A 57,671-nucleotide genomic window follows, 5' to 3' on the forward strand; every position below is an offset into this window, starting at 1 on the left:
CGCCGCGGGTGCGGCGCCTGCGACGCGGCCTGCGCGGCTCCCCGGCTCCGGCGGAGTCCGCCGCCGTGGCCTCGGCGGCCTCGGCGTGCGTGTCCTCGCCGTGCGCGACGCCTTCACCCTCCTGCGCGCCGGTCCGGGCGCCGGCCGGGGAATCCGTCCGCACCGCCGCACCGCCGCGGGTGCGGCGGCGCCGGCGCGGCCTGCGGGGCTCGTCCGCCCCGGACTCCGTGCCGTCCGCCTGCTCCGCCGGCCCGGACTGCTCCGCCGCGGCGGAACCGTCCACGGCCGCACCGCCGCGGGTGCGGCGGCGCTGGCGCGGAGTGCGCTGCGGCTGCTCCTCGGCGGCCCTGCGGCCCCGGCCGCGACCGCGGCCCCCGGTCTCGCCCAGGTCCTCGATCTCCTCGGCCGCGAGTCCGGCGCGGGTGCGCTCCGACCGCGGCAGTATCCCCTTGGTGCCCTCGGGGATGCCGAGCGCCTCGTACAGGTGCGGGGAGGTGGAGTACGTCTCCGGCGGGTCGCTGAAGTCCAGGTCCAGCGCCTTGTTGATCAACTGCCAGCGCGGGATGTCGTCCCAGTCGACGAGCGTGATGGCCGTGCCCTTCCGGCCCGCCCGGCCGGTGCGGCCGATGCGGTGCAGGTAGGTCTTCTCGTCCTCCGGCGTCTGGTAGTTGATCACGTGCGTGACGCCGTCCACGTCGATGCCGCGGGCGGCGACGTCGGTGCAGACGAGCACGTCGATCTTGCCGTTGCGGAAGGCGCGCAGCGCCTGCTCGCGCGCCCCCTGGCCGAGGTCGCCGTGGACCGCGCCGGCGGCGAAGCCGCGGCGGGCGAGCTGCTCGGCGACATCGGCGGCCGTCCGCTTGGTGCGGCAGAAGATCATCGCCAGTCCGCGGCCCTCGGCCTGGAGGATGCGGGCGATCATCTCCGGCTTGTCCAGGGAGTGCGCGCGGAAGACGTGCTGCGTGGTGTTGGCGACGGTCGCGCCCTCGTCGTCCGGCGCGGTGGCGCGGATGTGCGTGGGGTGCGACATGTAGCGGCGGGCGAGGGCGATGACCTGGCCCGGCATGGTCGCCGAGAACAGCATCGTCTGGCGCTTGGCGGGCAGGAGCTGGATGATCTTCTCGACGTCCGGCAGGAAGCCCAGGTCGAGCATCTCGTCGGCCTCGTCCAGCACCAGCGTGCGGACGTGCGCCAGGCTGAGCTTCTTCTGCCCGGCCAGGTCCAGCAGCCGGCCCGGGGTGCCGACGACCACGTCGACGCCCTTCTTCAGCGCCTCGACCTGCGGTTCGTACGCGCGGCCGCCGTAGATCGACAGCACCCGGACGTTGCGGACCTTGCCCGCGGTGAGGAGGTCGTTGGTGACCTGCTGGCACAGCTCGCGGGTGGGGACGACCACGAGCGCCTGCGGGGCGTCGGTGAGCTGCTCGGGCGTGGCCCGGCCCGCCTCGACGTCGGCGGGGACGACAACGGACTCCAGGAGCGGCAGGCCGAAGCCCAGCGTCTTGCCCGTGCCGGTCTTGGCCTGGCCGATGACGTCGGCGCCGGCGAGGGCGACCGGCAGGGTCATCTCCTGGATGGGGAACGGGGACGTGATGCCGACGGCTTCCAGGGCCTCGGCGGTCTCGGGGAGGATCCCGAGCTCTCGGAATGTGGTGGTCAGGATGCTTGCCTCTTCCGTGAGACGCGGGACGGGGGGGAGCGAGGGCGCACCCCAGCGGAGCAGGGCGGGTCGTACCGCGCCGGACGTCGCCAGCCGCTCGGGCTGTCGTACGGCCTCGCGGCGCGGGACCACGGGCTCTCGCTCAAGCGCTCGTACCGCGCGAGCGGGCCCCTCACCGCGGTCCGTGCGGAACGCGCGGCTGCTGCCGCGCTTCCGCACACGGTCCGCGTGGAGGGCGGTCGTGTCGGAGCCGATCGGGCCACCGACCGGGCATCCGCTGCGGGCCCGGGGAACGTCCCAGGGCCCAGAGAACACAGTATGCGTTGAACCCGCTGTCAGGAAGCGGGCCCAATATCACTGTACCCCCAAACCGCGCATGTTGTACCGGGGAGATTGCGGGCCGGGGGGCGCCCGCGTCCCGGCCCGGGCCGCCCTGGACGCTTCCCGGGCAGGTGGAGCGGACTATTGTGCGCAGCATGGAGACGTCTGACACATCCCCCGACCAGCCCGAGGGCTTCGCCGCCCAGGACTGGGCCCAGGCCTCCGCCGACCCCCAGTACCGGGCGGCCGTCGTGGACCTGCTGGGCGTGCTCGCCTACGGCGAGCTGGCCGCCTTCGAACGGCTCGCGGAGGACGCCAAGCTGGCACCGACCCTTGCGGACAAGGCGGAACTGGCCTCGATGGCGTCGGCGGAGTTCCAGCACTTCGAGCGGTTGCGGAACCGGCTGTCGGAGATCGACGAGGACCCGACGGCGGCGATGGAGCCGTTCGCCGCCGCACTGGACGACTTCCACCGGCTGACCGCGCCGTCGGACTGGCTGGAGGGCCTGATCAAGGCCTACGTCGGCGACTCGATCGCCTCGGACTTCTACCGCGAGGTGGCGGTCCGCCTCGACTCCGACACCCGCGCCCTGGTGCTGGCGGTGCTGGACGACACCGGACACTCCGGCTTCGCGGTGGAGAAGGTGCGCGCGGCCATCGAGGCCGATCCCCGCGTCGGCGGACGGCTCGCCCTGTGGGCCCGCCGTCTGATGGGGGAGGCGCTGTCGCAGGCCCAGCGGGTGGTCGCGGAGCGCGACGCGCTGTCCATGATGCTGGTCGGCGGGGTCGCGGCGGGCTTCGACCTGGCGGAGGTCGGCCGCATGTTCTCCCGGATCACCGAGGCCCACACCAAGCGCATGGCCGCGCTGGGACTGGCGGCCTGACCGGTCGGCCCGACCGGTTTCCGGCCGGACCGGACGAGGTGCGGGACCCGCGGCGGTACGGCTCAGGCCGCGCCCACGCGCGGGCGGCCGCGGACGGGGGCGCCGCCGCGCGGGCGGACCAGCAGGGAGAGCAGGGCGGCCGCGACCAGGACGGCGACCGCCAGCGTGGGAAGCGGATGGCCCGGGCCCAGGACCACATGGGTGATCACACCGCCGCCGAAGGCGGCCGCCGGCCCTGTGGCCAGTACCAGGGGCCGGTTCCGGAACCGGTCAGCGAAGCGGTGGACGGCCACGAGGGCGACGGCGAGGCCGAGGAGCGCGGAACCGAGTACTTCCCAGAGCAATGGGTCCTCCCGCGGGCCGGTGGGGTGCACATCGGGCTACTCGGTCCTACCCCGCGGGCCCGGAGCACGAAACGGCGGCCGGGCGGTTTCCCGCCCGGCCGCCGTGTCCGGTCCTCGTCGGCGGCGTCCTCCGGTTCCGGTTCCGGTTCGCGCCCGGCGCCGTGCGCCGGTGTCGCGCGCCGGTTCGCGCCGGCCGTCGCGTCAGATCGTGCCGAAGCCCACCTTGCGGCCGCTCGGCTCGCCGATGTCCACGTAGGCCAGCCGGTCGGCCGGGACGACCACCCGGCGGCCGCGCTCGTCCACCAGGCTGAGCAGCCGCGACTTGCCGGTCAGAGCCTCGGCGACGGTGCGCTCGATCTCCTCGGCCGTCTGCCCGCTCTCCAGAACGATCTCGCGGGGCGCGTGCTGCACGCCGATCTTGACCTCCACGGCTATGTCCCTCCGAACGGTGTGTGCTTCCCCCTGGCGGAGCCGGGGCGGAGTGCGCGGCCAGCCGCGCCGTACCCAGCCACATTAGCCCGCCGCGGGACACCGGGCCGCCCGGGGCCGCACGCCGACAGCGAACACCGGGGCCGGACGGGCCCGGCGGTCCGGCGCTCCTCGCGGCGCCGTCCTACCCGTGCATCGGGAAGCCCGCGATGCCCCGCCAGGACAGCGACGAGATGAGCTTCGTCGCGGCGTCGCGCGGGATCTTCCGGCCGTTGCCCAGCCAGTACCGCGCGGTGATCTGCGCCATCCCGCACAGCCCCACGGCGAGCAGCATCGCCTCGTCCTCGGGCAGGTCGGTGTCCTCGGAGATGACCTCGCTCACCGCCTGCGCGCAGTCCAGGCTGACCTTGTCCACGCGGTCGCGCACGGCGGGCTCGTTCGTCAGGTCGGACTCGAAGACGAGCCGGAAGGCGCCGCCCTCGTCCTCCACGTACGTGAAGTACGCGTCCATGGTCGCCGCGACCCGCTGCTTGTTGTCGGTGGTCGAGGCCAGGGCCGCGCGCACCGCCTGGACCAGCGCCTCGCAGTGCTGGTCCAGCAGGGCCAGGTACAGGTCGAGCTTGCCGGGGAAGTGCTGGTACAGCACCGGCTTGCTGACGCCCGCGCGTTCGGCGATGTCGTCCATGGCAGCGGCGTGGTAGCCCTGGGCGACGAACACCTCCTGTGCCGCACCGAGCAACTGGTTGCGTCGGGCCCGGCGTGGCAGGCGTGTGCCACGCGGGCGTGCCTCGGTCTGCTCGATGGCTGTCACGCTCGCCTCCTGGGATCTCCCTGCGGACGCCCTCCGGGCGGGGCCCGGGCGGGCACCGGGGGAGGAGTCGTTCCGCGCGCGGTGTGCGCTGCGCTCGCCATCGTACTTTTGGGTAAACCTCCCGTGCGCGGGGCGAGCACAGAAATCCGTGCTTCGAACGCGTGATGTAACGGTTTAGCGGTAATCGTCCTCGTCGAGTTCGACCACCCGGGCCTGCTCCGCGGCGTCCGCGGGGTCCACCTCCGGGGAGTCACGGCCGATCAGCGGCACGTCCCGGTGGCGGAACACGTCGGCGCGCTGTTCGGCCGCGTCCACTTCCGGAGCTTCGACGCCGAACCGCTCGGCCGCGGGCTGCTCGGTCTCCTCGTCCTCGAAGGTGTCGGGGTCGGTGGGATCAACAGGCATGACGGTCCTCTTTCCACGGTGAGGGGATTCCACACGAGCCTAGGAGAGGTGATTTCCCGGAGCGAAGCGGGTGTGACTCCGAACACGTGAGGGGGGCAGTGATCGTCTCGTAACATTGCCTCCATGTCATCGACCGAGCAGTCGGGTTCGCGCGCGGCGGCCCCGTACGAGGTCCCCCCCACGGGGCGGTCGCGGGCCGGGGAGGGCGAGACCCTGCGGTCCGTGTCGCTGCCAGGACTGACGCTGTCGGTGCGCGGCCGCCCGGCCGCGCGCGCGGGTCTGCCCGCGGCGCTCTACGTCCACGGCCTGGGCGGCTCCTCGCAGAACTGGTCCCTGCTGATGCGGGAGCTGGCCGACGCGGTCGACGGCGAGGCCCTCGACCTGCCGGGCTTCGGGCACTCGCCGCCGCCCGACGACGGCAACTACTCGGTCTCCGGGCACGCGCGGGCCGTCATCCGCTACCTCGACGCCTCCGGACGCGGGCCGGTGCACCTGTTCGGCAACTCCCTGGGCGGGGCGATAGCCACCCGGGTCGCGGCCGTCCGCCCCGACCTGGTGCGCACCCTCACCCTCGTCTCGCCCGCCCTGCCGGAACTGCGCCCGCAGCGCACCGCGATCCCCACCGCCCTGCTGGCGGTGCCGGGGGCCACGGCCGTCTTCGGGCGGCTGACCAGACACTGGACCGCCGAGCGGCGCACCCGCGAGGTCCTCGCGCTGTGCTACGGCGACCCCGCCTCGGTCTCGCAGGAGGACTTCGAGGCGGCCGTGGCGGAGTACGAGCGCCGGCTGGCGCTGCCGTACTTCTGGGACTCGCTCGCCCGGTCGGCGCGGGGCATCGTGAACGCCTACACCCTCGGCGGCCAGCACGCGCTGTGGCGCCAGGCGGAGCGGGTGCTGGCGCCGACGCTGCTGGTGTACGGCGGGCGGGACCGGCTGGTCTCCTTCCGCATGGCGCGCAGGGCGAGCGCCGCCTTCCGCGACGCCCGGCTGCTGGCGCTGCCGGACGCGGGACACGTCGCGATGATGGAGTACCCGGAGGCGGTGGCGGACGCCTTCCGGGAACTGCTGCGGGACACCGAGCTGCAAGACATCGACACGGGCAGGGGTTGACGAGGCGTGGGACGTCACAGCCGCCGGGGCCGGCCGAACACCGGCAAGCCGACGACCACGGCCGCCGGGAGGCCCCCCGTCGTCCAGCCCGTCGTTCAGGAGGAGGCCCCGCGCCCCCACCCGGCGCCGGCCCCGGCGCAGGAGGTGCCGCAGGGCGTGCCGCACCACGGCGCGCCGGTGTACGCCGGGGCCGACGCCCGGGCCGTCCCACCGCCGTACGGAGCGCCCCGGGTCCGCGGCGGCCACCCCGAGCACCGCGAACCGGGCGGCGCCTGGGGGATCCCCCCGCAGCGCGGCCCCGTCCCGGACGCCGCGCGCGGCCCGGCGGGCGGACCGCCGCAGGGGGTGGTGCACGGAGCCGGGCGGATGCCGCGGCAGGAGTACATCGACGCCTTCGACGACGACGTCTTCGCCGCGGCCGGGCGGCGGACGCCCGTCACCGGCCCGCCGGCCGGCGAATACGGCGCCGGGGGTGTCGCGGCGCCCCCCGCGCCCGGCGAGCCCCGGGAGGCGGAGCCCCGGACGGTCCGGGACGGCGGGAGCGAGCAGAACAGCGAGCGGAACAGCGAGCGGAACGGTGAGACCGGCGCGGGCGCCGGCGGGGACACCGGCGCCGGAAGCCCCGGGACCGCCGGCGGGAGCAGGAAGGACAGGGGCGGCCGGGGCCGCACCTTCACCGGGATCACCGCCGCGGCCGTGACCACCGTGCTCGCCGTCGTGGTGGCCGGGCAGGTCACCGACGCCCGGAGCGGCGCCGAGGGCCTGCCGGGCGCGGGCGGCGAGAACGAGCGCATGAGCGCCCAGGACTCCTCCCGCTCCGACGCCCGCCCCACGCCCTCGAAGGCGTCGGCCCCGCCGGCGAGCACCGCCCCCGTCTCCTACGCCGAGCGGATGGACCGGCTCTTCGACCTCAGCCCGGACTTCAAGGGCACGGGCAGGCTCGTCCCCGTCCCCGGGCGGGACGGGGCACCCGGGCGCGGACCGGTCGTCCGCTACCGGGTGGACGTCGAGGAGGGGCTGCCGCTGGACGGCCGGCTGTTCGCCGAGGCCGTCCACCGCACGCTCAACGACGAGCGGAGCTGGAGCCACGGCGGCGCCCGCACCTTCGAGCGGGTCTCCGGCGGCGACGCCGACTTCGTGATCACGCTCGCCGGCCCGGCCACCACCGCCGAGTGGTGCGCCAGATCGGGCCTGGACACCACGATCGACAACGTGTCGTGCGACTCGGCCGCGACCGAGCGCGTCATGATCAACGCCTACCGGTGGGCGCGCGGCGCGGAGACCTTCGGCCCGGAGCGGATGCGGGAGTACCGGGAGATGCTCATCAACCACGAGGTGGGCCACCGGCTCGGCATGGGGCACGTCGGCTGCCCCGAGGACGGCGCCCTGGCGCCGGTGATGATGCAGCAGACGAAGTACCTGACCACGGGCGGGGCGACCTGCCGCCCCAACGCCTGGCCCTTCCCGGACGCCTGAGGCACCCCACCGAACGGCCGAACGTTCAACCGGGCGAAAAGTCACGGTAGTTCACCCCTTCCGGTGGTGTGGCGGACAACCGTCCACCATGCCGCCCCATCCCGCGCATAACGTCTTCCCGCGACGCCACGGGGACGGCCGGTGGCCAGGAGGAGGAGCGGGGGTGAACGCGTGCGCATCGCACTGCTCACGGAGGGCGGCTACCCGTATCCGGGCGGTGACTCGGTCGTGTGGTGCGACCGGTTGGTGCGCGGGCTGGGGGGCCACGAGTTCGAGGTCTACGCGCTCGGCCGCGGCGAACGGCAGCGGGCGGGCGCCTGGCCCGCCCTGCCGGACAACGTCCGGCGGGTGCGCACCGCACCGCTGTGGGGTCCCGCTCCCGGGGACGGTCCGCGGGGCGGCTCCGGCGGATACGGGCGGCGCGAGAGGCGGCGGTTCGGCGAGCACTTCGCCGACCTGGCCGGAGCCGTCTGCGCGGAACCGGGGGAGGAGGCGGCCACCGCCGAGGCGGACCGTTTCGCCAGCGGGCTCCACGGGCTCGCCGACCTCGCCCGCGAGCGCGGCGGACTCGCCGCCGCGCTCCGCTCCGAACAGGCCCTCCGCCTGCTGGAGGCGGCCTGCCGGGCCCCCGGCGCACTCCGCGCCGTGCGCGCCGCCGCGGTGACCGACCTGCTCACGGTCACCGGGGAGCTGGAACGGGTGCTGCGGCCCCTCTCCCTGGACTGGTACGGCGAGCCCGGCCTGGCGACGGCGGACGTCTGCCACGCGGTGGGCGGCGGCCCCGCCGCGCTGCCGGGACTGCTGGCCGGGCGGCTGTTCGGGACGCCGCTGCTGGTCACCGAGTACGGGGTGCGGCTGCGCGAGCACTACCTCGCCAGCGCCGCGCACGCCGTCGCCCCGCACGCCGTGAGCGCGCCCGTACGCGCCCTGCTCGCCTCGTTCCACAGACGCCTGGCGGGCGAGGCGTACCGCCGGGCGGACCTGATCACGTCCGGCAACACCCACGCCCGCCGCTGGCAGCAGAGGTGCGGGGCGGACCGGAACCGGCTGCGCACCGTCCACCCGGGGATGGACGCGTCGCCGCTCACCGGGATCGAGGAGGACACCGGGGAGGAACGGCCCGACCCGCTGCTGGTGTGGACCGGGCGGATCGAGCCCGCCAGGGACCTGGTCTGCCTGCTGCACGCCTTCGCCGGGGTCCGCCGGACCGTGCCCGGCGCCCGGCTGCTGATCGCCGAGCACCCCGGCGGGCCCGCCGCGGCGGACGGGAGGGAGGCGGAGGCGTACCTCGCGCACTGCCGTGCGCTGGCCGCCCAGCTCTTCCCCGACGAGGCGGCCGACGCCCTGAGCGTCGGCGACAACCCCGTCCGCTTCGCGCGGATCGGGGACCCCGAGGTGCCCCGGCTCGCGGACGCGTACGCCGCCGCCGACGTCGCCGTGCTCTCCAGCGTCGTGGAAGGCCTCCCGATCCCGCTGGTCGAGGCGATGTTCGCCGGGCGGGCCACGGTTTCCACGGACGTCGGCGCGGTGCGCGAGGTCATCGGCGGCACGGGGCTGGTGGTGCCGCCGCGCAACCCCCGGGCCCTGGCGGACGCCTGCGTCGCCCTGCTGGGCGACCCCGCCCGGCGCGCCCGGCTGGGCGCCGCCGCCAGGGCCCGGGCGCTGGAGCTGTTCACCGTCGAGCAGAACGTCGCGGCGTTCCGCGGCATCTACCTGGAACTGCTCTCCCGCCGCCCGGAACCCGCCAGGGGGACCGCCGGGGCCCGGCCGTTCGCCCGTCCGCCCGAGGCCCACCTCCCCGTCCACCGGGCCGTGCTCACCGACCGGGCCGGCGGACGGGCCGGACGCGGCCCGAGCTGGGCCCGTACGGCCCCCGAGCCCCGTGCCGCCCCCGGCACGGTCCCGGCGGGCGCGCCCACCGGGGCCCGGGAGGGGCGCCGATGAGCCGCCCGCCGGGACCGCACCGGCCCGCCGACCCGGTGCGCACCCTGCTGCACCGGCACCGGGAGCTGTGCGAACGGGCCGTGGACCCGCTGGAGATCGCCGCGGCCCTGGAGGCCCGGGGGATCACCGACCGCACCGCGGCGCGCTACCGGCACCGGGACGTGTTCTCGCTCGCCGAGGAGCTGTACGCCCGGACGCCCCGCGCCGGCGGACCCCTCGACGGACCCCTGACGGCGCCGCCCGCGCCCGCCCCGCCCGCCGGACCGGACGCGCCGCGCCGCCGCGGCGCGCGGTGGGCGCGGGCTACGCGCGTGGCGCTGCTCCCGCTGCTGCCCGGCGCGCTGTGCGCGGCGACGCTGTACGTGCCGCACGCGCCGGCCCCGGTGGGGAGCGCCCCGCCGTCCGTCCGGATCGCCGCTACGGCGGTGGGCGCGTTACTCGTGCTGCTGTCCGCGTGGCTGTGCCTGCGCGCGACGGTCCCGTCCGGCACCGCCCCGACCCGGGCCACCGTGCTGGGGAGCTGCTGGCTGCTCGGTTACGCCCTCGCCGGCGACCGGTTGCTGGCCTGGTGCCTGGGCGACGGGGTGCGGGCGGCGCCGCTCCCGGCCGAGCGGTGGACACCGCTGGCCCTGGCCCTGGCCGTCGCGCCCGCCGTGTGGTGCGCGCGCTGGTTCGCCGCGCGGGCGCGGCGGCGGCTGCGCACCAGCCGGGACCTGGCGGAGTTCGCGGCCCGGACGCGTCCGCTGCTCGCCGCGGCCGTCACGCTGTTCACCGCGGCCCTGTCGGCCGTGGTGACCGCCGCCCACCTCGCCCTGGACGGCGCGGCCCTCCCGGGCCCCCTCCCGCTCGCCGCCGTGACCGCGCTCGGCACGCTGCTGTTCACCGCGGTGCTGCTGACCGCCCACGGCTTTCCGGCCGCCGCCGCCCGCGGACTCGCCGTGGCCTGCGTCCTGGAGGCGGCGGCCCTCGCCGCCGCGTCGGCCGCCCGGCGGCCCGGCGCGGCGCACCTGGGCCGCCCCGTGGAGGCGCTGGTGGACGCCTGGGGGCCGGCCGCCGTCCCCGCCGCGGCCTGCACCGCCGCGGCCCTGGTCCTGCTGGCCTCTGCCGCCGGTTCCCTCACGGCCGCCTCCGCCCACCGCCGGGACGGGCCGTGACCCCCGCGGCCGGGCCCCGCCCCCGATCCACGCCGGCGCACGAGACCGCGTGCGCCATGCACCACCGATGAAGGAGCACACCCCATGACCGTTCCGTGCGCCACCGGCGTCACCGCACCTGTGCGGGAGGACGTCCGATGAGAGTGCTGCTGATCGGAGCCAACGGATACCTCGGCCGCCACGTCGCCGACCGCCTGCTCGCCGACCCGGCCGTCCAGCTCACCGCGCTCGGCCGGGGCGACGACGCCGACGTCCGCTTCGACCTGTCCACCGGCAGCCCGGGGGCGCTCACCCGCTTCCTCGACGCGGTGCACCCCAGCGTCGTCATCAACTGCGCCGGCGCCACCCGCGGCGGCGCCCGGGAGCTGATCCGGCACAACACCGTGGCCACCGCCACCGTCTGCGAGTCGCTGCGCCGCAGCGGATGCGGGGCCCGGCTGGTCCACCTCGGCTGCGCCGCGGAGTACGGTCCCTCCCCGGCCGGCTCCTCGACCGGCGAGGACGCCGTGCCGCGCCCCGGCAGCCCGTACGGCGTCAGCAAGCTGGCCGCCAGCGAACTGGTCCTGGGCTCCGGCCTGGACGCCATCGTGCTGCGGGTCTTCTCGCCGACCGGCCCCGGCACCCCCACCGGCTCGCCGCTGGGGCGGCTCGCGGAGGCATTGCGCCGGGTGATGCAGCAGGGGGAGGGCGAACTCAGGCTCGCCGGGCTGGGCGTCCAACGCGACTTCGTGGACGTGCGGGACGTGGCGCGGGCGGTGCACGCCGCCGCGCTGTCGGCCGCCCAGGGGGTGGTCAACATCGGCACCGGACACGCGGTACGGCTGCGGGAGGTGGTCTCCGTGCTGGCCCGGACCGCCGGCTACCCCGGCCCGGTGCACGAGCTGGACGAGGTGCACCAGACCGCCGGCGGCCCGCCGGCGCCCCCGCCGTACCCCGACGGATGCGGCCCCTGGCAGCAGGCGGACGTCCGCAGCGCGCGCGACCGGCTGGGGTGGCGGCCCCGGATCGGTCTGGAGGAGTCGCTGGCGGACATCTGGATGGAGGCGGCGTGCCGTATCTGACCAGCTCCGGCAGACGGCTCCCGGCCGCCGGCGCGCCCGGCCGGACCGGCGTCGGGGTGCCCGGCTACGCGCATCCGATGGTGGCGCCCGCGGAATGGGCCGAACTGGCCCGCCCGGGCGCGCCGGTGCACTGGGCGGTGCTCAACGTGGCGCGCGGGCCGGGGGCGTGCGCCGACCCGTACTGCGCGGCGGCGGTGGCCGGGCTGCGCGGCGCCGGGGTGCGGGTGCTCGGCCACCTGGACGCGCGCCACGGTCACCGCGACCTCGCCGCGCTGGTCCGTGACGCGCACCGCTTCCTCGACTGGTACGGGGTGGACGGCTTCTTCCTGGACCGCTGCCCCGGCGACCGCGCCGCCCTGCCGGAGGTGAGCCGGGTGGCGATCACGCTGCGCGCCCTGGCCTGGGACGCCCACCTCGTCCTCGGCCACGGCACGCACCCCTTCCCCGGCTACGCGGAGGTGGCCGACCAGCTCGTGACGTTCTCCGGGCCGTGGACGGACTACCGCTGGTCGCAGGCGGCGGAGTGGACGGCGGACCATCCGCCGGATCGCTTCTGCCACCTGGTGCACGGCGTACCGCGCACGCACCTGGAGGAGGCGGTGCGCATCGCCCGCTGGCAGGGAGCGGGCACCGTCTGGTTCACGGACCGCACGCGCCGGGGGCGCCGGGGGGAGGACGCGGACCCCTGGGAGACGATGCCCGGCTACTGGGACGAGATCGTCTCGCGCCTCGGACCGGGTGTCTCGGAATGAGATCCCGCGTGGCAGTGTTACGAGAGGAACAACCGTCCACCGACCAACCTGTTGAGGTCTCCGTGTCGCTGCCACCCCTGGTCGAGCCGGCCTCCGAACTCACCGTCGACGAGGTCCGCAGATACTCGCGTCACCTGATCATCCCGGACGTCGGGATGGACGGGCAGAAGCGGCTGAAGAACGCAAAGGTGCTCTGCGTGGGAGCGGGCGGTCTCGGCTCCCCGACCCTGATGTACCTGGCCGCGGCAGGTGTGGGCACGCTCGGCATCGTGGAGTTCGACGAGGTCGACGAGTCCAACCTCCAGCGCCAGATCATCCACAGCCAGTCGGACATCGGCCGCTCCAAGGCCGAGTCCGCGCGGGACACGGTGCTCGGGATCAACCCGTACGTCACGGTCAACCTCCACCAGGAGCGGCTGGACTCCTCCAACGTGATGGAGCTGTTCGCCCAGTACGACCTGATCGTGGACGGCACCGACAACTTCGCCACCCGCTACCTGGTCAACGACGCCTGCGTGCTGCTGAACAAGCCGTACGTGTGGGGCTCGATCTACCGCTTCGACGGCCAGGCGTCGGTCTTCTGGAGCGAGCACGGACCGTGCTACCGCTGCCTGTACCCCGAGCCCCCGCCGCCCGGCATGGTCCCGAGCTGCGCCGAGGGCGGCGTGCTGGGCGTGCTGTGCGCGTCGATCGGCTCGATCCAGACCACCGAGGCGATCAAGCTGCTGGCGGGCATCGGCGAGCCGCTGGTCGGCCGCCTGATGATCTACGACGCCCTGGAGATGACGTACCGGCAGGTCAAGGTCCGCAAGGACCCGGAGTGCGCGGTCTGCGGCAAGAACCCGACGGTCACCGAGCTGATCGACTACGAGGCGTTCTGCGGTGTGGTCTCCGACGAGGCCCAGCAGGCCGCGGCGGGCTCGACCATCACGCCGAAGCAGCTCAAGGAGTGGCTGGACGCGGGCGAGAACATCGAGGTCATCGACGTCCGCGAGCCCAACGAGTACGAGATCGTCTCCATCCCGGGCGCCCGGCTGATCCCGAAGAACGAGTTCCTGATGGGCGATGCCCTGAGCAGGCTGCCGCAGGACAAGCGGATCGTCTTGCACTGCAAGACGGGTGTCCGCAGTGCGGAAGTGCTCGCGGTGCTGAAGAACGCGGGCTTCTCGGACGCCGTCCACGTCGGCGGCGGCGTCATCGGCTGGGTCAACCAGATCGAGCCGGAGAAGCCGGTCTACTGAACCTTCCCTGTGGCGGGGTGCGACGACGGGTCGCACCCCGCCACCGTGCTGCCGGGACGCGGTCGTCGCCTGTCGTTGTCGGTCGTCGTCGGCCGACCTCTGACGGCCCACGGACGGCCCGCGTGCGTCCCGTTGAGCCGCCGGCGCCGGCGGCCCGCTGATGCAGACCCCGGAACCGGCCCGCCAAGAGCCCTTCGGGAGGGGCGTGCCCGAACCGCTGTCGGGCCGGGCCGTGTCCGTCCCCGACTCCGCCCCGGGGAGAAGCAGCGAGGAGTGGCCCACGGCCGCGAGTCCCGATGCCTTCCGCGGGGAACCGCCTGCCGCTTGTCGTCCGGGAGGACATGAACCGCTTTCCAGTCCGAAGGCACCCCGGGAACCGCCTTCGACCCGGGATGCGACACCAGGGGAAGGACCCTCGTACGGGACCGGGGAGGGGCCTCCAGCCCGTTCTGCCGGGTGGGGGCCTGAGCCGGACGAGCAGGGCTACCGCCCACTGCCGTCCAGCGGTTGCCCTTGCCTTCCCGGCCGTCTTCCGGTGGAGAACGGGCCGTCGAGGACGAGTGGTCACCTCGAAGCTCCCGGCACGCGTCTCCGGCCGACAACTGCTGATCGAAAAATCATATGCATCAGCAAGATCACCATCCGCTAGGCTCAACGCGCCCACCATGAGCCCGCCGGGGTCCTTCGGACGAAGGAACGGCCGGACTCGGACGACGAAGAAGGGGGAACCAGGTGAAGCTGAGCAAGGCGCGAGCCGCCGGCGTCACACTGTGCGCGTTCGCTTTGGGGCTGGTCACGGCCAACTCCGCGTCCGCCGCGTACTGGAGCTACGGAGCCTACGAAGGCGGCGGGTACGGCATCTGGAACTACGACCCGGGCCCCGACCCGATCGGCTACGGCGACGCGCCCGGCGACGCGATCGCGGCCTGTGATTCTGCTGCGGACGGCTGGGGCATCGAGGTCCGGCTCGACATCGGCCGCGACGGGGACATCGACCGCAAGGTCAGCACCCGCGGGCAGCATTCCCCGTACTGCTCGGACTACGCGACCGGCGACATCACCGAAGGAACTCCCGTCCGCGTGTGGGTCGTGAAGGTCAACGGCACGACCGACTACCGCCCCGTCTACAAGGACGGAACCGCGTAGATTCCGACCACTCCGGACGGCATGACCGTCAGGGTGTTCCGGCGGCCTCTCCAGCTCTGGTGGACATGGGGCGATGGCCAATAGCCGGTACGGTCCACTGAACCTCCCCTGTGGCGGGGTGCGACGACGGGTCGCGCCCCGCCACGGTGCTGTCGGAGGCTGCCGGAACGCGGCCGTCGCGGGCCTTGAGTCTCCAGTGGGTGGAGGGTCCAGACTTCCCGGGTGAACGAGGAAGAACCCCTGCTCACCATCGGGCAGCTCGCCGGCCGGACGGCCGCGAGCGTCCGCAGCATCCGCTACTGGTCGGACATCGGCGTGCTCACACCGGAACGGCGCTCCGCGAGCGGGTACCGCCTGTACGGGGCCGACGCCGTCGTACGCCTCGACCTCATCCGCAGCCTCCGGCAACTGGGGCTGAGCCTGGAGGAGGTGCGCCGCGTCCTGCGCCGTGAGATGACGGTCGCGGAGGTGGCCGCCGGCCACGTCGCGGCCGTGGACGCGCAGATCCGCGCGCTCAAGGTGAACCGGGCCGTCCTGTCCGCGATCGCGCGTCGCGGATCCACCGCTGAGGAGACAGCGCTTGTGAACAAGCTGGCACGGCTCTCGGCCGACGAGCGTCGGAAGATCATCGAGGACTTCATGAAGGAGGTGTCCGGCGGGCTGGAGGGCGCGCCGGACATGGACGAACGCCTGCGGCGCTCGCCCGTCGAGCTGCCCGACAACCCCTCCGCCGAGCAGGTGGACGCCTGGCTCGAACTCGCCGAGCTCATCTCGGATCCCGGCTTCCGCACGCGCATGCGGCGGATGCTCGAACTGAACACGCCCGGGCGGCCCGGCTCCTCCATCTGGTTCACCGGGCATGTCGTACAGGTCGTCGGCGAGGCCCGCGCGAGGGGAGTGGACCCGGAGGGACGCGGGGCCTCGGCCGTGCTGACCCGGCTGTTCCACGACGCGGACAGGGCAGAGGTCCTCGAAGCCCTCCAGGCGGGGTTCGCCGCGGACGCCCAGCGCTTCCGCCGGCTGCTCTCCCTCGTCAAGGGCCGCCGGCCACGCCTCGCGCCCCGGGAGGACTACCTCTGGCTGGAGCGGGCGCTGCGGGCGGACCTGCGGCGCGGAGCGCCGTGAGACGTCCCGGGGCGGGGACGCTCAGCGGGAGTGGCCCAGCCAGCGGCCGCGCAGGGCGACCAGGACGCCCGCCGCCACGGCGAGCAGCAGCAGGGAGACCGAGGTCGCGGCGGCCGGGTCCTGCTGGAGGAGCAGGTAGACCTGGAGCGGCAGGGTCTGGGTGGTGCCCGGGAGGTTGCCCGCGAAGGTGATCGTCGCGCCGAACTCGCCCAGCGCCCGCGCCCAGCACAGCGCCGCGCCCGACGCCAGGGAGGGCATCACCATGGGCAGGGTGACGTGGCGCAGCGTCTGGGGGAGGGTCGCGCCCATGGTGGCGGCGGCCTCCTCGTAGCGCGGATGGATGCCGTTCAGGGCCCCCTCCAGGCTGATCACCAGGAACGGCATCGCCACGAAGGCGGCGGCGACCACCGCGCCCGCGGTGGAGAACGGCAGGGTCACCCCGAGCGCCTCCAGCGGCCCGCCCAGCAGGCCGCCCCGGCCGAAGCCGCGCAGCAGGGCGACGCCCGCGACGGTCGGCGGCAGCACCATCGGCAGCAGCACCAGGCCGCGCACCAGCGACCTGCCGCGGAAGTCCACCCGGGCCAGCAGCCACGCCAGCGGCACGCCCAGGACGAGCGAGAGCAGCAGGGCGAGGCCGGAGACCAGCAGGGACAGCCCGAGGGCCCGGGCCACGGCGGGGGAGGAGAGCTGCCCGGCGAGGTCGGGCCAGGGCGTGTGGGCCAGCACGCCGGCCAGCGGCACGGCCAGGAAGGCCAGGGCGAGCGCGGCGGGCAGGGCGAGCGCGGCCGGCGGGCGCGTACGGGGGGCGGGACGGCGGCTCACGGCAGCAGGAAGCCGGCGTCCCGCAGGAGGCGGCGGGCCGGTTCGGTGCCCAGCCAGGCGATGACGTCGGCGGCCTCCCCGGGGTGCGCGGCGTCCTCGAGCACGGCGGCGGGGTACCGGACGACAGGGTTCCGGTCGTCGGGGAGGGGAACGGCGTCGACCCCGTCCCCGGCGGCGACGGCGTCCGTGGCGTACACCAGGCCCGCGTCGGCCTCGCCCAGCTCCACCTTGCTCAGCACGGCGCGGACGCTCGGCTCCCGGGAGACCGGCCGCACGGTGACGCCGTACCGCTCCAGGAGCCGCTGCCCGTACCGGCCGGCGGGGACCTCGGGGGCGGCGAGCACGACCGCGACGTCCTCGCGGGCGAGGTCGCCGGGCGAGTCGATGCCCAGGGGGTTGCCGGGCGCGGTGGCGACGGCGAGCCGGTTGCGGGCGATCACGGTGGGCGGGCCGGTCTCCTCCCGCAGCGTGTCCATCGTCGCGGTGTCGGCGGTGACGATCAGGTCGGCGGGCATGCCCTGGCGGACCTGCGCGGCCAGCTCCTGGGAACCGGCGAAGGAGAAGCGGAGCCGGACGCCTGGGTGCTCCTCCTCGTAGGCCGCGCCCGCCGCGGTGAGGACGTCGGTGAGGGAGGAGGCGGCCAGCACCGTCACGGTCGTCCGCGCGCCGTCCTCGTCACCGCCCGCACGGCCGAGCGCGCCGCCCGTACAGGCGGCCGCCAGACAGGCCAGGACGGTCAGCAGGGCGGCGGCGAGCCGGACGCGGCGGGGCAGACGGGGCAGACGGGTCGGGTGGATCACGGCCGGCCGCCTCAGACCCGGTCGACGTGCACGTTGGTGGCCTTCACCCGGGCCACGGCCTCCATGCCGACCGCCAGCCCCAGCTCCTCGACGGCCTCCCGGGTGAGCAGGGAGACCAGCCGGTGGGGCCCGGCCTGGATCTCGACCTGGGCGGCGACGTCGCCGAGCCGGACGGCGGTGACGATCCCGGGGAAGGCGTTGCGGACGCTGGTGCGGGGCTCGTCCTCCTCACCGCCCGGGCCGCCCGTACCGTCGGCGGCGAGCGCGACGGCGAAGGCGGCGAGGTCCTCCCCCTCCACCAGCCGACGGCCGCTGTCGTCCCGCCGCGTCGGCAGCCGCCCGGCGTCGGCCCAGCGGCGCACCGTGTCGGCGCTGACCCCGAGCAGACGCGCCGCCCGGCCCATGGAGTAGGAAGGCATGTGCCCGACGGTAGGGCGTACGGGCTGGCAGGTGCAAGGCGGAACCGGATTCTCCCCTGGCATCCGCGCATCTCGTGCGCGGGCCGCGGGGCGCGCCGGGCGGAACCGCCCGGCGCGGACGGCACGTCACCCCGTTGTCACCCCCGTCGCCCGTGCGCCCCCGCGTGCGGGGCTCCCTGGAGGTCCGGACCGTGCAGCACGCCCGTGTACGGCGCGCCGTTCTCGCCGCGCTCGCCCTCGTCCCGCTCGCGGCCTGCGACCGGGGCGGCTCCCCGGCCTCGTCGTCGGGCCCGCCGTCGGTGTCGTCGCCGGGCCCGTCGTCCCCGTCCGCTGGGGCAGGGGAGCCGTACCTCCGCGAGTTCAGGAGGCTGGAGGGCGAGTTCGACGCGCGGCTGGGCGTCTACGCCGTCGACACCGGCACCGGGCGCGAGGTGGCCTACAACGACGGCGAGCGGTTCGCCTACGCCTCCACGTTCAAGGCGCTGGCCGCCGGTGCCGTGCTGCGGAAGTACTCCCTGGACGGGATGGACCGGGTGATCGAGTACTCCAGGGACGACCTGATCCCCCACTCCCCCGTGACGGAGAAGCACGTCGAGGACGGGATGACCCTGGGCGAGCTGTGCGAGGCCGCCGTCCGCTTCAGTGACAACACCGCGGCCAACCTGCTGTTCGACGTGCTCGGCGGGCCCCGGGGCCTGGACGCCGTGCTGGAGGGGATCGGCGACGACGTCACCCGGATGGAGCGCCGCGAGCCCCGGCTGAACCGGTGGGCGCCGGGCTCCACACGGGACACGAGCACGCCGCGGGCGCTGGCCGGGGACCTGCGGGCGTTCGTCCTCGGGGACGCCCTGGGCGAGGGGGAACGCGCACGGCTCGCCGGGTGGCTGCGGACCAACACCACCGGAGCCGGGCTGATCAGGGCCGGGGTGCCCGAGGACTGGGTGGTCGGCGACAAGACCGGAACCGGCAGCGACTACGGCGCCCGCAACGACATCGCCGTGGTGTGGCGCCCCGACGCCGCCCCCGTCGTCGTGGCGATCATGTCGAACCGCGACGAGAAGGATGCCGAGCACGACGACGAACTGATCGCGGAAGCGGCTTCCGTGGTCGCCGACGCGCTGTCGTAGCCGTCGGGGCCGCCGTAGCCGTCAGGGCTGTCACAGCAGGAGGAACGCGCCGCGGGCGGCCGGTCACGGCGGCCACGGCGGGACGGTACGCCTAGATCGCTTCCTTGCGCGTCAGGTGGGTGAAGGACAGCCAGCCGGGGAGGACCGGGAGCCAGAAGGTCATCAGCCGGAAGAGCAGGACCGCCGGAGTGGCGATCTCCTTCTCCAGGCCGAAGGCGATCAGGCCGGCGATCAGCGCCGCCTCCACCGCGCCCAGGCCGCCCGGGGTGGGCGCGGCGGAGCCCAGCGCGTTGCCGGCGAGGAAGACGACCGCGATGCTCGCGTAGCTCAGCTCGCCGCCGAAGGCGCGGATCGAGACGTCCAGGCACATCACGAACGAGACGGTCAGCAGCAGCATGCCGCCGATGCCGCTGAGCAGCTTCTGCGGGCGCTGGACGACGTCCAGCATGCGCGGGACGACGCCCGCGAACAGCGCTCGCACCCGCTCCACCACGAACTTCCGCAGCACCGGGATCGCCGTCACGATCAGGGACAGGACGGCCGCCGTCAGCAGCCCCGCGATGACCGTGCGGGACGGGGAGAGGGTCGGGGTGCGCTCCGTGCCCGTCAGGTAGCCGAAGGTCAGCAGCAGGATGACGTGGCAGCCCAGGCCGAAGAGCTGGGACGCGCCGACGCTGGCGACCGCGTGGCCGGGCCGGACCCCGGCGCGCTGCAGGAAGCGCGTGTTGAGCGCGACGCCGCCGACCGCCGCGGGCGCGACCAGCTTGACGAAGGAGCCCGCCACCTGGGCGATCACCGTGCGCAGGAACGGGACCTTCTCGGGCACGAAGCCGAGCAGGCTCAGCGCCGCCGCGAAGTACGTCAGCGCCGAGAAGAGCAGCGCGGCGGCCACCCAGCCCCAGTTGGCCCCGCCGATGACCTGCCGGAAGTCCACATGGGTGAGCTGCGACAGCAGGAAGTAGGCGGCGAAGGCGCCCGCGACGAAGCTGATCACGGTGCGCGGCCGGACCCGTTCCAGACGGGCCGGCTGCATCGGTGCCTGCGGGCGGATCAGCAGCACCTGCTGGCGGATCTGCGAGAGCAGGTCCTCCTCGCGCACCTCCTCCAGCGCCTCCATGATGGCCCGCTTCTCGGCCCGCTCGGCCTGCTTCCCCGACCGCGACGGCCTGCGGTCGCCCGCGGCCGAGGCCTGCTCCTCCTCGGCGTGGCGCGCCTCCCGGCCGGCGCGCGACGCCTCGATGGCCGCCTCCCGCTCGCGCTGCGCCCGCTCCTTGGCCAGCCTGCGCAGGGTGGCGCGGGTGCTGCGGCTGAGCGCGATCGGCTGGAGCAGTGGGAGGCTGTCGGCCACCGCGTCCGGGCCGAGCACCGCGACGGCCGCCGCGACCGAGCGTTCGGCGCCCACGCGCAGGCCGAAGGTGGTCAGCAACTGTGCGACGTCCATCCGCAGCACGAGGTCGCCGGCCGCGATCTCGCCGCTGCTGAAGTCGGTGAGGAACACCGTGCCGGAACGATCCACCAGCAGCGCGTCGTCCTCCAGCCGCCGGTGGGCGATGCGCCGCGACTGGAGCGCCTTGACCTGCCGCCAGACCGCGCACATCAGCTCGTCGGTGATCTCCTCGTCCGGCAGGGTGTCCAGACCGCGCCCGTCGATGTGCTCGTAGACGAGCATCACCGCGTCGGGGCCCAGCTCGGAGGTGGCGATCAGCCGGGGGGCGTTGGCCCCGGCGGCGATGGCCGCGTACGCCAGCAGGGCCTCCTGCTCCAGGGCCTGGCGCAGCGACTGGAGGCTGCGGCGCTGGGTGATGCCGCGCAGCGCGAAGCGGCGCCAGACGCGGTAGAAGAAGCCGTGCGCCTGCTGCTCGCGGTCCACGACGGTGACGTCCAGCGGCGGGCCGTCCTCCAGGGTGACCAGGTAGCGGCGGCCCCGGTCGTTCTGCTCGGGCCGCTCGCCCTCGGTGTCCTCGCGCAGCGCCCGGACCGGCTTGAAGCCCACGTGCCTCAGCCCGGCCAGCAGGTGCTGGCCGGTGGGGCGGACGTTGGGGGAGCCGACGGCGTAGAGCGTGCCGTAGGCGATGGTCCAGCCGATCAGCACGGTGACCAGGATCGAGAACGGCGTGGTGTAGCCGCCGACCAGCACCGCGAAGGCGTCCAGCAGCAGCACGCACCACAGCAGGACGCGCCAGCGGGGGCGGCGGGCCATGCCGACGGCCGTCATATAGGCGATGACCGGGGCCAGGTAGCCGTGCACCGGATCGGTGAGGCCACCGCCCGGAGCCGGGTTGACCAGCGCGTCCCGTACGGAGGGAGGGGCCTGCTCGGCGACCCACAGGTCGGTGGCGAGCGAGGCGCCGTGCGCCAGGACGGCGGCGAGCACGCCGTCGGCGATCCGCAGGCCGTCCCGTTTGATCAGCCGTTCGATGGCGAAGGCGACCGGCACGATGAGCACGGCGACGCTGGAGGCGAACCCGGCGAAGCGGATCAGCAGCAGCGGCGCCTGGCCCGCGCCCTTGTCGATGTCCTGCTCCAGCCCCGCGGTGGTGCCGTGGGCGAAGGCGGCGATGGTCAGGACGACGGCGATGCCGAGGATGCCCAGCAGCAGCCGCACCAGGTCGGAGGGGCGGTGCACCCGGGCGGGGAGGATCGGCTCGTCGCCCTCCAGGTGGTCAGGGCCCGTACCGTCCGCGTTCCGCAAGGGGGCATCGGGACGGGGGCCCTCCCCCGGAGGACGCCCGCCCTGCTCTTCCGTCTCTTTTTGCTCTCGTATCACCTGTCACCGCCGGGACGATGGTGGCACGAGGGGGCGACGGGGGGACGCACGAGGGCACATTTCTCCACGGATAGCGGATTTTGTGCGTGTCGGGAGCGTTCCCACACATCCGGCCGCCGTGCCGGGGCGGCCGCACCGGGCCCTGGGGGCGGTGCGGGCTGTCGGTGGCATGGGGCACCATGGCCGCCATGACGGGGCCCGTCGGCGAGCTGCCGGAGTACGCGGAGAAGGTGCTGGCCGTGGCGGAGGGCATTCCGCCCGGCCGGGTGATGACGTACGGCGACATCGCCGAATGGCTCGGGGAAGGGGGGCCGCGGCAGGTGGGCCGGGTGATGGCCCTCTACGGCGGCGCGGTGCCCTGGTGGCGCGTGGTGCGGGCCGACGGGGTGCTGCTGCCCGGGCACGAGCTGCGGGCGCTGGAGCGCTACCGCGAGGAGGGCACCCCGCTGCGGGGGACGGCCGGGAGCGTGCCGGGCCGTGCCCCGGAGGGCGTGCGGATCGACCTGCGCCGGGCCCGCTGGGACGGGGACGCGGACGGCCCCGACGCCGGCCGCGGCGGCGGGGATCGCGTCTGACGCCCCTCGCATAGGACTCCTCACACGTACCAGCTTCCGTCATGGCGTCGCCGTACCCGAGGCGAGCCGTCCGGCCGGGATGCGCATGAGACGTGCTGCGCCTCGGCTGCCGACTGGCGTACCGTCTGCATCATCCAGAACAGCGACCAGGACCGGCGATCCACGTGAGTTCCTCCCACACATCCGATACGTACCGGTTGGTGCGTACCCCGCCCGGTCCGGCGAGCCTCCCTGCCTTGGACGCACGACAGCGCGCGGTGGTTGACCACGGGGACGGACCGCTGCTCGTCCTGGCCGGACCGGGCACCGGGAAGACCACCACCCTGGTGGAGTCCGTCGCCGAGCGGGTGCGGCGCGGGGGCGACCCGGAACGCATCCTCGTGCTGACCTTCAGCCGCCGGGCGGCGGTGGAGCTGCGGGACCGGATGGCGGCCCGGCTGACGGGGTCGGCCCCGCAGGCGACGACGTTCCACTCGTACTGCTACGCGCTGGTCCGCGCCCACCAGGACGCCGACCTGTTCGCCGAGCCGCTGCGGCTGCTGTCCGGCCCCGAGCAGGACCTGCGCATCCGCGAGCTGCTGGCCGGGCAGGCCGGCCTGGAGAACGCCGGCCGGAGCCGGATCGAGTGGCCCGGGGAGCTGCGCGCCTGCCTGACCACGCGCGGCTTCGCGGACGAGCTGCGGGCGGTCCTGGCCCGCAGCCGGGAGCTGGGCCTGGGCCCCGAGGCCCTGGACGCCTTCGCCCGCCGCGCCGGGCGCCCCGACTGGCGGGCCGCCGCCGCCTTCATGGCCGAGTACCTCGACGTGCTGGACCTCCAGGGCGTGCTGGACTACGCCGAACTGGTGCACCGCGCGGTGCTGCTCGCCGAGCGGGACGAGGTCGGGGCGCGGCTGGCCGCGCGGTACGACGCGGTCTACGTCGACGAGTACCAGGACACCGACCCGGCGCAGGTGAGGCTGCTGCGCGCGCTGGCGGGGGACGGGCGCACGCTGGTCGCCTTCGGCGACCCCGACCAGTCGATCTACGCCTTCCGCGGCTCCGACGTGAACGGCATCCTCGACTTCCCGCACACCTTCCGGCGGCGTGACGGCTCCCCGGCCCCGGTGGCGGTGCTGCGCACCAACCGCCGCTCCGCCTCGGCGCTGCTGGAGGCCACCCGGCGGCTCACCCACCGGATGCCGCTCACCCGGCTGCCCGCCGAGGCCGTCCGGGCGCACCGCGAGCTGTCCGCGGTGCGCGAGGGCGGCCGGGTGGAGGTCTATACCTATCCCACCCCGGGCGCCGAGCTGGCCAACATCGCCGACCTGCTGCGCCGCGCGCACCTGGAGGACGGCGTCCCGTGGCGGGAGATGGCCGTGCTGGTGCGCGCCGGCCACCGTACGATCCCCGCCGTGCGGCGGGCGCTGACCTCGGCCGGCGTCCCGGTGGAGACCGACGGCGACGACGTCCCGCTGGCCCGGGAACCCGCCGTGGCGCCCCTGCTGACCGCGCTGCGCGTGGTGGCGCGGGCGGCGGCGGCCGACACCGAGGCCGAGGCCGGCACCACCGAGACCGAGACCACCGACACCGCGGACGACACCTCCGACACCGCCGCCGGCTCCGGCGGGCGGGAGGAGTCCGGGCGGTCCGGCGGCCCTGCGGCCTGGATCGACGTGGAGACCGCGCTCACCCTGCTGACCTCCCCGCTCGGCGGCCTGGACGGCGCCGACCTGCGCCGCCTGGGCCGCGCGCTGCGCGAGGAGGAGCGGGCCGCGGGCCGCGCCGTCCCCCGCCCCTCGGACGAACTGCTGGCCGAGGCGCTGTCCGAACCCGAACGGCTGGTCGCGCACGACCCGTCCTACGCGCGCGGCGCCCGGGAACTGGGCCTGCTGCTGCGCAAGACGCGCGAGGCGCTGGCCGGCGGCGCCACGGCCGAGGAGGCGCTGTGGATGCTGTGGAACGCGGGCGACGGCAGGTGGCCCGAACGGCTGAGGCGCACCGCCCGGCGGGGCGGCGCCGCGGGCCGCAACGCCGACCGCGACCTGGACGCCGTCTGCGCGCTGTTCGCCGCCGCCGCGCGCGCCGAGGAGCGCGTCGGCGGGCGCGGCGCGCTCAACTTCCTGGAGGAGCTGGACGCCCAGGACATCGCCGGCGACACCATCGCCCCCCGCGCGCTGCGCCCCGACGCCGTACGGCTGATGACCGCGCACCGCTCCAAGGGCCTGCAGTGGCGCCTGGTGGTCGTGGCCGGGGTGCAGGAGGGGCTCTGGCCCGACCTGCGGCGGCGCGGCTCGCTGCTGGAGCCCGACCGCATAGGCCGCGACGGGCTGGCCGAACCCCTCCCGCCCGGCGCGCTGCTGGCCGAGGAGCGCCGGCTGTTCTACGTGGCGGCCACCCGCGCGGCCGACCGCCTGGTCGTCACGGCCGTCAAGGCCGCCGCGGAGGACGGCGACCAGCCCTCCCGCTTCCTGACCGAACTCGGCGTCGATCCCAGGGACGTCACCGGCCGGCCGCCCCGCCCGCTGTCGGTGCCCGCGCTGGTGGCCGAACTGCGCGCCACCACCGTCGACCCCGCCGCGTCCCCCGCGCTGCGCGAGGCCGCCGCACGGCGGCTGGCGAAGCTGGCCGCCCTGCGCGACGACGACGGCAGCGCCCTCGTCCCCGCCGCGCACCCGCAGCGCTGGTGGGGGCTGTACGAGCCGACCCGCTCGAAGGTGCCGCTGCGCGACCGCGACCAGCCGGTCACGCTCTCGGGCAGCGCCCTGCACCAGCTCGCCTCCACCTGCTCCCTCCAGTGGTTCCTGGGCCGCGAGGTGAAGGCCGAGCCCCCCGCCACCGCCGCCCAGGGCTTCGGCAACGTGGTGCACGTCCTGGCCGACGAGGTCGCCTCCGGCGGCACCCCCGCCGACCTGTCCGTGCTGCTGGAGCGGCTGGACTCGGTGTGGGACTCGCTCGCCTTCGAGGCGCCCTGGAAGTCGCGGCAGGAGCGGGAGAACGCCCGCGCCGCGCTGGAGCGCTTCCTGCGCTGGCACGTCATGGAGCGGGACGCCGGACGCGAGACGGTCGCCACCGAGCACGGCTTCGACGTGACGCTCCGGGCGGGCGACCACAGGATCCGCGTCCGCGGCACCATGGACCGCGTCGAGCGCGGGCCGGACGGCCGGGCGTACGTCGTCGACTTCAAGACCGGGAAGAACAAACCGACCGCCGAGGAGGTCGAGCACCATCCCCAACTGGCCGTCTACCAGCTCGCGGTGCGCGAGGGGGCGCTCGACGGCACCGACGAGCGGATGGAGCCGGGCGGCGCGGAGCTGGTCCAGTTGAGGATCGGCGCGCCGAAGAAGGAGGGCGGCGACGCGCTCCCGGCCGTACAGCGGCAGCAGGCCCTGCCGCCGTACGGCGGGGACGGGGACTGGATCGGCGCCCTGCTGGCCGACGCCGCGGGCCGCGTCCTGGACGAGCGGTTCACCCCTTCGCCGGGGCGGCACTGCGGCACCTGCTCCTTCAAGGGGGCGTGCAGCGCCCGGCCGGAGGGGCGCCACGTCGTGGAGTGACGCCGGGGCGGACGGCGCGCGGCGGACGGGACGGAGCGCCGCGCGGCAGGCCACCGAAGATTTCCGGCCATCCCCGGAACCGGGTCCCGGTGTCCGCAGTCCCAACAGTCCGGACGGCAAGCGCACGTGACGAGAGGTACCGAGAAGAGTGGCACGCAAGAAGAGCATCCTGGCGGCGGCCGTCCTCACCATGGCCGCGGGACTGGTGGGCTGCTCCGGCGGGAACGGCGGCGCGGACGCCGACGACGGCGCCGCCGGGAAGACCGCCACGACGGAACTCCAGGGCAGCTCCCCCCAGGAGATCGCCGAGAAGACCGTCGATGCCATGAAGGCGGCCGAATCCCTGCGCGTGAAGGGCCGGATGACCACCGACGGCAAGCAGCTCGACGTCGACATGGCGCTCACCGAGGGAGGCAAGTGCACCGGCTCGATGGCGATGGACGGCGGCACCGCCGAGGTGATCGGCACCGGCACCGAGACGTACATCAAGGCCGACGAGCAGTTCTGGCGGAACCAGAGCCAGGGCGAGCCGGAGGCCGAGACGATCGTCCAGATGCTCAAGAACCGCTGGATGAAGGCGGGTGCGCAGGACGCCGGCGCCGGGGCCGGCGAGTTCTGCGACCTCGACGCGCTGCTGGCGGACATGGACGCGAACGACACCGGGGCGGCCACCAAGGGCGAGGTGACCGAGGTCAACGGACAGCCGGCCATCCCGCTGACCGAGAAGGAGGACGGCGGGACCACCACCGTCCACGTCGCCAACGACGACGACAAGCCCTACATCCTGCGGATGGAGAACAAGGGCGGCGACGAGCCCGGTGTGATGGACTTCACCGACTACGACAAGCCGGTCGAGATCGAGGAGCCGGCCCCGTCCGAGGTCGTCGACCTGGAGAAGCTGCGCCAATCCGGCGCCCGGTGACGGGAGTTGACCACCGGGCGCCCGCCGCCCGGTGACGCGCCGGCCGCTCCCCGCCGCCGACCGCCCCGCGGCGGCTGTCGGCGGGGAGCGCTAGCGTCTTGCGGGTGCCCGCACAGCTCACCGACCCCGACGACCTCAGACGGCTCCTCGGCATCCCCTTCACCGCCGAGCAGATGGAGTGCATCACCGCCCCGCCCGCCCCGCAGGTCATCGTGGCCGGAGCCGGCTCGGGCAAGACGACGGTGATGGCCGCCCGCGTGGTCTGGCTGGTGGGCACCGGGCAGGTCGCGCCCGAGCGGGTGCTCGGCCTGACCTTCACCAACAAGGCGGCCGGCGAGCTGACCGACCGCGTGCGCACGGCGCTGCACAAGGCCGGGGTGCTGGACCCCGACCCGGCCGACCCCGACCACGCGCCCGGCGAGCCGCGGATCTCCACCTACCACGCCTTCGCCGGGCAACTGCTGACCGAGCACGGCCTGCGGCTGGGCCTGGAGCCGTCGGCCCGGCTGCTCGCCGACGCCACGCGCTACCAGCTCGCCGCCTCGGTGCTGCGCACCGCGCCCGGCCCCTTCACGGCGCTGACCAAGTCCGTCGGCGAACTCGTCCGGGACCTGCTCGCGCTCGACGCCGAACTCTCCGAACACCTGGTGGAGCCCGAGCGGTTGCGGGAGTACGACACCGAGCTGCTGGAGCTGCTGGAGAGCGGCCGGGTGAAACTCACCAACGCCGCCCTGCGCAAGGTGCCCGAGACCGTGCGGGGCCGGCTGGAGCTGCTGGGACTCGTCGAGGAGTACCGCAGGCGCAAGCGCGAGCGCGAACTGATCGACTTCGGCGACCAGATGGCCCTGTCGGCGAAGCTGGCGCGCGACGTCCCCGAGGTCGGACGGGTCCTGCGCGAGGAGTACGCCGTGGTGCTCCTGGACGAGTACCAGGACACCTCCGTCGCCCAGCGCGTCCTGCTGGCCGGGCTGTTCGGCTCGGGCACCGGCCACGCGGTCACCGCGGTCGGCGACCCCTGCCAGGCGATCTACGGCTGGCGCGGCGCGTCCGTGGCCAACCTCGACGACTTCCCCGAGCACTTCCCGCACGCCGACGGCACCCCCGCCCGCCGCCACGCCCTGAGCGAGAACCGCCGCAGCGGCGGACGGCTGCTGGAGCTGGCCAACACCCTGGCCGCGCCGCTGCGCGCCCGCCACGCGGGAGTCGAGGCGCTGCGCCCCGCCCCCGGCGCCGAACGCGACGGCCTGGTGCGCTGCGCGCTGCTGCGCACCCACGCCGAGGAGATCGCCTGGCTGGCCGACTCCATCGCCCACCTGGTGAACACCGGCACCCCGCCCGGCGAGATCGCCGTGCTGTGCCGCACCGCCGGCGACTTCGCCGAGATCCAGGGCGCGCTGGTGGCCCGCGAGGTGCCGGTCGAGGTCGTCGGCCTGTCGGGACTGCTGCACCTGCCGGAGATCGCCGACCTGGTCGCCATGTGCGAGGTCCTCCAGGACCCGACCGCCAACGCCGCCCTGGTGCGGCTGCTCACCGGCCCGCGCTGGCGCATCGGCCCGCGCGACCTGGCCCTGCTGGGACGGCGCGCCCGGCTGCTGGTGCCCGGCGGGCCGCGGACGGAGGACGGGGCGGTGGACGTCGGGAAGCGGCTGGCCGCCGCCGTGGAGGGCACCGACCCGGCCGAGGTGGTCTCGCTGGCCGACGCCCTCGACACCTTCCTGGAGCCCGGCGGCCACGAGGACTCGCTGCCGTTCTCCCCCGAGGCCCGGGTGCGCTTCGCCCGGCTGGCCGCCGAGATACGGGAGCTGCGGCGCTCGCTCGGCGACCCGCTGATGGACGTGCTGCACCGGGTGCTGTCCGTCACCGGCCTGGAGGTCGAACTCTCCGCCTCGCCGCACGCGCTGGCCGCCCGGCGCCGGGAGACGCTGGGCACCTTCCTGGACATCGCGGCGGGCTTCGCGTCGCTGGACGGGCAGTCCACCCTGCTGGCCTTCCTGGGCTTCCTGCGCGCCGCCGCCGAGTACGAGAAGGGCCTGGACAGCTCGCTGCCCGGCGGCGAGAACACCGTGAAGGTGCTCACCGCGCACAAGTCCAAGGGCCTGGAGTGGGACGTGGTGGCCGTACCCGGGCTGGTCGCCAGGCACTTCCCCAGCGAGCAGGCCCGCGAGTCCTGGCTCGCCCAGCCCAGGGTGCTGCCGCCCGCGCTGCGCGGCGACGCGGCGACCCTGCCGGAGCTGGCGGGCTGGACGGCCAGGGACCGCAAGGACTACGACACGGCGGTGAAGGAGCACCAGTACACCGAGGAACTGCGACTGGGCTACGTCACCTTCACCCGGCCCCGCTCCCTGCTGCTCGGCTCGGGCCACTGGTGGGGGCCGAACCAGAAGACGCCGCGCGGCCCCTCCTCGTTCCTGCACGCCCTGCGCGAGCACTGCGAGGCCGACCCGCGGCACGGCGAGGTCGAGCACTGGGCCGAGCCGCCCGGGGAGGACGAGGAGAACCCGGCCCTGGCGGAGGCGGCCGAGGAGCGTGCGTGGCCCCTGCCGCTGGACGAGGAGGCCCTGAGGCTCCGCCGCGAGGCCGCCGCCCGGGTCATGGCCCACCTGGACGGGCGGGACGCGGCGGACGGGCCGGGCGCCCCCGGAGAAGCGGACGGAACGGACGGGCGGCCGGCGGGCCGGGTGCTGCCCCGGCCCCGGGAGGCGCCGGCGGGGGAGTCGTCGCCGGGGGAGTCCGCCGGGCCGGACGGGCTGACCCCGGAGGAGGCGCGGCTGGTGGCCTCCTGGGACCGGGACCTGGACGCGCTCACCGAGGAACTGCGGCGCACCCGGTCGGGCGTACGGGAGGTGCCGCTGCCCGCGTCCCTGTCCGCGACCCAGCTCGTGCGCCTCGCCGCCGACCCCGAGGGCTTCGCGCGGGACCTGGCCCGGCCCATGCCGCGCCCGCCGCGGCCCGCCGCCGCCCGCCGTGGCACCCGGTTCCACGCCTGGCTGGAGTCCCGCTTCGAGGAGCTGGAACTGCCCCTGCTCGGCCCCGAGGAACTGCCCGGCGGGGAGGAGGGGGACGCGTACCCGGGGGCGACCGCCGCGGAGATCGCCGACGAGGAGGACCTGGCCGCGCTCAAGGAGGCGTTCGGCCGGACCCCCTACGCCCACCGCACCCCGTACCGGATCGAGGTGCCCTTCCAGATCGTGCTCGCCGGGCGGGTGATCCGCGGCCGGATCGACGCGGTGTACCGGGACGAGGACGGCGAGGGCTTCGAGATCATCGACTGGAAGACCGGCCGCTCCCGGACCGCCGACCCCCTCCAGCTCGCCGTCTACCGCCTCGCCTGGGCCGAGCGGCACGGGCTGCCGCCGGCGGCCGTGCGCGCCGCCTTCCTGCACGTCCGCAGCGGCGAGCTGATCCGCCCCGCCCACCTGCCCGGCCGGGCCGAGCTGGAGCGGCTGCTGCTGCACGGACCGCAGGAGCCGGCGGGGCCGGAGGAAAGCGGCGAACCGGCGTACGGCGGACAGGACGATCCGGAAGTGCCGGACGACTCCGGCGGGCCGGGGCCCCGGGAGGGCGCGGCGGCCGATTCCGGGACGGGCGGGGCGGCCGGATAGGCTCGGGCGCATGAGCACCGCCCCGGCCGCTCGCGGACACCGCCGTCCGCGCGCACCCCGCTGGCCTGCCCCCCGCCCGCGGGGGTCCCGGGCGTCCCGCGTCCCCCGGAGCCGGGAGGCGGAGGCGGAGGGAACGGCCGTGCGCGAGCGGTGCCGCCGGCGGCGGGGGAGGGGGCTTCCACCACGCCGGGAGAACGCGGAACCGGCCGGCGGCCGACGGGTCCGCGCGTGCCGGTCCGGCCGGGCACCGGCCCGCAGCCGTACGCACACGAACCACCGTTCACGCCGCAGGGGAAGTGGGAAGCAGCCGTGATCACCTGGCCCGACCGCACCGACGCCCACCGTCCGATCACGCTCACCGCCACCGGCGGCATCGACCGCGCCGCCCACCACCGGCTGGACGAGGCGTGGCTCGCGGCGGCCTGGAGCCACCCGACGACCCGCTGCTTCGTGGTGTCCGGCGGGCAGGTGCTGATCGAGGACACCGGGGACGGTCGCGCCGAGCTGGTGACCATGCCGTCCTTCGACGCCCCGCTGACCGAGGCGCACCGCTACTTCCTCGGCGTCGACGGGGACGGCGTGCGCTACTTCGCCCTGCAGAAGGACACGCTGCCGGGCCGGATGGACGACGCGGCCCGCCCGGCGGGGCTGCGGGAGGCCGGTGCCCTGCTCTCCGAGCGCGACGCGCAACTGATGGTGCACGCGGTGGCCCTGGAGAACTGGCAGCGGATGCACCGCTTCTGCTCGCGCTGCGGCGAGCGCACGGTCATCGCCGCCGCCGGCCACATCCGCCGCTGCCCGGCCTGCGGCGCCGAGCACTACCCGCGCACCGACCCCGCCGTGATCATGCTGGTGACGGACGCCGAGGACCGGGCCCTGCTGGGCCGTCAGGTGCACTGGCCCCGGGGGCGCTTCTCCACGCTCGCGGGCTTCGTGGAGCCGGGGGAGTCCATCGAGCAGGCCGTCGTCCGGGAGGCGGGCGAGGAGGTCGGCGTCACGATCGGCGAGGTGGAGTACGTCGCCAGCCAGCCGTGGCCCTTCCCGTCCAGCCTGATGCTGGGCTTCGTGGCGCGCGCCACCTCCACCGAGATCCGGGTGGACGGCGAGGAGATCGAGGAGGCCCGCTGGTTCTCCCGCGACGAGCTGCGCGCCGCGTTCGCCTCGGGCGAGGTGCTGCCGCCGTCCGGCATCTCGATCGCGGCCCGGCTGATCGAGCTGTGGTACGGCGAGCCGCTGCCGCGGCCGTGACCGCCGGCCGTCCCGGGTGCCCCGGGCGTCCGGCCCGCCGCCGTGGCACGCTGCACGGTGTCAGGACAGTGGCGGCACCCACCGGAAGGGGCGGACGTTCCGTGGACGACACGACGTTCCTCGACCACGTCGCGGACCGGCTCGCGGGGCTTCCCGGCGTCCGGGCGGTGGCCCTGGGCGGCTCCCGCGCCCAGGGGACGCACCGGCCCGACAGCGACTGGGACCTCGCCGTCTACTACCGGGGCGCGTTCGACCCGGAGGACCTGCGGGCGGTCGGCTGGCCCGGAGAGGTCTTCGGGATCGGCGCCTGGGGCGGCGGGGTGTTCAACGGCGGCGCCTGGCTGACCGTGGACGGCCGCCGGGTCGACGTGCACTACCGCGACCTGGACGTCGTGGAGCACCAGATGGCCGAGGCGGAGCGGGGGCGCTTCCACTGCGAGCCCCTGATGTTCCACCTGGCCGGCATCCCCAGCTACCTGGTGGTCGGCGAACTGGCCGTCAACCGGGTGCTCCGCGGCGAACTGCCCCGTCCGTCCTATCCGCGGGCGCTGCGCGAGGCGGCCGCCGGGCGCTGGCGGGACACCGCGCGCCTCACCCTGGCCTACGCCGGGGCCAACCACGCCCCGCGCGGCCGGCTCACCGAGGTCGCCGGGGCCGTCGCCACCGCGGGCATGCAGGCTGGGCACGCCGTCCTCGCGGCCCGCGGCGAGTGGGTGACCAACGAGAAGACGCTGCTGGCGCGGGCCGGACTGCGCCGCGTCGACGGCATCGTCGCGGGTCTGGAGGCGTCCCCCGAAGCGCTGTCGGCGGCCGTCGACGGCGCCGGGGCGCTGTTCGAGGAAGCGTTCTGCGCGGCGTTCGGTGCGGCGTTCGGCGAGGGGTCCGGGAGGGCGGGGACGTCCGGGGAGGCGCCCGCCGCGGCGGACTGACGACCCGTCCCGTCCCGCCGACCGCCGTCCCGCCGCCCGCCGGTCGGCCGGCGCGGAACGCGCCGCGGGGCGGCCTCCGCGGTCACCGGACCGCGAAGACCGCCCCGCGCACGGGTACTCAGGCGCCGATTCTCTCCTTGACCTGGGCGATCGACGGGTTGGGGAGGGCCGAGCCGTCGGGGAAGAGCACGGTCGGGACGAGCTGGTTGCCGTTGTTGACCTTCTCGACGAAGGCCGCGGCCTCCGGGTCCTGCTCGATGTTGACCTCGGTGTACGCGATCCCCTCGCGGTCCATCTGGCTCTTGAGCCGGCGGCAGTAGCCACACCAGGTGGTGCTGTACATCGTCACCGTTCCCGCCATGAGTGCTCGCGCTCCTTACGTCCTCGTCTCGGCAGTTGGCACTCGTGGAACGTTCAACCGGCCGGCGGCATTCCCGCTCCCCTCCCCTCCGCCCGGGAGGCCGGTCCGAAGGCCGCCCCGGGGCCGTCCCGGAAGCCGCCGGTGCGCCCGACGGCGTCCGCGCGGCGTGCCGCCCCCGCCGGTCCGAACGACTCCGGCCGCCTGTGGACAACGGTGACGGGCACTCCCGCCGACCTGGCAGCATGGCGGGGTGACAGCAGCAACGTCCTCACCCCTGTTCCCATCCGTCCCCGACTCGCCGGACGCCGTGCTCGACGGGCTCGACCCCGAGCAGCGCGAGGTCGCGACGGCACTGCACGGTCCGGTGTGCGTGCTGGCGGGGGCCGGTACGGGCAAGACCCGGGCCATCACGCACCGGATCGCGTACGGGGTGCGGGCCGGGGTGTTCCCGCCCGCGAGCGTGCTGGCCGTCACCTTCACCAACCGCGCGGCGGGGGAGATGCGCGGGCGCCTGCGCCAGCTCGGCGCGGGCGGCGTCCAGGCGCGCACCTTCCACTCCGCGGCCCTGCGGCAGTTGCAGTACTTCTGGCCGAAGGCGGTCGGCGGCGAGCTGCCGCGCCTGCTGGAGCGCAAGGTCCAGCTCGTCGCGGAGGCCGCGGCCCGCTGCCGCATCCGGCTCGACCGCAACGAACTGCGCGACGTGACGAGCGAGATCGAGTGGGCCAAGGTCACCCAGACGGTGCCGGAGGACTATCCGGCCGCGGTGGCGAAGTCCGCGCGCGAGGCGCCGCGGGACGCGGTCGAGATCAGCCGGATCTACGGGCTCTACGAGCAGCTCAAGCGCGAGCGGGCGGTGATCGACTTCGAGGACGTGCTGCTGCTCACGGTCGGCATCCTGGAGGAGCGGCCCGACATCGCCGACACCGTGCGGCAGCAGTACCAGCACTTCGTCGTGGACGAGTACCAGGACGTCAGCCCGCTCCAGCAGCGGCTGCTGGAGCTGTGGCTGGGGGAGCGGGACACGATCTGCGTGGTCGGCGACGCCAGCCAGACGATCTACTCCTTCACCGGTGCCACCCCCGACCACCTGCTGAACTTCCGCGCCCGCCACCCCCACGCCACCGTGGTGAAGCTGGTGCGCGACTACCGCTCCACGCCGCAGGTGGTGCACCTGGCCAACGGGCTGCTGGCCCAGGCGCGGGGCCGGGCCGCCGAGCACCGGCTCGAACTGGTCTCCCAGCGCGAGCCCGGGCCCGAGCCCGTCTACACCGAGTTCCCCGACGAGCCGGCCGAGGCCGAGGGCGTCGCCCGCCGCATCCGGGAGCTGATCGACTCCGGGGTCCCCGCGAGCGAGATCGCGGTCCTCTACCGCGTCAACGCCCAGTCCGAGATCTACGAGCAGGCCCTCGCCGACGCGGCGGTGCCCTACCAACTGCGGGGCGCCGAGCGCTTCTTCGAGCGGCCCGAGGTGCGCGAGGCCGGTCTCGCCCTGCGCGGCGCCGCCCGCGCCGGGGGCAACGACACGCTGCTGGCCGACGTGGTGGACCTCCCCTCCCAGGTGCGGGCGGTGCTCGGCGGCACCGGCTGGACACCCGAACCCCCGGCCGGATCGGGCGCGGTGCGCGACCGGTGGGAGTCGCTGGCCGCCCTGGTGCGGCTCGCCGAGGAGTTCGCCCGGGCCCGACCGCAGGCGACACTGGCCGACTTCGTGGCCGAACTCGACGAGCGGGCGAACGCCCAGCACGCCCCCACCGTCGAGGGCGTCACCCTCGCTTCGCTGCACGCCGCCAAGGGCCTGGAGTGGGACGCGGTCTTCCTGGTCGGACTGACCGACGGGACGGTACCGATCACCTACGCCAGGACCGACGAGCAGATCGAGGAGGAGCGCCGGCTGCTCTACGTCGGCGTCACCCGCGCCCGGCGCCACCTCTCCCTGTCCTGGGCGCTGTCCCGTTCGCCGGGCGGCCGCGGCGGGCGCCGTCCGAGCCGATTCCTGGACGGGCTGCGCCCCGGCTCGCCGGCGGCCGGCGGCCGGGCCGGCGGTGGTGCCGGAGGCGTCGAGCGCGGCGGCGCGGGCCGGACGCGCAGGCGGCGCGGGCCGGTGCGGTGCCGGGTCTGCGGGCGCACCCTCACCGATCCGGGCGAGATGAAGCTGATGCGCTGCGAGGACTGCCCCTCGGACCTCGACGAGGAGCTGTACGAGCGGCTGCGGGAGTGGCGGTCGGTCCGGGCGCGGGAGCTCGGCCAGCCCGCGTACTGCGTCTTCACCGACAAGACCCTCATGGCGATCGCCGAGACCCTGCCCGACAACGAGGCGGAGCTGGCGCGGATCCCGGGCGTGGGCGGACGCAAGCTCCAGCGGTTCGGCGCCGAGGTGCTGGCCCTGTGCGCGGGCGAGGAGATCGGCGAGGACGCCGCGGACCAGCGGGAACAGGGGGACGAAGAGCCGAACGAACAAGCGGATGGAGGGGCTCCGGAAACTGTCACAGAGGCTGTTACGAATCCGCCGGAAAAATAGTTTGCGCGCGCCGTGTAAAGCCTCATAGCCTTCCGGGCATGGACGAGGCGAGGCCTTCCCGCCCCACTCCGTCCATGCTGTACTGATTTCCGAACACCCGGATCGACACCGGTCGATCCCCAAGACGCCGAGAGGAGGCGAGCTTCGATGACCAGCACGATCACGAGGGAACTGATCGGTCACGAGGCCATTGCCTCCTGCCTGCTCGGCTCCCGCCTGTCCGGCACCGGTGTCTCCGGTACCGCGGCCGTGCGTTTGGTGTCCCTCGCGGTCCCGTCGACCCGTGAGCGCGCCGGCGAGCGACCGACCCAGGCACCTGCGGCAGCGGTGGCGGCACAGGCGGATGCCTATGCCTTTACCGGCGCGGCCAATGGTGCCGGCAACGGACAGAAGCAGTCGCAGCACCACACGATGTGGGCCTTCCGTGGGCTCGAACCCTGGAGAGATCCAGCCTGATCGGCACGATCAGGTCGGCACCTTCCAGGGCCGCGGAACCCACACCGGGATCCGCGGCCCTTCTGTTTTCCCCAAGCGGCCCGGCCACCAGCCGGGTCGAAGAGACGACACAGACGAGGAACTCACCGCCGTGCACATCCCAACGCACGCCCCGTCCGTACAGCCCGACCCGATCCGACCGTCCGACCCCACGGAGGAGTCCTTGACCGCCCTCACCACGCTCACCGAGCTGGACGACGCCATCGAGCGTCTCGGTGTGGCCGTGCCCTGCCGCAGCTACGACCCGGAGGTCTTCTTCGCCGAGTCGCCGGCCGACGTGGAGTACGCCAAGTCCCTCTGCCAGACCTGCCCGCTGCGCGAGGCCTGCCTCGCCGGGGCGAAGGACCGCCGCGAGCCCTGGGGCGTCTGGGGCGGCGAGCTGTTCGTCCAGGGAGTCGTCGTGCCCCGCAAGCGGCCCCGTGGCCGCCCCCGCAAGAACCCGGTCACGGCATGAAAACCGCCGGCACGATCGACCGACCCGCGACGCACGGTCCCGCGCTGCGTCCCTTCCCGGAACGGGAGCCCACGATGACCCTCCACACCGAGAACCACGCCAGCAATCAGCCCGACACGACCGCCTCGCGTCAGAACAGGACCCGTGACATGCAACTCATCCCAGAAGCCCTGGCCCGTGCCCATATGCACGAACGCATGAGGGAGGCCAAGGCCGACCAACGGGCCCACCGGCTGCTCGTCGCGCGCCGCATGCAGCGCCGCGCCGAGCGGGCCTCCCTGCGGGCCCGCCGCGCGCTGGCCCTGGCCGTCATGCAGTGACCGGTGAGCGACCGGTGAGCAGTCGGCGAGCGGCACCACTGACGTGACGGCCGGTGCCGACGGCCCGCACCGACACCGTGCGCCGACGAACGGCGCCGGCATCCGCCACCGGCCATCGGCGCCGGGAGACCGGGGAACCGGGGCGAACACCGCCCCGGTTCCCCTCTTTTCAGGGCTTTCCACGGCTCCCGCGGCCGTCCCGCTTCAGCCGGGGGACCGGCTCAGGCGGAGGTCTCCGTCACCTCCACCTCGTCCTCCACGTCCCCGTAGTCCTCCTCTTCCTCCTCCAGGAAGCCCGGAACCCAGTCCTCCATCTCCTCCCGCATCCGGACCTGCGCACCGAGCTGGCACAGCACTCCGATCGTGCTGAGCGTCACCCGGTGGATCAGCAGGTAGGAGGGAGGCAGGTTGAGCTGCTTGCCCAACTGGTACGCGGGTGAACGCGGATCCGCGAGCCGCGCCGCCTGCTCCCGCATCCACCCCCGGGAGAAGGTGAACTCCTCCACCTGGGCGGGCTCGATGATCGGCAGGAGGTAGTCCAGCACCGCCTCGGGATCCAGCTCGACCGTCGGCTTGATGAACCCCTCGTCGCGCAGCAGCTCGTACACCGCTTCCGCGTCACCGTCGAGCGCCATCCGCAGCGCGGTGCCGATCGTCGGCGGCAGCCCCTCCGGAAGCCGGTCGACCGTGCCGAAGTCCATCACGCCCAGCCGCCACTCCTCCGGAGGGCCGTCGGGGGCGTCGCCGGTCAGCAGCCGGAAGTTCCCGGGGTGCGGATCGGCGTGCAGCAGCCCCGTACGGGCCGTGCCGGAGAAGAGGAAGCGCGCCAGCAGTTGCCCGGCCCGGTCCCGCTCCTCCTTCCGCCCGTTCCTGATCACCTCGGCCAGGGGCACCCCCTCCAGCCACTCGGTGACCAGCACCTGGTCGCACTGGTACACCACGTCCGGCACCCGTACGTCCGGGTCGTCGGCGAACTCCGCCGCGTACGTCCGCTGGGCCTGCGCCTCCAGCTCGTAGTCCAGCTCCTCGGAGACCCGGTCGCGCAGCTCCGAGACCAGCGGCTTGATGTCCATGCCCGGGATGAGCGGCCCCAGCAGCCGGACGAAGCGCCCAAGCTGGTTGAGATCCGACAGCAGCGCCTCGCCGGCGCCCGGGTACTGCACCTTGACCGCCACCGGGCGCCCGTCGTGCCAGACCCCGCGGTGCACCTGGCCTATCGAGGCCGCCGCCGAGGGCTTGTCCTCGAACTCCTCGAACAGATCCCGCCAGTCCTCGCCCATCCGCTCGGCCAGTGCGGTGTGCACGGTGGCCACGGGCATCGGCGGCGCCGCCTCCTGGAGCTTGGTCAACGCCGCGCGGTAGGGCCCGGCCACCTCCTCCGGGAGGGCCGATTCGAAGACCGACAGCGCCTGGCCGAACTTCATGGCACCCCCCTTCAGCTCCCCGAGAACCTTGAAAAGCTGCTCGGCGGTGCGCTGCTGCAGTTCACTGCCCACCAGCTCCGCGGAGTATCCGCCGATCCGCTTGCCCAGCCCCCAGGTCGCCCGTCCCGCTATCCCCAGCGGCAGCGCGGCCAGCTTGGCGGTACGGGTGACGGCCTTGCGCGGAAGATCCGACATGTGCCCCTCCAACTTCCCGACAGCACGACCAGGTGGCAGCGCCGAGGACAGCGGTCATGTGGCCATTGTGGACCGCTGGGCCCCATCCGCCGAGGGTGGGCGGCCACCGCGCACGGAAGCGGCACCGCACGGACACTCCGCGTGCGGACGCACCGGCTCGGACTCGGGGCGCAGATCCGGCAGCACCCAGTGCTGCCGGGCGTCCGTGACACAGCTCCCGTCCCCGTCCAGGAAGCGCAGCGCACAGGCGGCGGCAGCCCCCGCGACCACCGTCGCCAGCGCCACGTCGCAGGCGGGCACGCCCGACCGCCGTGCCGACCGCCACTGCGCCACCACCAGCGGCCAGGCCGGCTCCCGCTCCGAGCACCCCCGCATCAGACACTCGGCGCACGCCGTCGCCCCCGGCAGTACCAGCGGCCCCACGAAGCCGGTGCCCTCCACCACCCCGGCGTACAGGTGCGGCTGTCCGCCGCCGACCAGCTCCCCGGCCGCGACAGGATCCGGGGCGTAGGCGGCCAGCCCGTCGCGCGGCGCGAACACCACCAGGCCGAGCCCCGGATCGGCCTCCCCCGTGTCGGGGCGGGGCGGCCGGAACCCGGGAGCCGCCCGCCGCACCGCCTTGCCCGCCGCCGAGACCCGCCGCTCCCCGGCCTGCTCGGGCGCGATGCCTCCCGGTGCGGTGTCCCACGGCGCCACACAGCCCCCGTCCACCACGTCGACCCGCCCCACACCGGCCGCCGACAGCAGCGCCGCCAGCGTCGCCCCGACCCGGCCCGCGCCGCGCACCTGGACCCGGGCCGCCGCCCGGGCGGCCAGCCGCCGCACCCCGCCGCCCGGTTCCGGCCGGAGCACCGAGAGCGAGCCCAGGTCGGGGCGCAGCCGGTCGTCCACCCGGGCGGCGGCCCGCCGGTGCGCGGTGGCGTCGTCCAGCAGCCCCGCGGCCGTCAGCCGGGCCACCAGGGCGTCGGCCGCGTCCGCCCCGAGCCCCATGGCCTCCGCCGCGTCCCTGAGCTGCGGCAGGCTGCGGGTGCCGTCGAACAGCTCCAGGAAGCTGCCGGTCGCGGTGTCCACCGGGCCCAGCAGCACCGCGTGCGCGGGCGTCACCCCGTACCGCACGGTGTGCCGGTCCCGCCAGGCGCGCCGCAGCGCCGGTTTGACCATCGGATGCATGCCAGACCCCCTGAAGCGCGCTGAGAGCACGGACGGCCCCGGCCGGAAGCCCGGCCGGAGCCCGCCGAACGCGGACGGACCCCAGCATGCGCCTCCGCCGCGGACGGCGCGGAAAGTTGTCCACAGGCCGCGGCATTCGTCATACCGGTGCCGGGCCGACGGCGATCCGGGGGCGCTCCCCGGGGCGCGCGGGCGTCCCGCGCGGCGGGGTGCTTCTCCCGGAAGCCCGCCGGAGGCAGGACTTCCGCCGGTGTCAGCGGGTAACGTCGTGACGTGCCCGCCAACCCGCTGAACAGCACCGAACCACCGCACCAGGGATCCGAGCCGGACGGTGCGGCGGCCGGGACGGTGCGGGCACCGGGCGCGGTCGAGGTCCGCCGCAGTTCACGCCGCCGGCGTACGGTCTCCGCCTACCGCGAGGGCGACCGCACCATCGTCCTCATCCCGGCCCGGATGTCCGAGGACGAGGAGCGGCGCTGGGTGGACGTCATGCTCGACAAGCTGGCCGCCCAGGAGAGCAGGAGGAGGCTCGACGACGGCGAGCTGGCCGCCCGCGCGGCGCGGCTCTCCGAGCAGTACCTCCAGGGGCGCGCCCGCCCGGCCACGGTCCGCTGGGTCACCAACCAGAACACCCGCTGGGGCTCGTGCACCCCCGCGGAGGGCAGCATCCGCCTCTCCCACCGGCTCCAGGGCATGCCGGAGTACGTACTGGACTACGTCCTCCTGCACGAACTGGCGCACCTGCTGGTCCCCGGCCACGGCCCGCGCTTCTGGCGGCTGCTGGACGCCTATCCGCGCACCGAGCGGGCCCGCGGGTTCCTGGAGGGCGTGGTGGCCGCCGACCGGCTGCCGCATCCTCCCTGCGCGCAGGACGAGTGAGGGCGACAACGCACCCGTTAGCCTGACGCAACGCAATTCACGCATCGGATGGGGGACGGTCGTTACGCATGGCCAGGGAATTCCAACGCGGCCACAAGGCCAGGATCAGCGATCTGACAGCCGGGACGGATCTGTACGTGGGGGTGCGGATCTCGGGCCCCGGGATGTCCTTCGACATCAGCTGTTTCGGCCTGGACGCCGATGAGCGGCTCTCGGACGACCGCTACTTCATCTTCTACAACCAGTCCACGTCGCCGGAGGAGTCGATCCGGCTCCTGGGCGCGCAGGCGGGCGACACCGAGTCCTTCAGGGTGACCCTGGACCGCATCCCCGCGAACATCCGGAAGCTCTCCTTCACCGCGACGATCGACGGTGCCGGGCAGATGTCCCAGGCCGATCCCGGCTACCTGCGGATCGTCGCGGGGGGCGAGGAGGTCGCGCGGTACGCGTTCGACGGCTCGGAGTTCACCACCGAGCGGGCCGTGATGCTCGGCGACTTCTACGTCAAGGACGGCTGGCGCTTCGCGGCGGTCGGGCAGGGCTTCGACGGAGGACTGGAGGCGCTGCTGAGACACTTCGGCGGCGAGGTCCTCGAGGAGGAGTCCGCGCCCGCGGCCCCCGCCGCCGCGGCACCGGGCTTCGCCCCGCCCCCGGGCCCGGCGCCCGGGTTCGCGCCCCCGGCGGCTCCGCAGCCGGCTCCCGCCCCCGCTCCGGCACCGCAGGTCCCCGCTCCGGTCCCCGCTCCTGCTCCGGCTCCGCAGATCCCCGCCCCCGCACCGCAGCCGGTTCCGCCCCCCGCACCGATGTCCGTCCCCGCGCCGGCCGCCCCGCCCTTCGGCCAGTCGCAGTCCCCGCAGCCGGGACAGCCCGCCCCGCCCCCGTACGGAGGCCGGCCGGAGACGCCGACCCAGCCGGGCCTCCCCGGGCAGGCGGCCCCGCCCGTCCCGCCCGCGCCGGCCGCCCCCGTGCCCCCGGCCCCCACGGTGCCCGGCGGACTTCCCGGCCAGCCCGTGCCCAACCCCTTCGCGCAGCCGCCGGCTCCCCAGCAGCCCTTCGGGCAGGTCCCCGGCCATCCCGGCGCCCAGCCGGTGCCCCAGGGGCCCGCGGCGGGGATCGGCGCCGCGCTGGAGAAGTACCGCGAGGCGCCCACCGGCCGGCGCTGGACCCTGCAGAACCCGGCGCTCATCCGGGCCGACCTCGGCCTCGACGGCCAGGGCGTCCTCGCCCGTCAGGGCAGCATGGTGCTCTACCAGGGCAAGGTCGACTTCTCCTACAAGAGCGCCGGATTCGCCGGCCGGATCGTCGGCAACGCCACCGGCCAGGAGATGCAGCTGATGCGCTGCACCGGCCGGGGCCAGGTGTTCTTCGCCGAGAACGCCGCGCACGTCCACCCCATCGAGCTCCAGGGCGACGCCGTGTGCGTCTCCGCCGAGAACGTGCTCGCCTTCGACGAGGGCCTCCAGTACGAGGTGCGCCGGATCGAGGGCCACGGCATTCCCGGCGGCGCGCTGTTCACCCTGCAGTTCCAGGGCACCGGCACCGTCGTGGTCACGACGCGGGGCACCCCGGTCGTCCTGCCCGTCACCCCGACCACCTTCGCCGACTGCCAGGCCGTCGTCGCCTGGTCGGCCGGCGCACAGGTGATCATCTCCAGCCAGGTGCGGCTGCGCCGCAACGCCTATCCGGGACACAGCGGGGAGACCGTGAACCTCCAGTTCCGCGGCGCGCCCGGCAACTTCATCGTCGTCCAGCCCTACGAGGTCTGAGGGAGCCCGTCATGAACCAGCCAGTGATCTCGGGCTACACCCCGGCCCCCGTCACCGCCCGCATGGAGAACCACGGCGCGCACATGGTGAGGATCGCCATGGCCAGCGGCCAGGACGTCTTCGCCCGCACCGGATCGATGATCGCCTACGAGGGCTTCGTCCAGTACGAGGCCAACCCGCCGGCCGTCCGCCAGATGGCCTCCCAGTGGCTCACCGGCGAGGGCGCCCCGCTGATGAGGTGCAGCGGCGACGGACTGCTCTACCTCGCCGACTACGGCGCCGAGGTCGTCTGCCTCAACCTCGCCAACGAGGCCGTCTCCGTCAACGGCACCAACCTCCTCGCCTTCGACGCCCATCTCCAGTGGGGCGTCGAGCGCGTCAAGGGGCTGGCGAAGTTCGCCGGACAGGGCCTGTTCAACGTCGGGATCTCCGGCACCGGATGGGTCGCCCTCACCTCCCGCGGCACGCCCGTCGTGGTGGACTGCGGACGCGGCGAGGACGAGACGTACGTCGACCCCGACGCCCTCGTCGCCTGGTCGTCCGGCCTGAGGATGAAGGGCAAGCGCACCATGAAGGCGGGCGCGCTGATCGGCCGCGGCAGCGGGGAGGCGTACCAGATCGCCTTCTCCGGCCAGGGGTTCGTCGTCGTACAGCCCAGCGAGGACAGCACCGACCGCCTGCGCGTCCGGGGCTGAGGGGGGAAGGAAGAAGCATGCAGAGTCCGCTCTTCGGCTACACCGAGGTCCAGAGCCAGGACCGCTACGTCCTGCAGAACCCGCAACTGCTGCGGGTCCAGCTCGGCGGCCAGGACGACGTGCTCGCCCGCAAGGGCGCGATGGTCGCCTACCAGGGGCTGCTGGAGTTCGACGGCGAGTACCAGTCGCGCGAGCAGCGCCGCAGGCAGGCGCGCACCGGCGAGAACCTGGAGCTGATGCGCTGCTCCGGGCAGGGCACGGTCTACCTGGCCAACCTCGCCCAGTACGTCCACGTCATGGACGTGGAGCCGGAAGGCCTGACGGTCGACAGCTCCTACGTCCTGGCCCTGGACTCCTCCCTGCACTGGGAGGTGATCGCGGTGGACAGCCAGTTCGGCATCTCCGGATCCGGCGCCTACAACCTCAACATCACCGGCCGGGGCAAGGTGGCCCTGATGACCTCCGGCCAGCCGCTGGTTCTCCAGGTCACCCCCCAGACGTACGTCAGCGCCGACGCCGACGCGGTGGTGGCCTGGTCCGGCTCGCTGCGGGTGCAGATGCAGGCGCAGACCAGTTCCCAGAGCGTGTGGCGGCGGCGCGGCAGCACGGGGGAGGGCTGGGAGCTGAGCTTCATGGGCCAGGGGTACGCCCTCGTCCAGCCCAGTGAGCTGCTCCCCCCGCAGAACGCGGTGGTCGGCCAGGGGCTGGGGGCGCAGTACGGCATGGGCCGGCACGGCGCATACGGCCAGAACCAGGGCAACCGCTTCGGCTGACGCGCATGAGCGGGCGCGCGGGCCATGCCCGCGCGCCCTGCCTCACAGCAGTGCGCGGATGCGGTCCACCAGCCGTACCACGGAGTCGTCGGCCACGGACGCCACCTCGTCGTAGGCGAACCAGCGCAGCTCCAGGGACTCCTCGCTGACCGCCTCCAGCGCGCCGTCAGGGGCCAGGACGGCGTACTGCACGTCCAGGTGCCAGGCGCAGGGGGTGAGGTGCCGGTCCAGCCGGGCGGGCCCGCCCGGCAGCAGGGTGAGCCCGGCGATGCCCGACTCCTCGGTGGCCTCCCGCAGGGCGGCACCGGCGAGCGTGGCGTCACCGGGCTCGCAGTGCCCGCCCGTCTGGAGCCACATCCGCAGCTTGCGGTGGTGGGTGAGCAGCACGCGTCCGCGGCGGGGGTCCACCACGAGCGCGCTCGCCGTGATGTGCCCGTCCGCGCAGGACTTCCACACCCCGTCCGGGTGGGCGGCCAGGTGGTCGCCGTACGCCTGCCGCAGCGCGTCCTGCGCCGCGTCCGGCGCGGGCCACTCCGTGAGGACCCGCACCGCGTCCTGGTGCAGGCTCACCGGGCGCCGCCGGTGCCGTCCCCACCGTCCCTGCCGCCGGTGCCGCCTCCGCCGCCGGTGTCGTCCCCGTCGCCTCCGCCGTCCCCGCGGCCCTCCTCCGGGCGCGGTCCGCCCTCGCCGGCCCCGTCCGCGCCGTCCTTCAGCAGCCCCTCCAGCTCCGAGAAGTCGAGCTGCTCGCGGTGGACGAAGCCGTCCGGGTCGTCGAGGTCCTCGGCGGTCGGCAGCATGTCCGGGTGGGACCACAGCCCGTCGCGGCCGTCCACCCCGCGGGCGTCGGTGAGCGAGGCCCACAGCCGGGAGGCGTCGCGCAGCCGCCGGGGCCGCAGCTCCAGGCCGATCAGCGTGGCGAAGGTCTGCTCGGCCGGACCGCCGCTGGCGCGGCGGCGGCGCAGCGTCTCGCGCAGCGCGGAGGCGGACGGCAGGTGCGGTTCGGCGGCGGCGTGCACCACCGCGTCCACCCAGCCCTCGACGAGGGCGAGCGCCGTCTCCAGCCGGGCCAGGGCCGCCTTCTGCTCGGCGGTGTCCTCCGGCCGGAACATGCCCTCCTGCAGCGCCTCCTGGAGCTCCTCCGGACGCGTCGGGTCGAGCTGCCCGACGAGGTCCTCCAGCCTGGCGGTGTCCACCCTGATGCCGCGCGCGTACCCCTCGACCGCGCCGAACAGGTGCGAGCGCAGCCACGGCACGTGCGCGAAGAGCCGCTGGTGCGCCGCCTCGCGCAGCGCGAGGTACAGCCGCACCTCGTCCAGCGGCACGCCCAGGTCCTTGCCGAAGGCGGTGATGTTGATCGGCAGCAGCGCCGCCCTGCCCTTCGGGCCCAGCGGCAGCCCGATGTCGGTGGAGCCGACGACCTCGCCGGCCAGCACGCCCAGCGCCTGCCCGATCTGGGAGCCGAACATCGCGCCGCCCATGGAGCGCATCATGCCGATCAGCGGGCCCGCCATGGCCTGCATCTCCTCGGGCAGCACGTCGCCCATGGCCGCCCCGACCCGTTCGGCCAGGGGGTCCACCAGGTCCTTCCACACCGGGAGGGTGGCCTCCACCCACTCGGCGCGGCTCCAGGCGACCGCCGAGCCCGCGCCGGAGGGCAGCGAGGTCACGCCGTCCAGCCACAGGTCGGCCAGGCGGACGGCCTCCTCCACCTCCCTGCGCTCCTGCGGGCCGACACTGGCGTCCTTGGTGCCGTCCTGGGTGCCCGCGGCGACGGTCTGCCGGGCGATGTCCTTGGCCATGTCCCAGTTGACCGGCCCGCCCTCGTAACTGAGCATCTGGCCGAGCCGCTGGAACGCGGCGCCCAGGTCGTTGGGGTTGACGCCGCCGGGGCCGCCCAGCGCGCCGAACATCGCCGCGAAGGGGTTCTCGGCGTTGCCCTGGCCGCTGCCGAACCCGAACGGGTTCGGCCCCTGACCGCCCTTCTTCCGTCCGTCGTCGCCGTCCTCCGGCTCCTCCGGCGGAAGGCCGAATCCGAATGGGGTGTCACTCACGGGGGTTCCTCGGCTCTGGTGGATGGGACGGTGGGATGGTGTGCGATGGGGTGGGCTTTACGTCCAGCCTAGACACCTCTCGTGCAGGATGGATCCTGCGCACGTCGTACCAGAGACAACCGCGGGAGACACCCGGTGAGTTCCCAGGAGCCAAACGTTCGCGGTCCGCGTAACGGAGCCGCGCGGCGCACCATCGCGGTCACCGGCGCAGCGTCGGGGGTCGGCGCGCTGCTCACCGAGAGGCTGGTGGCGTCCCCGGAGGTGGACCGGGTGATCGCCCTCGACGAGCGCCGCGGCGAGGTGGAGGGGGCCCAGTGGCACGTCCTGGACATCCGGGACCCGGCCATCGCCGACCGGCTGCGCGGCGACGGCGACCCGGTGGACGCCGTGGTGCACCTCGCCCTCGACCTGGACCTGGAGACCGACCCCACCGCCCGCACCGCCTACAACGTGCGCGGCGCCCAGACCGTGCTGACCGCGGCCGCGGCCGCGGGCGTGCGCCGGGTGGTGCTGTGCACCTCGGCGATGGTCTACGGGGCGCTGCCCGACAACGACGTGCCGCTGGCCGAGGACGCCGAACTGCGGGCGACCGCCGAGGCCACGGGCGTCGGCGACCTGCTGGAGATCGAACGGCTCGCCAAGCGCGCTCCCCGGGCGCACCCCGGCCTGAACGTCACCGTGGTGCGCCCCACCGTCCTCGTCGGCGGCACGGACACCGCCCTGACCCGCTACTTCGAGTCACCGCGCCTGCTGGTCGTGGCGGGCTCCCGGCCCTGCTGGCAGTTCTGCCACGTCGAGGACCTGGCCAGCGCCCTGGAGTACGCGGCGCTGGAGAAGGTGGAGGGCGAACTGGCGGTCGGCTGCGACGGGTGGCTGGAGCAGGAGGAGGTCGAGGAGCTGTCCGGCATCCGCCGCATGGAACTGCCCTCGGCCGTCGCGCTCGGCGCGGCCTCCCGGCTGCACCGCCTGGGCCTGACCCCCTCGCCGGCCGGTGACCTGGCGTACACCATGCACCCCTGGGTGGTCAGCGGCTCCCGGCTGCACGAGGCGGGCTGGCGGCCGAAGTGGACCAACGAGGAGGTGCTGGCCGAGCTGCTGAAGGAGGTCGCCGGGCGCCGCACGGTCGCCGGACGCCGCCTGGGCCGCAAGGACGCCACCACGCTCGGCGCCGCGGGTGCGACCGTCGCCCTGGTGGGCACCGCCGCCCTGGTCCGCCGCGCGCGCAAGGCCCGCCGCCGGATGTGACGCCGCCCGGCAGGCGGCCGCTCCCCCGGCCCCCCGGGGGCGTACGGCACCATGGGCCCATGGCACAGACGTACGACCACCCCGGTGAGCGGGCGGGCGCCGACCCGATCCGGCTCCTCGCGATCCGTGACACCCCGCTCTCCGTGGACGAGGTCTTCGCGGCCGTCGGCGACTCCGCCGCGGGCGGCACCGCCCTGTTCGTCGGCACCGTGCGCGACCACGACGGCGGCGCCGACGTGGCCCGGCTCGGGTACTCCTCGCACCCCACGGCCGAGGCCGAACTCCGCCGCGTCGCCGAGAAGGTGGCCGCCGACTTCCCCGTACGGGCGCTCGCCGCGGTCCACCGGGTGGGCGACCTGTCGGTCGGTGACCTGGCCGTGGTCGTCGCCGTCTCCTGCCCGCACCGCGCCGAGGCGTTCGAGGCGTGCCGCCGCCTGATCGACGACCTGAAGCACCAGGTCCCGATCTGGAAGCACCAGACCTTCACGAACGGCACAGAGGAGTGGGTCGGCGCGTAGCGCCGTCCTTGAGGGGTGGTGGTCGGGTGGCGGGTGGGCGGGGCGGCGCGTAGCGCCGTCCTTCGGGGGGTGGTGGTCGGGCGGGTGTGCCATGCCCGCGGGGGGAATGCCGGGGCGGCTGCCGGGAACAGTCCACGCAGGGCCGGCACCGAGGAGCGGGCGGCTTCCGGGTTGCGGAACTCGACCCTTGCCGGAACCGTTGCCCTTCCGGGATCTAGTCTGCTCATAGGCCGGTTTCGGCGCATTCGAGGGATCGGGAGGTCACTGTGGCGGCACTCGCCTGGTTGCTGATTCCGTTCGCCGCCACGGTGGGGGCGGCCGTGTGGGCCGTGTGGGTCTCGAGGAAGCCCAGCGGCTCCGGGGACGCCGAGGGAGTCGCCGGGTACGAGGCGTTCCGCGCCGCCATGGAACGCCCCCACGGCCACGGACACCGGCGGGAGGAGGGCGCCGATCCCCACCGCGCGACCACCGCCGTGCTCCGCGCGGCTCCGGACGGACGGGCCCCCGCAGCCGACTGACGGCCGGTCCCGTACTGTCGTGGCATGCCACGCCGGACCGCGACGATGCTCACCTCCACCCTGCTGCTCATAGCCGTGCTCTGCGCCGGTGTCCTGATCAGGGTGCCGTACGCCGAGATGTCCCCGGGGCCCACGGTCAACACTCTCGGTGAGCACGGCGGCGAGCCGGTGCTGAGCATCGAGGGCAGGAGGACGTACGAGACGTCCGGCCACCTCAACATGACCACCGTCCGGGTCACGGGCGCCGACTACCGGATGAACCTGGTGGAGGCCGTCTACGGCTGGCTGGCGGACGACAGCGCGGTCGTCCCGCACGACACCCTGTACCCCGACGACAAGTCCGCCGAGGAAGTGCGGGAGGAGAACGCCGAGGAGTTCAGCCAGTCGCTGGAGAGCGCCAAGGTCGCCGCCCTGCGGGAACTGGACATCCCGGTCGGGGAGAGGGTGGTCGTCGCCTCCGTGGTCAAGGGGGGTCCGGCCCAGGGCGAACTGCACGCCGGGGACGTGATCAGGGCCGTGGACGGCGAGCCGGTGAAGCAGCCGGACGACGTCGCCCGGCTGGTGACCGAGCACGAGCCCGGCGAGGACGTGGTCTTCACCGTCGTCCCGGCCAAGCAGGCCCGGGCGGCGGAGAAGAAGGGCGAGGAGCCCGCCGGGAGCCGGGAGGTCACCGTCACCACCACCGCGGCCGACGACGACAAGCGCGCGATCGTCGGCATCCAGGCGGGGCTCGACCACACCTTCCCGTTCGAGATCGACATCCAGCTCGCCGACGTCGGCGGTCCCAGCGCCGGGCTGATGTTCGCCCTCGGCATCGTGGACAAGCTCACCCCGGAGGACCTCACCGGCGGCGAGTTCGTGGCCGGTACCGGCACGATCGACGGCGAGGGCGAGGTCGGGCCGATCGGCGGCATCCAGATGAAGACCATCGCCGCCCGGGACAAGGGCGCCGAGTACTTCCTCACCCCCGAGGACAACTGCGCCTCCGCGCTCCGCGACGTCCCCGACGGCCTGACCCTGGTGAAGGTCGGCACGATCGACGACGCGCTGGACGCCCTGGGGGACATCAGGAAGGGGAACACGGCCGGTCTGCCGCGGTGCACGGCGGACTGACCCGTTCCCGCGCGTCCGGCGCCCGTCCGGTCCCTCTCCCTCCGCGGCTTTCCGCGGCCTCGCGGAACCTTCCGCAACCTTCCGCGGTGCTCCGCGGTCCTCCGCGACTCCTCCGTGACCTCCCGCGGCCGGCCGCGGGAGGTCGGCCCACCGTCAGTCGGCGAAGGTGGCGGCCAGGGCCTCGGTGAGGCCCGGGACCAGGTCCGGTCCGGTCAGCACCTCGGTCGGCGAGTCCTTCTCGCGCAGCCGCAGCGCCGTCTCGCGGGCGCCGTCCCGCAGCACCGCCACGGTCATCCGCACCTCCTGGCGCTCGGGGTGCTGGGCCACCCACTGCGCCAGCCGCTCCTCGGCGCCCTCCTCCTGGAGGCCCTCGGGGACGGACGCCTCCGCCGACGGCGGCAGCATCAGCCGCTCCACCGTCATGGCGCACCCGGCCACCGTGTCGGGCCAGGCGATGGTGCCGAGGAACTCGTCGAGGGGGATTCCGGGGGGCAGCTCGTCCTGCTCGACCGGGGTGAGGGAGGCGGGGGAGGGGGCGTCGTCGCCCTCGCCGCCGAGGCCGAGCTGCTCGGCCAGGGCGGGTTCCTCGGCGCGCAGCCGGTCGGTGTCGACCAGGGCGAACAGGCGGGCGGGCTGGTCCCAGCCCAGGCCCGCGGCGTACTCGTCGATCTCGAGCACGGCACGGGTCAGCGGGCTGGCGGCGAGAGGTGTGCCGTCGATGGGGAGGTTGTTCATCCTCATATCGTGCCGCCGAACACCCCGGAAACGGGAACCGGGTAAAGGTTGAGTAAGTTGCATGGGTGGGGCCCTAGCATTCGGGGGCCTGCTTTCATCCGCTGCGACTCTTCGAGGTGCGCACCTTGGCTTTCCAGATGCCGGACCGGGGCCCGGGCGGGCCCACCGGACCACGGATCAGTGTCGGCAGGCCCTCCAGGCGCGCCAAGACCCTGCTGATGACAGCGGGCGTGCTCGCCGTCCTGGCCATGCTGTTCGTCATGTTCGCGGGGTTCTGGACCGACTGGCTGTGGTATCGATCGGTCCGCTACACCACCGTCTTCACCACCACGTTGTGGACCAAGATCGGCCTGTTCGCCGTCTTCGGTCTGCTGATGGCCGCGGCCGTCGGCTTCAACATCTGGCTGGCCCACCGGCTGCGGCCCCCGCTCAGCGCGATGTCGCTGGAGCAGCAGAGCCTGGACCGGTACCGGATGGGCATCGCCCCGTACAAGAAGTGGGTGCTGCTCGGGGTCACCGCGCTGGTCGGACTGATCGCCGGCGCCTCCGCCTCGGGCCAGTGGCGCACCTGGCTGATGTGGATCAACGGCGTCCCCTTCGGCAGCGAGGACCCCCAGTTCGGCAAGGACGTGTCGTTCTACGCGTTCGACCTGCCCTGGTACCGCTTCCTGCTGAGCTTCGGCTTCGCGGCCACCGTGCTCTCCCTGCTGGCCGCCGCGCTGGTGCACTACCTCTACGGGGGGCTGCGGCTCACCACCCCGGGCGCCCGGGCGACCTCCCAGGCCACCGGCCACCTCTCGGTGCTGCTCGGGATCTTCGTCGCGCTCAAGGCGGTGGCGTACTGGCTCGACCGCTACGGCCTGGCGGTGAAGTCCGGCGACTTCAAGGCGACCGACAACTGGACGGGCCTGCGCTACGTCGACGCCAACGCGTACCTCCCGGCGAAGACGATCCTGTTCTTCATCGCCGCCATCTGCGCGGTGCTCTTCTTCGCCACCCTGTGGCGGCGCACCTGGCAGCTCCCGGTGATCGGCTTCGGCCTGATGGTCCTCTCGGCGATCCTGATCGGCGGGCTCTACCCGGCGATCGTGCAGAACTTCCAGGTCAAGCCGAACGAGCAGGCCAAGGAAGCGCCGTACATCGAGAAGAACATCAAGGCCACGCGCGAGGCCTACGGCATCGACGACGCCAAGGTCTCGAACTACGAGGGCGAGAGCGAGGCGAGCAACGAGGAGCTGCGGGCGGCGGCTGAGAGCACCGCCAGCATCCGGCTGCTCGACCCGAACGTCGTCTCGCCCAGCTTCCAGCAGCTCCAGCAGGTCCGCAGCTACTACCAGTTCCCGGCCACCCTGGACGTGGACCGGTACAGCACCGAGGACGGCGAGGAGCAGGACACCGTCGTCGGCCTGCGCGAGATCAACATCAACGGCATCACCGAGCGCAACTGGATCAACGACCACTTCAAGTACACCCACGGCTTCGGCATGGTGGCCGGCAAGGGCACCTCGGTCGCCGCGAACGGCGTGCCCGACTTCGTGGAGAAGGACCTCCCGCCGGAGGGCGAGTTCGGGAACTACGAGCCGCGGATCTACTACGGCGAGAAGACCACGCAGTACTCCATCGTCGGCGGTCCCCAGAAGGAACTGGACTACATCTCCGGCAGCGAGGAGAAGACCTACAGCTACAAGGGCAACAGCGGGGTGGACCTGTCCAACCCGGTCAACCGCGCGGCGTACGCCGTGACCTTCAACGAGCCGCAGATCCTGTACTCGGGCGCGATCGGCGAGGGTTCGCGGATCCTGTACAACCGCACGCCCAAGGAGCGCGTCGAGGCGGTCGCCCCCTGGCTGACCATCGACGGCGACCCGTACCCGGCGGAGGTGGACGGCCGCATCCAGTGGATCATCGACGCCTACACCACGACGAACCAGTACCCGTACTCGTCCCGCACGACCCTGGGCGACACCACGGCCGACTCGCTGACCGACGGCCAGCGTTCGGTCATCGCCCAGCAGAACCGGGTCAACTACATCCGCAACTCGGTCAAGGCCACCGTGGACGCCTACTCGGGCGAGGTGAAGCTGTACCAGTGGGACACCGAGGACCCGGTGCTGAAGACCTGGATGAAGGCGTTCCCGGGGACGGTCGAGCCGCGCGAGAACATCGGCGACTCGCTGATGGACCACCTCCGCTACCCGCAGGACCTGTTCAAGGTCCAGCGTGAGCTGCTGGCGCGCTACCACGTCACCAGCGCGGGCCAGTTCTACAGCGGCAGCGAGCGCTGGCAGGTGCCGGACGACCCGACGCAGAAGGGCAGCGCCAACGCGGTCCCGCCGTACTACCTCAGCATGAAGATGCCGGACCAGGAGGAGCAGACCTTCTCCCTGACCACGACCTTCAACCCCAGCGGGCGCGAGACGCTGGGAGCCTTCATGGCGGTCAACGCGGACGCCCGCAGCAAGGACTACGGCACGATCAGGATCCTGAAGCTGCCGTCCAACACCACGGTCTCCGGCCCGCAGCAGGTGCAGAGCCGCTTCAACTCGGACACCGAGATCGCGAACGAGATCAACATCCTCCAGCGCGGTGACTCGGAGATCGAGTACGGCAACCTGCTCACCGTGCCGCTGGAGGGCGGGCTGCTCTACGTGGAGCCGGTCTACGTCCGCGGCGCGGGCACCAACTACCCGCTGCTGCGGAAGGTGTTGGTGACCTACGGCGAGAAGACCGCCTTCGAGAACACCCTCGACGAGGCCCTGAACGTGGTCTTCGGCGTGGACGGTCCCCGGGAGGACGAGGACCGCGGCGAGGAGCCGCCGGCGGAGGAGGGCGCTCCCACGCCGCCCCCGTCCGGGGACGCGACGGTGCAGGAGGCCCTCCAGGACGCGCAGGACGCGTTCGAGGCGGGCCAGGAGGCGCTGGGCGAGCAGGACTGGGAGGCCTACGGCAGGGCCCAGCAGGACCTGGAGGAGGCGCTCCAGCGGGCCGCCGACGCCGAGCGGGCGGCCGGCGGCGACGGAAAGAACAGCCAGGACGCCGGCAACGGCGGCAACGACGGGGGACGCAAGGAAGAGTGAACCGGTGGTGAGCAGGCACCTCCCGCGCCGTGCTAAGATTGAGAACACAACGGCGCGGGGTGGAGCAGCTCGGTAGCTCGCTGGGCTCATAACCCAGAGGTCGCAGGTTCAAATCCTGTCCCCGCTACTGAATGGGAAGGGCCCGGAGTCAATGACTCCGGGCCCTTCCTCATGTGTGGGAGCCGCGATTGAGGGGGGCGCTCGACAGCGCTCCGCGTTTGGGTGGTAGCTGTATCGGGAAGTCGACAAAACGCTGTAGTGACTTCCCTGGCGGCTGTATACCAGGTGTACGCGGGTTGCGGGTGGTGCGACGATGGGCCTCATGGGGGACAAGGCAAGGTTTGAGGGCATGGGTGGTGGTGTGAGCCGTACCGAAGCCCGCGACACCCGCGACATCGACGCCATCAGCGCGCACGGCGCCCGGCTGCTGCGCCGGGGCGACCTGGACGGCGCCGAGCCGCACCTGCGCGCCGCCACCGCCGCCGGGGACCGGGCCGCCGCGAACAACCTGGGGGTCCTGCTCCACCAGCGCGGACAGGTCGAGGAGGCCGCAGGCTGGTGGCGTGTCGCCGCCGTCGCCGGATCGGCCGCGGCGGCCCACTCCCTGGGCCGCTACCACCGCGAGCGCGGCGACGAGACCGCCGCCGAGTACTGGCTGCGGCAGTCCGCGGAGGCCGGTCACCCCCTCGGCGCGTACGCCCTCGCCGACCTCCTGGAGCACCGGGGCGAGGACGGGGCCGAGGAGTGGTTCCGGGCCGCCGCCGAACGCGGCCACCGCGAGGCGGCGTACCGCATCGCGCAGATCCTGATGCGCCGTCCGGACGCCGCCACCGCCGAGGCCGAGCAGTGGTACCGCCAGGCCGCCGCACGCGGCCACCGGCGTGCCGCGCTGCGGCTGGGCACGCTCCTGGAGGAGCGCGGCGAGCTGCAGGAGGCGGCCCGCTGGTACCTGACGGCCGCCAAGGACGGCGAGGCGCGCGCGGCCTGCGCGCTGGGCTTCCTGCTGCGCGACGCGGGGGACACCGAGAGCGCCGCCGAGTGGTGGCGCCGCGCCGCCCAGGACGGCGACGGCAACGCGGCCAACGCGCTGGGCGCGCTGCACGCCGAGCGCGGTGAGCGGCAGTCGGCCGAGCGCTGGTACCGCGTCGCGATGGAGGCGGGCGACATCAACGGCGCCTTCAACCTCGGGCTGCTGTGCGCCGCCCAGGGCCGCACGGCCCAGGCCGAGCAGTGGTACCGCCGCGCCGCCTACGCCGGCCACCGGGAGGCCGCCAACGCGCTCGCGGTCCTGCTGCTCCAGCGCGGTGACGCGGCGGGCGCCGAGCCGTGGTTCTCCAAGGCCGCCGAGGCGGGGAGCGTGGACGCCGCGTTCAACCTCGGCATCCTGCACGCGAGCCGCGGCGAGGAGGCGGTGGCCAGGCAGTGGTACGAGCAGGCCGCGGCGGCCGGCCACACCGAGGCCGCCCTCCAGGTGGGCATCGCGCTGCTGCGCGAGGGCGACACGCACACCGCCGAGCGGCACCTGCGGCGGGCGGCGGGCGGCGGGAGCGTGGAGGGCGCCTTCCGCCTCGCGGCGCTGCTGGAGCGCCAGGCCCCGACGGCGGGCGCCGTCGTCGCGCACGGCCCGCCCGAGTACGAGGAGTGGTACGAGCGGGCCGCCGAGCAGGGGCACCGCCGCGCGCAGGTCCGGCTGGGCATGTGCGCGGCCGCGCGCGGCGACGTGGTCCGGGCCGCGCACTGGTACCGCCGCGCCGCGGAGGCGGGCAGCCGCAACGGCGCCTTCAACCTCGGGCTGCTGCTGGCCCGCGAGGGCAGCGAGCCGGAGGCCGCCCTGTGGTGGACCCGCGCGGCCGAGGCGGGCCACGGCCGGGCCGCCCTGCGGCTGGCGCTGCTCAGCGCCCGGCGCGGCGACCTGACGGCGGGCCGGCACTGGTGCGCCCGTGCGGTCGAGCTGGGGCCGCCGGAGGTCGCCGAGCGGGCGGCCCGGCTGAGCGAGGCGCTCCACGAGGAGCTGTCGGCCTGAGGGCGCTCCGGTGCCCCGCACCCGGTGTGACCGGTGTGATCGGTGGTGCCGGGCCGTCCTCGGCCCAGCCGATTTGCGCTGGTAGAGGGAACGGGTTAATCTTGAGAACACAACGACGCGGGGTGGAGCAGCTCGGTAGCTCGCTGGGCTCATAACCCAGAGGTCGCAGGTTCAAATCCTGTCCCCGCTACTGATGAGGCTGTGGCCCGAATCCTCAGGGATTCGGGCCACAGCCTTTTCGTCTGCTCCGCCCGCTGTTCCGGCTGTGCGCGGTGCAAGCACCGGGTACGGGCGGGCCGATGAAGTCCGGCCGGGCGCGGAGGGTGCCACCGGACGCGCGGGTCACCGGGACGCGCCGGCGCCCCGGACGTACGGGTGGGGCCGGGGCTACTCGGCGGCGCAGGAGGGGCAGATGCCCCGGTAGGTGACCGTCGCCTCGGAGAGGGCGAAGCCGAAGCGCTCCTCCTCGGGGAGCAGGGCGAGCGGGTCGCCGGAGGGACGGACGTCACGGATCACGCCGCACCGCGAGCAGACCAGGTGCTGGTGGGAGTGGTGGGCGTTCGGGTCGTACCGCTTGGCGCGGCCGTCCGTGCTGACCTCGATGACCTCGCCGATCGAGACCAGTTCGCCGAGGGTGTTGTAGACGGTGGCGCGCGAGATCTCCGGCAGCTTCTCGACGGCGCGCGCATGCACCTCGTCGGCGGTGTAGTGGACATGCTCACCATCGAGGACCTCGGCGACGACTCGTCGCTGGGCCGTCAGACGCCAGCCGCGATCCCGGAGACGTTGAAGCAGGTCACTCATACATCCACCTTAGCAGCGCGCGTCCATGGTCGGATTCAGTACGGTATTTATCTTCTTCTTGACTTAGACATTGTCCAATGTAGGATCTCGTTCGGCTTCGGCCAAGGGGACAGGACAGACTCAGGAGGCGCACGTGACCGTGCAGAGTGAGACCAGCGGACCGATGACCACGGAGGCCGGTGCTCCGGTCGCGGACAACCAGAACAGCGAGACCGCGGGCGTCGGCGGTCCGGTCCTCGTCCAGGACCAGCTCCTGCTGGAGAAGCTCGCCCACTTCAACCGCGAGCGCATCCCGGAGCGGGTCGTGCACGCCCGGGGTGCGGGTGCCTACGGCACCTTCACCGTGACCGCGGACGTGACGAAGTACACCCGGGCGAAGTTCCTCTCCCAGATCGGCAAGGAGACCGAGGTCTTCGTACGCTTCTCGACCGTCGCGGGCAACCTGGGCGCGGCCGACGCGGTGCGCGACCCCCGCGGCTTCGCGGTGAAGTTCTACACCGAGGAGGGCAACTACGACCTCGTCGGCAACAACACCCCGGTCTTCTTCATCAAGGACGCCATCAAGTTCCCGGACTTCATCCACACCCAGAAGCGCGACCCGTACACCGGTTCGCAGGAGCCGGACAACGTCTGGGACTTCTGGAGCCTGAGCCCGGAGTCCACCCACCAGGTGACCTGGCTCTTCGGCGACCGCGGCATCCCGGCCTCCTACCGCCACATGGACGGCTTCGGCTCGCACACCTTCCAGTGGAACAACGAGGCGGGCGAGGTCTTCTGGGTCAAGTACCACTTCAAGACCGACCAGGGCATCAAGTGCCTCACCCAGGAGGAGGCCGACATCCTGGCGGGCAGGGACCCCGACAGCCACCAGCGCGACCTGCGCGAGTCGATCGAGCGCGGCGACTACCCGAGCTGGACCCTCTACGTCCAGATCATGCCGGCGGCCGAGGCGGCCAACTACCGCTTCAACCCGTTCGACCTGACCAAGGTCTGGCCGCACGGGGACTACCCGCTGATCGAGGTCGGCAAGATGGAGCTGAACCGCAACCCGCAGAACATCTTCGCCGAGGTCGAGCAGTCGATCTTCTCGCCGGCGCACTTCGTGCCGGGCATCGGCCCGTCCCCCGACAAGATGCTCCAGGGCCGCCTGTTCGCCTACGGCGACGCGCACCGCTACCGGGTGGGCATCAACGCCGACCACCTGCCGGTGAACCGTCCGCACGCCACCGAGGCCCGCACCTACGGCCGGGACGGCTTCATGTACGACGGCCGCCACGGCGGTGCGAAGAACTACGAGCCCAACAGCTTCGGCGGCCCGGCCGAGACCGGCCGCCCGCTGTGGCAGCCGGTCCCGGTCTCCGGGGTCACCGGTGACTTCGCCGCCCCCTCCCACGCCGAGGACAACGACTTCGTCCAGGCGGGCAACCTCTACCGGCTGATGACGGAGGAGGAGAAGGAGCGGCTGGTCAACAACCTGGCCGGCTCGATCTCGAAGGTCTCGCGCGAGGACATCGTCAAGCGGGCCATCGAGAACTTCCGCCAGGCCGACGAGGACTACGGCAGGCGGCTGGAGGCCGCGGTCAAGGCCCTGCGCGGCTGACACCGGCCGTTCGCCGTACCAACCCGGAGGGACCGGAGCCCCGGGGCTCCGGTCCCTCCGGCGCGCCCGGGGGAGGGGACGGGCGCGGGGGACGGACCGCCGTCGGACCGCCGTCAGGCCGCCCCGGCCGTCGCGGCGGCGGGCGCGGGCACCCCGTGCGCGGGCGCGGACGACCAGCAGCGGACGATGTCGCGGACCGACACCACCCCCACCGGTTCGCGGTCGTCGAGCACGATCAGGTGGCGGAAGCCGCCGCGCGTCATGGCCCGGGCGGCGTCCTCCAGGGTCCAGCCGGGGGCGGCGAAGACCACGTCGGTGGTGGTGTGCAGG

49 protein-coding genes and 2 tRNA genes (1 of these 51 running past the window's edge) are annotated in these 57,671 nt (G+C 74.1%); 34 read left to right on the forward strand and 17 right to left on the reverse strand.

Annotated features, from left to right (window positions below; all coding sequences use genetic code 11):
* On the reverse strand, positions 1-1,723 hold a 1,723-nt coding region (locus tag VE546_RS24985), incomplete at its 3' end, for a DEAD/DEAH box helicase (RefSeq protein WP_324926221.1).
* A 413-nt stretch (positions 1,724-2,136) separates the two neighbouring features.
* On the opposite strand from VE546_RS24985, the gene VE546_RS24990 reads away from it, so the two are divergent.
* Positions 2,137-2,865, forward strand: coding sequence for a ferritin-like fold-containing protein (locus tag VE546_RS24990; RefSeq protein WP_324926131.1), 729 nt, complete (start codon positions 2,137-2,139; stop codon positions 2,863-2,865).
* Between the two features lie 62 nt (positions 2,866-2,927).
* Here the strand turns inward: VE546_RS24990 and VE546_RS24995 are convergent, their stop codons facing one another.
* The 4 genes from VE546_RS24995 to VE546_RS25010 all read right to left on the reverse strand — a co-directional run bounded on the left by VE546_RS24995 (position 2,928) and on the right by VE546_RS25010 (position 4,854).
* Positions 2,928-3,209: a hypothetical protein gene (locus tag VE546_RS24995; protein WP_324926132.1), complete on the reverse strand. Its 282-nt coding sequence runs from the start codon at positions 3,207-3,209 to the stop codon at positions 2,928-2,930.
* Between the two features lie 201 nt (positions 3,210-3,410).
* Positions 3,411-3,638, reverse strand: coding sequence for a DUF3107 domain-containing protein (locus VE546_RS25000; RefSeq protein WP_324926133.1), 228 nt, complete (start codon positions 3,636-3,638; stop codon positions 3,411-3,413).
* Between the two features lie 184 nt (positions 3,639-3,822).
* A complete protein-coding gene (locus VE546_RS25005; RefSeq protein ID WP_324926135.1) occupies positions 3,823-4,449 on the reverse strand; it encodes a TetR/AcrR family transcriptional regulator in 627 nt (208 codons plus the stop codon).
* 174 nt (positions 4,450-4,623) lie between these two features.
* The gene (locus VE546_RS25010) at positions 4,624-4,854 is read right to left on the reverse strand and encodes a hypothetical protein (protein ID WP_324926136.1); all 231 of its coding nucleotides are present in this window, start codon (positions 4,852-4,854) and stop codon (positions 4,624-4,626) included.
* A 123-nt stretch (positions 4,855-4,977) separates the two neighbouring features.
* Here VE546_RS25010 and VE546_RS25015 point away from each other — a divergent pair, with 123 nt between their 5' ends.
* The 9 genes from VE546_RS25015 to VE546_RS25055 all read left to right on the forward strand — a co-directional run bounded on the left by VE546_RS25015 (position 4,978) and on the right by VE546_RS25055 (position 15,863).
* Positions 4,978-5,964 carry an alpha/beta hydrolase gene (locus VE546_RS25015; protein WP_324926137.1) on the forward strand — a complete coding sequence of 329 codons (987 nt, stop codon included), beginning with the start codon at positions 4,978-4,980 and terminating at the stop codon, positions 5,962-5,964.
* A gap of 6 nt (positions 5,965-5,970) precedes the next feature.
* Positions 5,971-7,440: a DUF3152 domain-containing protein gene (locus VE546_RS25020; RefSeq protein ID WP_324926138.1), complete on the forward strand. Its 1,470-nt coding sequence runs from the start codon at positions 5,971-5,973 to the stop codon at positions 7,438-7,440.
* A 171-nt stretch (positions 7,441-7,611) separates the two neighbouring features.
* Positions 7,612-9,384 (forward strand): DUF3492 domain-containing protein, encoded by a 1,773-nt coding sequence (locus tag VE546_RS25025; RefSeq protein ID WP_324926140.1) that lies wholly within the window; start codon positions 7,612-7,614, stop codon positions 9,382-9,384.
* Positions 9,381-10,538: a hypothetical protein gene (locus tag VE546_RS25030; RefSeq protein WP_324926141.1), complete on the forward strand. Its 1,158-nt coding sequence runs from the start codon at positions 9,381-9,383 to the stop codon at positions 10,536-10,538. The genes VE546_RS25025 and VE546_RS25030 overlap by 4 nt, the downstream gene beginning before the upstream one ends.
* 137 nt (positions 10,539-10,675) lie before the next feature.
* On the forward strand, positions 10,676-11,599 hold the full coding sequence (locus VE546_RS25035) for an NAD(P)-dependent oxidoreductase (RefSeq protein ID WP_324926142.1): 924 nt from the start codon (positions 10,676-10,678) through the stop codon (positions 11,597-11,599).
* Complete coding sequence (locus VE546_RS25040; protein WP_324926144.1) at positions 11,587-12,351, forward strand: spherulation-specific family 4 protein; 765 nt, start codon at positions 11,587-11,589, stop codon at positions 12,349-12,351. Before VE546_RS25035 ends, VE546_RS25040 begins: the two co-directional genes overlap by 13 nt.
* Before the next feature lie 62 nt (positions 12,352-12,413).
* Positions 12,414-13,592 carry an adenylyltransferase/sulfurtransferase MoeZ gene (moeZ, locus tag VE546_RS25045; protein WP_324926145.1) on the forward strand — a complete coding sequence of 393 codons (1,179 nt, stop codon included), beginning with the start codon at positions 12,414-12,416 and terminating at the stop codon, positions 13,590-13,592.
* Between the two features lie 732 nt (positions 13,593-14,324).
* Complete coding sequence (locus VE546_RS25050) at positions 14,325-14,738, forward strand: hypothetical protein (protein ID WP_324926146.1); 414 nt, start codon at positions 14,325-14,327, stop codon at positions 14,736-14,738.
* 222 nt (positions 14,739-14,960) lie between these two features.
* Positions 14,961-15,863, forward strand: a complete 903-nt coding sequence (locus tag VE546_RS25055; protein WP_324926148.1) for a MerR family transcriptional regulator — start codon at positions 14,961-14,963, stop codon at positions 15,861-15,863.
* A 21-nt stretch (positions 15,864-15,884) separates the two neighbouring features.
* On the opposite strand, the gene VE546_RS25060 is transcribed toward VE546_RS25055, so the two are convergent.
* Genes VE546_RS25060 through VE546_RS25070 form a run of 3 tightly spaced genes read right to left on the reverse strand, consistent with a single transcriptional unit; the run spans position 15,885 to position 17,904 of the window.
* Entirely contained in the window at positions 15,885-16,685 is an 801-nt protein-coding gene (locus tag VE546_RS25060) for an ABC transporter permease (RefSeq protein ID WP_414720573.1), read from the reverse strand.
* Positions 16,682-17,482: a molybdate ABC transporter substrate-binding protein gene (modA, locus tag VE546_RS25065; protein ID WP_324926223.1), complete on the reverse strand. Its 801-nt coding sequence runs from the start codon at positions 17,480-17,482 to the stop codon at positions 16,682-16,684. Before modA ends, VE546_RS25060 begins: the two co-directional genes overlap by 4 nt.
* A 14-nt stretch (positions 17,483-17,496) precedes the next feature.
* Positions 17,497-17,904: a helix-turn-helix transcriptional regulator gene (locus VE546_RS25070; protein ID WP_324926149.1), complete on the reverse strand. Its 408-nt coding sequence runs from the start codon at positions 17,902-17,904 to the stop codon at positions 17,497-17,499.
* A 176-nt stretch (positions 17,905-18,080) separates the two neighbouring features.
* Between VE546_RS25070 and bla the strand changes: the two genes are divergently transcribed.
* Positions 18,081-19,031 carry a class A beta-lactamase gene (gene bla, locus VE546_RS25075; RefSeq protein WP_414720578.1) on the forward strand — a complete coding sequence of 317 codons (951 nt, stop codon included), beginning with the start codon at positions 18,081-18,083 and terminating at the stop codon, positions 19,029-19,031.
* 91 nt (positions 19,032-19,122) lie between these two features.
* Here the strand turns inward: bla and VE546_RS25080 are convergent, their stop codons facing one another.
* Positions 19,123-21,723 (reverse strand): flippase-like domain-containing protein, encoded by a 2,601-nt coding sequence (locus VE546_RS25080; RefSeq protein ID WP_324926152.1) that lies wholly within the window; start codon positions 21,721-21,723, stop codon positions 19,123-19,125.
* Between the two features lie 254 nt (positions 21,724-21,977).
* Here VE546_RS25080 and VE546_RS25085 point away from each other — a divergent pair, with 254 nt between their 5' ends.
* The 6 genes from VE546_RS25085 (at position 21,978) to VE546_RS25110 (ending at position 32,607) form a co-directional block, all read left to right on the forward strand.
* A complete protein-coding gene (locus VE546_RS25085) occupies positions 21,978-22,373 on the forward strand; it encodes an MGMT family protein (protein ID WP_414720574.1) in 396 nt (131 codons plus the stop codon).
* A 164-nt stretch (positions 22,374-22,537) separates the two neighbouring features.
* Positions 22,538-25,906, forward strand: a complete 3,369-nt coding sequence (locus tag VE546_RS25090) for an ATP-dependent helicase (RefSeq protein ID WP_414720575.1) — start codon at positions 22,538-22,540, stop codon at positions 25,904-25,906.
* A gap of 148 nt (positions 25,907-26,054) precedes the next feature.
* Positions 26,055-26,828, forward strand: coding sequence for a hypothetical protein (locus tag VE546_RS25095; RefSeq protein WP_324926158.1), 774 nt, complete (start codon positions 26,055-26,057; stop codon positions 26,826-26,828).
* A 104-nt stretch (positions 26,829-26,932) separates the two neighbouring features.
* Positions 26,933-30,430, forward strand: a complete 3,498-nt coding sequence (locus VE546_RS25100; protein ID WP_324926160.1) for an ATP-dependent DNA helicase — start codon at positions 26,933-26,935, stop codon at positions 30,428-30,430.
* 309 nt (positions 30,431-30,739) lie between these two features.
* The gene (gene nudC / locus VE546_RS25105) at positions 30,740-31,678 is read left to right on the forward strand and encodes an NAD(+) diphosphatase (RefSeq protein WP_324926162.1); all 939 of its coding nucleotides are present in this window, start codon (positions 30,740-30,742) and stop codon (positions 31,676-31,678) included.
* A 101-nt stretch (positions 31,679-31,779) separates the two neighbouring features.
* Positions 31,780-32,607 (forward strand): nucleotidyltransferase domain-containing protein, encoded by an 828-nt coding sequence (locus VE546_RS25110; RefSeq protein WP_324926164.1) that lies wholly within the window; start codon positions 31,780-31,782, stop codon positions 32,605-32,607.
* A 118-nt stretch (positions 32,608-32,725) separates the two neighbouring features.
* Here VE546_RS25110 and VE546_RS25115 read toward each other — a convergent pair whose 3' ends face one another.
* Complete coding sequence (locus VE546_RS25115) at positions 32,726-32,968, reverse strand: mycoredoxin (protein ID WP_324926166.1); 243 nt, start codon at positions 32,966-32,968, stop codon at positions 32,726-32,728.
* Between the two features lie 250 nt (positions 32,969-33,218).
* On the opposite strand from VE546_RS25115, the gene VE546_RS25120 reads away from it, so the two are divergent.
* The 4 genes from VE546_RS25120 to VE546_RS25135 all read left to right on the forward strand — a co-directional run bounded on the left by VE546_RS25120 (position 33,219) and on the right by VE546_RS25135 (position 36,755).
* A complete protein-coding gene (locus VE546_RS25120) occupies positions 33,219-35,486 on the forward strand; it encodes an ATP-dependent DNA helicase UvrD2 (protein WP_324926168.1) in 2,268 nt (755 codons plus the stop codon).
* A 147-nt stretch (positions 35,487-35,633) separates the two neighbouring features.
* Entirely contained in the window at positions 35,634-35,942 is a 309-nt protein-coding gene (locus VE546_RS25125; RefSeq protein ID WP_324926170.1) for a hypothetical protein, read from the forward strand.
* 130 nt (positions 35,943-36,072) lie between these two features.
* Positions 36,073-36,435: a WhiB family transcriptional regulator gene (locus VE546_RS25130; RefSeq protein WP_324926172.1), complete on the forward strand. Its 363-nt coding sequence runs from the start codon at positions 36,073-36,075 to the stop codon at positions 36,433-36,435.
* On the forward strand, positions 36,432-36,755 hold the full coding sequence (locus tag VE546_RS25135; RefSeq protein WP_324926174.1) for a hypothetical protein: 324 nt from the start codon (positions 36,432-36,434) through the stop codon (positions 36,753-36,755). Before VE546_RS25130 ends, VE546_RS25135 begins: the two co-directional genes overlap by 4 nt.
* A 221-nt stretch (positions 36,756-36,976) precedes the next feature.
* Here VE546_RS25135 and VE546_RS25140 read toward each other — a convergent pair whose 3' ends face one another.
* Complete coding sequence (locus VE546_RS25140) at positions 36,977-38,374, reverse strand: AarF/ABC1/UbiB kinase family protein (protein WP_324926176.1); 1,398 nt, start codon at positions 38,372-38,374, stop codon at positions 36,977-36,979.
* Between the two features lie 54 nt (positions 38,375-38,428).
* Entirely contained in the window at positions 38,429-39,544 is a 1,116-nt protein-coding gene (locus VE546_RS25145) for a ThiF family adenylyltransferase (protein WP_324926178.1), read from the reverse strand.
* A gap of 273 nt (positions 39,545-39,817) precedes the next feature.
* Between VE546_RS25145 and VE546_RS25150 the strand changes: the two genes are divergently transcribed.
* The 4 genes from VE546_RS25150 to VE546_RS25165 all read left to right on the forward strand — a co-directional run bounded on the left by VE546_RS25150 (position 39,818) and on the right by VE546_RS25165 (position 43,657).
* Positions 39,818-40,423 (forward strand): M48 family metallopeptidase, encoded by a 606-nt coding sequence (locus tag VE546_RS25150; protein ID WP_414720576.1) that lies wholly within the window; start codon positions 39,818-39,820, stop codon positions 40,421-40,423.
* 68 nt (positions 40,424-40,491) lie between these two features.
* Positions 40,492-42,189, forward strand: coding sequence for a TerD family protein (locus tag VE546_RS25155; RefSeq protein WP_324926180.1), 1,698 nt, complete (start codon positions 40,492-40,494; stop codon positions 42,187-42,189).
* A gap of 11 nt (positions 42,190-42,200) precedes the next feature.
* The gene (locus VE546_RS25160) at positions 42,201-42,884 is read left to right on the forward strand and encodes an AIM24 family protein (RefSeq protein WP_324926182.1); all 684 of its coding nucleotides are present in this window, start codon (positions 42,201-42,203) and stop codon (positions 42,882-42,884) included.
* Between the two features lie 17 nt (positions 42,885-42,901).
* On the forward strand, positions 42,902-43,657 hold the full coding sequence (locus VE546_RS25165) for an AIM24 family protein (RefSeq protein ID WP_324926184.1): 756 nt from the start codon (positions 42,902-42,904) through the stop codon (positions 43,655-43,657).
* 42 nt (positions 43,658-43,699) lie between these two features.
* Here VE546_RS25165 and VE546_RS25170 read toward each other — a convergent pair whose 3' ends face one another.
* On the reverse strand, positions 43,700-44,227 hold the full coding sequence (locus VE546_RS25170; protein ID WP_324926186.1) for an NUDIX hydrolase: 528 nt from the start codon (positions 44,225-44,227) through the stop codon (positions 43,700-43,702).
* Entirely contained in the window at positions 44,224-45,708 is a 1,485-nt protein-coding gene (locus tag VE546_RS25175) for a zinc-dependent metalloprotease (protein ID WP_324926188.1), read from the reverse strand. The genes VE546_RS25170 and VE546_RS25175 overlap by 4 nt, the downstream gene beginning before the upstream one ends.
* A gap of 135 nt (positions 45,709-45,843) precedes the next feature.
* Here VE546_RS25175 and VE546_RS25180 point away from each other — a divergent pair, with 135 nt between their 5' ends.
* From VE546_RS25180 to VE546_RS25195, 4 genes are all read left to right on the forward strand, one after another.
* On the forward strand, positions 45,844-46,953 hold the full coding sequence (locus VE546_RS25180) for an SDR family oxidoreductase (RefSeq protein WP_324926190.1): 1,110 nt from the start codon (positions 45,844-45,846) through the stop codon (positions 46,951-46,953).
* A 59-nt stretch (positions 46,954-47,012) separates the two neighbouring features.
* Positions 47,013-47,471, forward strand: a complete 459-nt coding sequence (locus tag VE546_RS25185; protein WP_324926191.1) for a molybdenum cofactor biosynthesis protein MoaE — start codon at positions 47,013-47,015, stop codon at positions 47,469-47,471.
* A 266-nt stretch (positions 47,472-47,737) separates the two neighbouring features.
* Positions 47,738-47,989, forward strand: coding sequence for a hypothetical protein (locus VE546_RS25190; RefSeq protein ID WP_324926193.1), 252 nt, complete (start codon positions 47,738-47,740; stop codon positions 47,987-47,989).
* Between the two features lie 24 nt (positions 47,990-48,013).
* Positions 48,014-49,102 (forward strand): PDZ domain-containing protein, encoded by a 1,089-nt coding sequence (locus tag VE546_RS25195; protein WP_324926195.1) that lies wholly within the window; start codon positions 48,014-48,016, stop codon positions 49,100-49,102.
* Positions 49,103-49,255: 153 nt separating this feature from the next.
* On the opposite strand, the gene VE546_RS25200 is transcribed toward VE546_RS25195, so the two are convergent.
* Positions 49,256-49,837 carry a PPA1309 family protein gene (locus VE546_RS25200; protein ID WP_324926197.1) on the reverse strand — a complete coding sequence of 194 codons (582 nt, stop codon included), beginning with the start codon at positions 49,835-49,837 and terminating at the stop codon, positions 49,256-49,258.
* A gap of 137 nt (positions 49,838-49,974) precedes the next feature.
* Between VE546_RS25200 and VE546_RS25205 the strand changes: the two genes are divergently transcribed.
* From VE546_RS25205 to VE546_RS25220, 4 genes are all read left to right on the forward strand, one after another.
* Positions 49,975-52,914, forward strand: coding sequence for a UPF0182 family protein (locus VE546_RS25205; RefSeq protein WP_414720579.1), 2,940 nt, complete (start codon positions 49,975-49,977; stop codon positions 52,912-52,914).
* A gap of 53 nt (positions 52,915-52,967) precedes the next feature.
* Positions 52,968-53,041 (forward strand) — tRNA-Met (locus tag VE546_RS25210).
* Positions 53,042-53,263: 222 nt separating this feature from the next.
* On the forward strand, positions 53,264-54,937 hold the full coding sequence (locus tag VE546_RS25215; RefSeq protein ID WP_324926200.1) for a tetratricopeptide repeat protein: 1,674 nt from the start codon (positions 53,264-53,266) through the stop codon (positions 54,935-54,937).
* Between the two features lie 116 nt (positions 54,938-55,053).
* Positions 55,054-55,127: transfer RNA gene (locus VE546_RS25220), tRNA-Met, on the forward strand.
* Between the two features lie 197 nt (positions 55,128-55,324).
* On the opposite strand, the gene VE546_RS25225 is transcribed toward VE546_RS25220, so the two are convergent.
* Entirely contained in the window at positions 55,325-55,741 is a 417-nt protein-coding gene (locus VE546_RS25225) for a Fur family transcriptional regulator (protein ID WP_324926202.1), read from the reverse strand.
* A gap of 163 nt (positions 55,742-55,904) precedes the next feature.
* On the opposite strand from VE546_RS25225, the gene VE546_RS25230 reads away from it, so the two are divergent.
* Positions 55,905-57,341, forward strand: a complete 1,437-nt coding sequence (locus VE546_RS25230) for a catalase (protein ID WP_324926227.1) — start codon at positions 55,905-55,907, stop codon at positions 57,339-57,341.
* Between the two features lie 113 nt (positions 57,342-57,454).
* Here the strand turns inward: VE546_RS25230 and VE546_RS25235 are convergent, their stop codons facing one another.
* Positions 57,455-57,671: the 3' portion of a cyclic nucleotide-binding/CBS domain-containing protein gene (locus VE546_RS25235; RefSeq protein ID WP_324926204.1), read on the reverse strand. The gene runs 212 nt beyond the window's last position; only the last 217 of its 429 coding nucleotides appear in the window; its start codon lies off the right edge, out of view — the gene reads right to left on this strand; the stop codon is at positions 57,455-57,457.

This window comes from Streptomyces sp. (assembly GCF_035644915.1).
Lineage (GTDB): Bacteria > Actinomycetota > Actinomycetes > Streptomycetales > Streptomycetaceae > Streptomyces.

Bases quoted from the DNA above. Each gene is read 5' to 3' on its own strand.
- VE546_RS25200 (WP_324926197.1), bottom strand. From the start codon at position 49,837: ATGAACAACCTCCCCATCGACGGCACACCTCTCGCCGCCAGCCCGCTG.
- VE546_RS25195 (WP_324926195.1), top strand. From the start codon at position 48,014: ATGCCACGCCGGACCGCGACGATGCTCACCTCCACCCTGCTGCTCATA.
- VE546_RS25185 (WP_324926191.1), top strand. From the start codon at position 47,013: ATGGCACAGACGTACGACCACCCCGGTGAGCGGGCGGGCGCCGACCCG.
- VE546_RS25140 (WP_324926176.1), bottom strand. From the start codon at position 38,374: ATGTCGGATCTTCCGCGCAAGGCCGTCACCCGTACCGCCAAGCTGGCC.
- VE546_RS24990 (WP_324926131.1), top strand. From the start codon at position 2,137: ATGGAGACGTCTGACACATCCCCCGACCAGCCCGAGGGCTTCGCCGCC.
- VE546_RS25165 (WP_324926184.1), top strand. From the start codon at position 42,902: ATGCAGAGTCCGCTCTTCGGCTACACCGAGGTCCAGAGCCAGGACCGC.
- VE546_RS25145 (WP_324926178.1), bottom strand. From the start codon at position 39,544: ATGCATCCGATGGTCAAACCGGCGCTGCGGCGCGCCTGGCGGGACCGG.
- VE546_RS25125 (WP_324926170.1), top strand. From the start codon at position 35,634: ATGACCAGCACGATCACGAGGGAACTGATCGGTCACGAGGCCATTGCC.
- VE546_RS25135 (WP_324926174.1), top strand. From the start codon at position 36,432: ATGAAAACCGCCGGCACGATCGACCGACCCGCGACGCACGGTCCCGCG.
- VE546_RS25205 (WP_414720579.1), top strand. From the start codon at position 49,975: ATGCCGGACCGGGGCCCGGGCGGGCCCACCGGACCACGGATCAGTGTC.
- VE546_RS25115 (WP_324926166.1), bottom strand. From the start codon at position 32,968: ATGGCGGGAACGGTGACGATGTACAGCACCACCTGGTGTGGCTACTGC.
- VE546_RS25160 (WP_324926182.1), top strand. From the start codon at position 42,201: ATGAACCAGCCAGTGATCTCGGGCTACACCCCGGCCCCCGTCACCGCC.
- VE546_RS25010 (WP_324926136.1), bottom strand. From the start codon at position 4,854: ATGCCTGTTGATCCCACCGACCCCGACACCTTCGAGGACGAGGAGACC.
- VE546_RS25215 (WP_324926200.1), top strand. From the start codon at position 53,264: ATGGGTGGTGGTGTGAGCCGTACCGAAGCCCGCGACACCCGCGACATC.
- VE546_RS25225 (WP_324926202.1), bottom strand. From the start codon at position 55,741: ATGAGTGACCTGCTTCAACGTCTCCGGGATCGCGGCTGGCGTCTGACG.
- VE546_RS25030 (WP_324926141.1), top strand. From the start codon at position 9,381: ATGAGCCGCCCGCCGGGACCGCACCGGCCCGCCGACCCGGTGCGCACC.
- VE546_RS25230 (WP_324926227.1), top strand. From the start codon at position 55,905: ATGACCACGGAGGCCGGTGCTCCGGTCGCGGACAACCAGAACAGCGAG.
- VE546_RS25070 (WP_324926149.1), bottom strand. From the start codon at position 17,904: ATGCCTTCCTACTCCATGGGCCGGGCGGCGCGTCTGCTCGGGGTCAGC.
- VE546_RS25085 (WP_414720574.1), top strand. From the start codon at position 21,978: ATGGCCGCCATGACGGGGCCCGTCGGCGAGCTGCCGGAGTACGCGGAG.
- VE546_RS25155 (WP_324926180.1), top strand. From the start codon at position 40,492: ATGGCCAGGGAATTCCAACGCGGCCACAAGGCCAGGATCAGCGATCTG.
- VE546_RS25035 (WP_324926142.1), top strand. From the start codon at position 10,676: ATGAGAGTGCTGCTGATCGGAGCCAACGGATACCTCGGCCGCCACGTC.
- VE546_RS25015 (WP_324926137.1), top strand. From the start codon at position 4,978: ATGTCATCGACCGAGCAGTCGGGTTCGCGCGCGGCGGCCCCGTACGAG.